The following is a 51,350-nucleotide window of genomic DNA, read 5'->3' as shown; positions in this document are numbered from 1 at the left end:
TTATTATTCATTTTGGCAGTTCTTTTAGTGATTTTTCGACGGCAAATCGTATTTCACTATAGAAACTGCCTTTTTTTCAACTAATTAGAAATTTCGTTCACGGAGCCTAATTTAATTAGTGATACTGACAAATAATGTCAAACTCATATGAGTTGCACTTGGTTTTTGCACTATATATGTTAGTTGAGCAAACTAAGTAATCTATGTATCTGCCCCACAAGATAAAAGGGAATGGATATAAAAGTATAGTTTACGGATTTCCCTAAATTATCTTTTACATCTACATTAGTTTTACTTGGATAATCAGAATTAATTCGCATGGCGAGAGGTAATTTTTTTAATCCCATGAAAACATGTAGTGACTTTAGGCTTCCTGTGGCACCAGCTTTTACTTCAATAGGTATAATTTTATTACCATGTTGGATTACATAATCAATTTCAGCACTTGAACCAGCCTCTTCTCTATGCCAATAATACAAAACTGGTTCAATATAGGGTGGTTCAATTGTTCTTAGCAATTGGCCAACTACCTGTTCAGCGATGCCGCCATTATTAATCAAAAGAATTTCATTTGTTGAATTAATTTGGTTTAAACTCAGTCCTAGTGCTGTACTACATAAGCCTATATCAAGGAAAATTTCTTTAAAAAATTTTTCTTTAATTTCAGATGCGAGGGGAACACCATTTGCTGAGCTACTTTGTACTCGGTGGCTAATTCGGGCTTTTTCTAACAGATCTAATACATGCTTTATTGTCGATGCTTGAATCGTTTTATTAACTCTACTAAATACAAATTTTTGTCCAAGCATTTTTGGAATAGAATTAAGTACTTCGTCTAATCTTTCTGTCGCTAAACGACCTTTATATTTTGAAAAGTCATCGCGATAGGTGGCCAATAAGTCATTTTGTATTTGACTAACTCTATTCAGAGAGCGTTCAGCAGCCCAATTAGAGACTACAGCGGGCATACCGCCGATAATCAGATATTCTTTAAATAAAGTAGTTAATTGCTCGTGAATCGCAGAGGGGAGCTCGATACTTAGGTCATATTGATTTAAATAGTCATAAAGTGATTCTTTGTCATTTGCTAATAAAAATTCATCAAATGACAATGGTTCCAAATGCATATAGCTAACTCGCCCAACCGGCATACTAAATGAGTGCTCCGCTAGAATAAATTCTAATAGAGAGCCAGCGGAGATTACTGCTAGTTGGGGTAAATCTTCTGCAAACCAACGGAGTTTGCTAAGCAGTTGAGGTGCTGCCTGTATTTCATCTAGGAATAATAAGCACTTTGGGGGATCTATTTTCTGATTTAATACCGTACTTAAATTTAATAAAATTTGATTTACATCATTAGAAGCAAAAAGACTGGCATAGGAAGGTTGCTTCTCGAAGTTGAGTTCAATTAATTGCATTCCTGTCTTTTCAGCTAAGTGCCTTACTAGCCATGTTTTACCAACTTGTCTTGCCCCACGAATGACTAATGGTTTCCGGTCAGGTGAAACCAGCCAGTTATCCATATAATTTAATAGAGTTCGTTTCATTTAATATACTTATCATTAGTAATATACTAAATTATAAGCAATAATATATTTAAGTCAACAAAACAGACGGTTGTTTTTATTATTAAACCAACAAAACAGCGCCCTGTTTTAATTAATATCCATGGAAAACAGAGGGTTGTTATTTGAATTTTTAAAGTATTGAGGGCTAGTAACACCACATGATATTTACTTTAATCTCCATTAAATACTAATACTTACCTATTACTGGAGATTAAGGTAAATGATGGTAGAACAATTTTTTTATGACCACTCAACCAACCATAAATTGGGTTATCAAGTAACACCAAAGGTTAATTAAAAAATATAGCGGTTGTAAGGAAACAAATTCAATTCCCATATACGGAATCAAACTGAACAAAAACGCAATTGTTAACAAAAAACTACCCAATATCTGCCCAAAAAAGTTGAGCTAAAAATAAAACGAAGTAATATCAATAGATTAAAAAAAATTGTCGCGGGTTCGATTCCCGCCGCCCCAATTATTAAAACCATTCCTGACCACCAAAGCCCATCACAAACCCTTGCGTATTCTGACGAAAATGAACACCCATTCTGGTCGAACGTGAACACCTATTATTTTACGCATTGTCCAAATGACCTTTTACACCAAGTGTTCACTTTCAGTCAATTTCCCAAGTATTTTTCGCATGGATTCACCTTTTAAATTTAGTCGATGACCATTATGAACCAGTCGATCCAAAATAGCGTCAGCCAGTGTGTTATCACCAATACAGGCATACCACTGTTCGACAGGAAGCTGACTAATGATTAGTGTTGATGACTGTTCGTGTCTATCGTCCATAATTTCCATTAGATCACTTCGTTGAGCTTGAGTTATTGGCTCCATTCCCCAATCATCAATGATCAATAACCTGGTTTGTGACAGCGCTGTTAATTCCTTGTGATAGGTGCCATCGGCTTTGGCTTTCGCCAAGGTGATAAACAATCGTGACAGACGGTAATATCTGGTTTGAAGACCTTTCAGGCAAGCGCTATGACCGAGACTGCAGGCTAAGTAGGTTTTTCCACTGCCACAAGGCCCTGTAAGAAGCAGGTTTTGTTTTCTGGTTATCCAGTCGGCTTGTGCCAACTAGTAAAAAGCACCAAACTCGCTTAACCTCAATGGATAGAAAAATCCTTGGTTCTCCCATTATCTACACATAGAAATCTAATATTATGGGTGCCACCCCCGTTGCATCACGGAAATAGGTAACCCGAAATACGCTAAAACAATTATGTTTTATAATCGACTCAAGTCGGCGTAACATAGAAGCTGTTTTTGGTGCCAAACCATAATATTTGAAACAAGGAAGTGAGATGATGTTTAAAAAAGTTGCTTTTACCATGTATCCAGTGCTCGATATTCATCGAGCCCGTAAATTTTATGAAGTAACACTTGGTCTTAAACCAGGTAAAGTTGAAGAACAATGGGTAGAGTATGATCTTCCCGGAGGCGGCTGTTTAGCCATTACAAACTGGGCTGAAGGAGGTCAACCAAGCTCTAACAGTGGTGGTAGTGTCGCTTTTGAAGTTGATGATCTTGATGCGCTTATGACTCAACTGAAAGAAAAAAATGTAGAAGTTAAGTTGGATATTTTCTCTTCTCCTGTATGTAGAATGGCGATCATCGTTGATTCTGAAGGGAATGCTTTAACTTTGCATCAACTTCACGTTCAGTAAAAATAATTGAAAAATTATGGCAATGCAGGCGTCAATTTTGAAAACAAACTGGGGGCGTTAGAGACAGCAAAATAAAGCTGGTTCTTTATAAATTTTGAATTACCAGGCTGATGAGTTGTTAATTCCGTTAAACTTGATGTTGGTCATATTTTAGCGCGGCAAGCCACTTTTCTTGATGGTCTGGTGGCGGAAACAATTTATAGTGTGATCATTAACCATTCCTGTCGCTTGCATCAAGGCGTAGCAAATTTTAGAACCGACAAATTTAAACCCCCGCTTCTTCAAATCTTTTGCCATGAGATCGGATATGGCAGATTGGGCTGGAATTTGACTGGCACTTTGCCATTGATTGAGAATTGGCTTACCATTCACAAAATTCCATAAGTATTTTGAAAAATCGCCTAATTCCTTCTCAACCTCTAGAAAAGCATGGGCATTGTTAATGACCGATTGAATTTTTAGTTTATTTCTAATAAGCCCGGCATCGTTTATTAATGCGTTAAATTTATTGATGTCGTAACTCGCGATTTTTTTAACGTCAAAATTATCAAATGCAGCACGAAAATGTTCTCTTTTTTTTAAGATGGTCAACCAACTTAATCCTGCTTGCATGCCTTCCAGGGTTAAAAATTCAAATAACATTTGTCCGTTAAAAACTGGTGTTCCCCATTCATCATCATGGTATTGCATTAATAATAAATCCGTTTTAGCCCACTCACAGCGTTGTTTTATCACCAGCAACCTCTTTTAATTATTTGAATTCAATTAAACCAATTATTGATTGGTTTTTTCCAGGTTAATCAACCATTCTTTACGTGCTATTCCCCCGCCGTAACCGCCTAATTGGCCATTTTCATTAATGACACGATGACAAGGAATAATTATTGCTAATTGGTTAGCCCCATTGGCTTGAGCTACTGCTCTAAAAGCCGATTGTTTGCCGATGAATTTGGCAATATCCAGATAAGACCGTGTCTCGCCATAAGGAATTTGACACAGTGCTTGCCATACTTGTTGCTGAAAAGGACTGCCGAACAGCCGATAAGGCGTTTTAAACGCCTTTAATCTACCCTCAAAATAGGCTTTCAATTCGACTTCAATCGAGGTTAGAGGTGCTGTATACCCAGGAATGATAGCAAAACCACGGCTCCTTAAACGCTCCACTTCGCGTTCCAAGCCCCTCCTCATAACAAATTCGAGCAAATATAGCCTCTCATCATCAGCAATGGCTATCATTGGACCTAAGGCAGTATCTATCCAGGCAGCCCTTAAGATAACAGCTTGTTTATTAGTTTGCTTGGGCACATTACCAAATAATTTTGAAAACGCATCCCGAAATCCACTGCCGGACTCATAACCTGCTTGCAATTGGGTATCGATCACCGAAGTACCATGACGAATTTCTTTCATTGCTTCTCCTATTCTTCTTGCCCTGGCATAGGCTACAAAGGTCATTCCAAAACGTTTTTTAAATTGACGTCTGGCAGTCGACTCATCGATGGCCAGATTTTTAAAGTCGGCTGCCTGCCAGCGTTTGGTTGGGTTGTTCTCAACTGCTTCAACTAAAAGACGAACAATATCAGTTGCTTGATTGGGATGTGACAGCGGTCGGCAACGTTTGCAGGGACGATAACCTGCCAGCAAGGCCTCTTGTGTTGCCCTAAAAAATTCGCAATGCTCAGCCTTCGGTTTTCTGGCGGTGCACGTTGGACGACAAAACACACCGGTTGTTCTAACCCCAACAAAAAATATACCTTCATAATTTGTATCCTTGGCAATTAATGCCTCGTAATATTCCTGATGTTTACTCTTATTCATATTAATTGGCTTCAAATTAATTTAACCTGGCTTTATCAGTATAAGTTTTTTATCAGCCTGTTGCCGCCGAAAATCAGGCATGCATTTTTTATAAGAGGGTAATGATGCTTATTGTTAATTTGGATATCATAAACAAGCTCAGGCTTAAGCCAGGGGTGTATAGGAGAAAAGGTAACTAATGCCAGTAAATAAGGGTGGTTTGTGATCAATCATTTTATTTCAAAACAATTTTTTATTTTTCTGTTAACCGGGGGGATATCACTCATAGTGAATTTCTGCAGCAGGATTTTATATAATTATTCTTTTGGTTTTTCAATCTCGATTATATTTGCCTATATTACCGGGATGGTGACTGCTTTTACGCTCAGTAAATTGTTTGTATTTCGTCATGGTCAACAAACTTTTTTGCGCTCGATTGTATTTTTTATTTTGGTAAATTTGATGGGTTTGCTGCAGACATTGCTGATTAGCCTGATACTGGCTTATTATGTCTTGCCAACGATGAATATTAGTGCGTATACACATGAAATAGCACATGCCTTTGGATTGATATTTCCGGTGTTCACCATTTTTTTGGGTCATAAATATTGGACTTTTCGTTCCTTATAATTATCCTTGATCATTGCAGCAGTGTTGGCTTGATTCGGGCTAATTCCTCAATGCAAAAGTCCAGTTGTTCTTTTTGGTGTAGCGCAGTAATAAAAAATCGAATCCTCGCCTGCTCTTCAGTTACCCCGGGTGCAATAATTGGCGGTGCGTAGATTCCCTCACAGAATAATTGATATGATGCTTCCAGCGTTTTGTTGGAGTCTTTTATAATTACAGGGACAATAGGGGTGTTTCTTGATTCTCCTGTATCAAGTCCAAGCGTATTTGCTTGTTTAAGAAAATAATCAGCATTATGCTGCATGCGTTGAATTAATTGTGGCTCTTTCTTTATGCGTTGCAACGCATAAAGTGCGGCTGCAGCATTCGCGGGTGTAATTCCTGCAGAAAAAACGAAACCAGGAGCGGAAAATTTCATATACTGGATTAATTCTCTGCTCGCACAAACAAAGCCACCGCAACTGGAAAAAGCTTTGCTCAAGGTACCAATAATGATATCAATATCTTCGGGAGACTGTTGAAAATATTCAATAACACCGCGGCCTGTATTGCCAATGACTCCCAATGAATGCGCCTCGTCAATCATTAAAAAGCAACCGTATTCTTTTTTGAGGGCTATAATTTTGTCGATAGGGGCAATATCGCCATCCATGCTAAAGACACCTTCAGTAATAATTAATATCTTTTCAAACTTATTCGCTAATAGAGCCAGTTGGTTGTGTAATGATTCTGGATCATTATGTTTGAAGGTATATAACTCGGCTCCTGAATAATAGGCACCTAGCAAACTGCTGTTATGGACTAATTCATCATAAATAATCGCGTCATTATGACCAAATAAATGGGTAATTGTTGACACGACGGTCTGATAACCCGCAGTAAACAGTATCGCGTCAGGATAGCCGACAAATTGCGCCAGTTCCTGTTCCAATCGCTCCGTTAAAACTCGATTTCCAGCGACCAGGCGGCTTGCCGACGCTGAACTGCCGTATCGATCGACATTATCTTTTATAAATTGCTTCATTTCTTTATCATCGCTTAAGCCTAAATAATTATATGAAGCAAAATTAATAAATGGTTTGCCATCCAGGGATATAATACTATTTGCAGGCCCTTCAAAAGCCCGCATAAATAATTGGTGATAATTTTTTTCAACTAAATCGCTATGCCTTTCCAACAGATTTTTGATTTTTGGCAGCTGCTCCAGTCGTGTAATGCGTTTTGACTCCTGCGTTAATCGGGCTATCTCTTTTGCTAATGTCCTGATTGTTTGATTTTTATTGACTACGATATCATTTACTTCAAATTCCAAGGATAGCCGTTGCTTGAGAGAGGACAACAATTTTATATACATAATCGAATCAAGGCCTAATCTTTCCAAAGACGTGTTAGGCTTGCATTTTAATAATTGGGAATAATTGGCATTGACCAATTCAATTATGGTGCGTTCAATAAGTTTAGCTCTTTTTTTACCTTCATAATGGCATTTTTTATGCTCTGGCGCTGGTTTTACAGGTACCTCTGCCCTACCGTCCTGCGGCAGATGATTGTTAAAATGGAAAAGAACGCATTCAGGGTGGGTTTCAATGTGTTTTACTGTTTGATATCTCTGTAATTTTCCGCTGGTTGTTTTAAGGATAGAATGCGGTTTGAGCAACTTAATTTCGGCGACTGAAATTCCAAAATACTGGTTGACTTCAAGCATAATATGGCGAACCAAATCCGGATAATGGTCTTCTTTTCCTGATTTTACTTCTATAGCCAACGCCAGTTGACTAATCCCTGATTCAAAGGACTCATAGGCAACGCAGCAGCCTTGTCGGATATCAGGGCTGCAAACATGAACAATGGATTCGATTTCATGGGCAAAATAATTCCGTCCACCAATAATGATCAGATCATTCATTCGACCGCTAATAAATAATTTTCCCTCAGATAAAAAACCTAAATCGCCGCTGTGATAATATCGATTTCCATCAGGGGCAACTTTAAAAGCAGCATCCGTCTTTTGTTGGTCATTCCAATATCCGGAAGAAACACTATTCCCATTAATTAAAATTTCACCAATTTGCTTTTCTTGCAGAAACTCACCTGTTTCGGTTGAGGCAATTTTCACATTAAGCAGTGGCATGCCACAATCCACCACACTGACTGAGTTATGGGAAGAATCAAAGACGACCTGTCCATTGCTTAAGGAGTCGCGATTGATTTTTACCACATTCAAATGCTCATTATAATTTGTACTGCTAACAATTAAAGTACTTTCAGCATTTCCATAACAGGGTATTAACGCGGTTGGTTTAAAACCGCAGGCTTTAAATTTGCGAACAAAGTGGTTCATTGTTTCTGCATTAATGGGTTCTGCGCCGCAAAATGCAATTTCCCAGGACGACAAATCCAGACGCTCTAGATATTCATCACTGGTTCGACGATTACATAGATTATAGGCAAAATTGGGGCCGCCGCTGATTGTTGCTCTGTACTTGGAAATTGATTCCAGCCAGAGGTTAGGATTTTTGATAAAATTGAGCGGGCTTGTCAAGACGACCGGGATGCAGTGGTATAGGGGTACCAAAATTCCGCCAATTAATCCCATATCATGGTATGGAGGCAACCAGATAAATCCTTTTGACTCGGAGTGGATATTAAATGCTTCTCGAATCAAATGTAGATTATCGGCAATATTGCTGTGGCTAATTAGTACCCCTTTGGGATTTGAGGTCGTTCCTGAAGTATATTGAATAAACGCAGGCCCCTCTATTTTTGCTACATCAAAATTAGCCTGGTCATCACTTAGTGAATCAGTTGCCATCATCTGTGACACGCTCTCAAATAAAAACACAATATTATCGGGTACATGAAATGCACGAAGCACTTTCTTTTTTATATAAGGGAGGAGAAGGTACTTTATCAAAGGGATTTTCTTTAAATTTTTCAGAATAGTTTCCTCGCTCAAAATTAGCGCAGGATTTGAGTTTCTGATGATACTTTCCAGGCGGGAAACCGCGGAAAAATTAATGGGTGGATAAGCAGGGATAGCCAATCTGTTTGTATACAGACAGGCAAGAAAGGCAACAATGAAGTTGATTCCAGGTGTATAAAGCAGCAATACAGGCGCGCCGTTATGAGTTGACTCCAATATTGCATTCCCTACTCCATTGATTTTCTTCATTAATTCCGAATAGCTAATATCAATGGCTTCTTTCTTCTCGTTAAGGAAAGTAATTGCGATTTTATCAGGATTACTAATAACGTTTTGTAAAAACTGATAAGGGAAGGTGAGCTTATTCATAGCCATAATGAACCTCATTATTTTCATATTCTTTTAGAAGCTGCTCTATCTCGCTGAGCCAGTCACTTTCTGCATTTTTCTTATTTTCGTAAATACGGATTGCTATTTTTGCGATTGTTGGCGCTTGGTATAACTCTATAGGTTGGAGCTGCAACTGATGGGAGGTTGCAATGTAGTTATAGAATTCTGTAGCTAATAATGAATTTCCGCCTAATTGGAAAAAATTATCATCCACAGAAACCTGAGGAACCATCAACAGGGACTTCCACAATTCCACAAGCTCTTCTTCCAATTTATTTTGCGGCTTCCGGAAGGGTTTATTGGTTGCAGGTAATGATTGTGCAATCGAGAGCCTATTAATTTTTCCGGTTGCTGATTTAGGTATGTCATCGACAATATAAATCTCGTAAGGAAGCATATACTCTGCAACTTTGTCCTGCAGGTACTCATAAATCGCCTTTTTCTCCAAACCTTGTTCAGTAACAACCATTAAGCCAATATCATCGCCAAGTGTTTCATGAGGGATTGGGAAGGTAATGGCTTCTTTGATTTGAGGGTGTCTTAACATTACCTGGTCAATTTGCAGGGGGGCAATTTTAAACCCTCCTTTATTAATTATTTCTTTTTTTCTTCCTGTTAAAAATAAATATCCGTCCGAATCAATATAACCAAGATCCCCTGTTCGGAAATGGCCTTGAATAAAAGCGTCTTTGTTCGCCTCAGGATTATTCATATAGCCTTGGAATACATTGTCTCCTTGAATACAAACTTCTCCCACTTCATTGCGATTTAGTTTCTGATTCTCATCTCCAATGATCATGACAGAAATGCCCCCTTTGGTTTGGCCTACCGAATTTATTTTAATATCAGCGATGGATAGGGGGTTGGTAGAAACCTGGTGTGCTGCTTCAGTCATGCCATATGCTTGTATCACGGGCACATTCAACAGCGCTTGTATCTTTTGCTGCAACACTTCAGACAGCGGCGATGAACAAGAGCGTACAAAACGTAAACTACCGGTTGCGCACTCATTTGGCTGCATGGAGAGTGCCTGATAAATTTTGTGATGAATGGTAGGAACAGCGGTATACCAGGTTGGTTTGTCATTAATTAAATAATCCGTTATTTTCGTATAATCGATATCTTTTAAAATCAGGGTGCCGCCACTTGCAAGGGTGGAGAGCATTGAGGCAACGATACCGTGGATATGAAAAAGAGGCATCATATTTAAATTACGGTCGTTTATACTTAATTGCAGTGTTCTAATGATATTCGCAATGCTTTCGTTTAAATTTTTATAAGAGAGAGGAACGCACTTGGGCTTGGCTGTGGTCCCTGATGTATGGAGAATCAGGGCTACTTCATTTTCTTTAGGGTATGCCGCGACGTCCTGGTGTTTTTTTTGTTTTTTGGATTGCACCAGCGCATTATCCAGTCTTATTTCCCGGGCATGAATCCCGATTCTTTGAGCGAGTTCACCCGCCTTGTCCGCATTCATCGGGTCATGAATCACCGATGCTGGGTTTAAGGATTGTACAACTTCTTGAATGTGTTCGAGTGGCAATGCGGGATTAATTGGCATGACCGGACATAGTCGGGCCACTGCCAGGAATGTTGCTACGTACTCGATGTTGTTATTAAAAAGTAAAATGCAGGGTGTTTTTTCTGGAGAAGCAATGGCAGCAAATTGCAATTGGAGGTAGTCGACCAGCCTGTATAATGTTTCATAGCTTAATTGATATTGGCTGCTTTCCAAGGCAATTAAACCATAGTAATTGCTGCTGTTTTCTATAAAAAGCTTAGTTGATAACATACTTGACCTCATAGGGAAATAACCACTTATCAGCCAGCTGCGTTAATACATATTGTCTTAATATAGGTTGCTTTTTAGCCAAAAACAAAAAAATTGAACTTTTTAAATGATTCTATCCTATAGTATTAATTAAACGTGAGGAGGTATTGCTATGTCTCTTTTGTACGGACAAAAACTCAGGCAGTTAAAAAACGAGAAAAAGATTTTGCCTTTTATCGGAATATATGATGTTTTTTCTGCTTCCCTGGTGGCAAATTATCATAATTGTTTATTTGTCAGTGGCTTTGGGTTTGCCGCTAGTCACTATGGACTTCCTGATATTGGCTTTAATACCTGGTCTGATCTGTTGAATTATGTCATGCGAATTAGAAGCATACTTCCAGATGCACATATCCTGGTTGATATAGACGATGGTTTTGTGGATATCCATAATGCAAAAATGATTACTGCCTGCCTGTATGATGCCGGCGCTTCAGGAATTATCCTCGAGGATCAATCAAGGCCAAGGCGATGCGGCCATTACAACGGGAAAACCCTTGTTTCGCCAGATAATTATATTAAAAAATTAGAGGAAGTCATGTCCGTGAGCGGGGATCTTTTCGTTGTTGCACGTACGGATGCAACCCAGATGGAAGAGATACTTGAACGGGTTTCAAAAATGAAAGCGCTCCCGGTAGATTCTATTCTGGTTGACGGTATGTCTGTCGAGCAACTTTGCTCTTTGGATGTGCTTTATGATTTAAGGAAAGAAAATAAAATTGCTTATAATCAGATAGCGGGCGGGAAATCCAGCCCTCATAACCTGACTGAATTAGAAGAATGTGGCATAGGACTGGCCATATTCAGTACCCCATGCCTTTTTTCCGCCCAACACGCAATTCAAAAAGCCATGCAGCAACTAATGGAGCATGATTTTTTATTAAGTAAAATCAGCCCTTCATCTGTACTTGAAGAATGTACTGAGGTGCTAAATAAAAATATGTCGCGGAGATTTAAAAAAAATGGAGCAGTTTAGGATTAATCAGCGTCTTGGCTTGATTGCTAAAAGGATACTGGCTTTGCCAAAAAAGGCAAAGCAAGCCTGTTTATCAGAAATAAAAAAAAACTACAGCCAGGAAAAACTAAGCCTGCTGCATAAAAACATAAAACAGCAGGAACGGCTGCTTGAGAAAATGCGCCATCCTAATAAAATTCCTCTTAGTGACTGCCAACTTCTCTTTTGGAGTATCGAATTGACTTCAGGATATTCCAAGAATGAAGTTATTTCCTTTTTTTGGGAAGGGAAATTAGACAAAATTAAACTGGAAAATGTACTTAATTATTTAGTTACTGAATTTGATATATTTAATTTCCGGGTTAACAATTGGCTTCCTTACGCAAAAAAATTGCCCAAACAAAAAATTGAATTGGTAACCTTTCCTTTAGAACAGACAAAGTCCTATGAAGAGCAAATTGATGCAATTAACATGCAATTGGCACAGGTTGATTTACGCAAACTAAAGCAGAACATTTACCCCTGTTTGATTCAAATCGATGAACGTAATGCATTATTGCAGTTAGTGATCACGCATAAGGCAATCGATGCTAAAACCAAATCCCTTATATGGCAAATTTTGTGGCAAAAATATAATGATTTGGAAATTAAAAATTATTATCCCTATCGAAACTATATCCATAGTGAAAAAAGCTATTACGCTAATCTTTACCAATCATTGCAGCGGCATATTGAAAAGGACTATGGGAATTTTAGTCCCTGTCAGATTAGTAATGACATTATTGATCAACAAACATCCATAAAAAAGCGCTTACTCTATACTTTAGAAAAACACCAAACAGATGCACTGAAGGAATTTGCTTATTCTCATGATTATACGATAGAAGAACTCATTATTAGTGCAACACTGAATGCTTTCAAGCCTTATTGCAAGAATAATAATTTCCTTATTCAATTGATTAGTCAGCCCCACTTTAATAATCAGTATCAGGAAATTTTAGGACCTTGTCTTAATGAACGTTCGTTTGCGTTTAATCCCGTTAATGACGATTTAATTGGAATGACGGAAGATTTAAAAAATAAAAATAGAAAATCATTAAATTATTCTAATTTACCTTATGGAGCGGCATTAGGATGGTTGTATTATTGCAAGTATAAAAAAAGTGCACCTTTGATAAGTTTTATGCTCCGCGCCTTTACCGGCATATCAAAATATACGAGGGTGAGCAAAGCAATGGCAGATTGTTATGCCGGGCTGATAGCTTATGAATTTTTTGCCAATAAAAATAAAGCGTTTCCTTTGCTAAGCTTTAATTTTCGTAATGCGGTGTCTGATAAGAAAATAAAAAAAGGATTTGTTTCTAATCAGCTGAAACTAAAACACTATTTTTATCCGTTATATCACAATACAAAAAATTACGTTTCTATAAATATTGATGACACTAATGATGGTGGGCTGATACTCCATATTGAATCCTATTACCTGGAAGTAATTGATAAGCAAATAATGCAGACGATCTTAAATAACCTTAATAATTATTCAGCGTTTAAATGAATTGCGTTTAGCGTCGTAATCTGGATGAAGCGTACCTGCCATTCTATCCCACCAGCTGAAATGAGTGGCAAAATTATATTTTACTGCACTATGATGCTGGTCATGGTGGACAACAGCCACAAGAAATTTCCATTTCAAAGGCAATACGCCGCTAATTTCATAGCCGGAATGGCCCATCATGCCGGTTATCTGATCATAAATTTTATGGATGAACAGTACTATTGCCGGGAAAGGCAATAAAACAAAAGCAAAGAACCAATAGGATTGCAAAAATAGATCATCAAGTAATGTATCACTGTTATTTGCCCACGTTGATGGGGTTCTTAAACTACGACGATGGTGCCACGCATGCACGTATTTAAATAGCGGTTGTACATGGATTAAGCGGTGCATCCAGTAAAACCAGGTATCGAAAAGAATTAACGATAAAATAAAATAAAGCGGATATTCAATAATCACCCTTAGCAGCGAATGAGGCTGCGGTGAAAATAAGCTAAAACCATAGCCTTGTAGTGTATATCCTAAAGCAATAAAAAAACTAATTGATAGTAAAGAGATAACACTTTGCTTGATATCAAGAAGTTTATCCTTGTGGAAAACCATTGTTCCTTTTTGTATTTTCAGGTTGGGATTTTTGGCTACAATGCATTCAATAATCCATCCTGTTATAAAATAAAGGCACACCAAACCACCATATATCGTTATCCAGGAAATAAATAAATCCAGAATAATAGGGGGAGTAGTCATTGGCGAAACACCCAAATTAGATTTTAATTCTATAATTATAATCAATGATTATCGGGCTGGTGTTAACTACATGAAAAGAAATACGGATTATTACAAGCAGTTTAAAAAAATTGTCATTGTCGGTGGCTCTTCAGGGATTGGGTTTTGTCTGGCAAAAGAGCTGCTTGATGAATCAAATGAAATTAGCCTTATTTCAAGAAGCCAGGAAAAACTGGAACTGGCCAGAAATAGTTTAATAAGAGAAAAAAAAGGGACCAAAGTACATTGCTTCCCTGCCAATGTTGCCAACCAAACTGATATTGAGACTGCATTAAAAAAGGCAATTGAAACAATGGCTGGGATTGATTTGCTCATTATCACCGCTGGTATTGCTCATCCGGGGATGGCGGCCCAGCTTGAAGTCCCGCTTTACCAGTCCGCGATTACAGTGAATTATCTTGGCAGTGTTTATTGTGTCCAATATTGCTTACCTTTTTTACGCCAAAATCAGTGCGCAAAAATTTTGCTAACTTCGTCTGTGGCCGGATTAATAGCCATATATGGTTATTCAACTTATAGCCCTACCAAGTCAGCCATCAGTATGTATGGGCAAATTCTGCAGCAGGAATTAGCAGGAACGACGGTTTCATTATCTATCCTTTACCCACCAGACACCAATACCGAGCAGTTGCATTATGAGGAGCGGCTCAAGCCTGAGGTAACCCGGATTATTACAAAGAATGGAGGGTTTTGGCAACCTGAACAAGTTGCAATCTATACTTTGAAAAAACTAAAAAAGAATAATATCAATCCAGGGTTCGCCTCCAAAATGATACGGTTATTTTCTAGTTTGATAGCGCCAATGTTTAAAAAATACACCCGTATTTTAATCTGGTCTAATAAAGCTTCCCGCCTTACATCCACTGACAAAACATCAGGTTAGACTATCTTGGCGAACATTAGTAATAATCTGCCTATAGTGCTGTTTCTTATTCCTGGCATTTTAGACAGTAAGGTATAAACTTGCTGTTTTATCCAGATAAGATTTGGCTTGCCTCCAGTCTGGACTGACCTTATCCAATAATCGATAAAATTTATGGCTATGATTGTGTTCGGCAATATGGCATAGCTCATGGAGGATAACATAGTCAATGCAGGCCAAAGGTGCTTTGATTAAGTGGGTATTTAGGGTTATTTTCCCTTTGGCTGAACAGCTGCCCCAGCGTGAGCGCATCGCCCTTAAGCGAATATCAGGATACACTCTTACCCATGTCGTTTCAGGTAAAAGCAGCGCTAATCGACAGTTAAAAATTTCATCGGCTTTTTCCCTGTACCAGGATGATAATAATTGTTGGCTGTTTTTCTTTTCCCTGGGGGAAATGACTTGCAGGTAATCGTCTGATAATTTTACCTGTGGGGTCATATCCGGTTCGTCGATTACCTTGAGGATATATTCCTTCCCAAGGTAATAATGGCTTTCGCCACTTATATATTGCCGGGGAGAAATAACTTCCTGCTGGTTTTTAAACCATTGTAATTTATTGTGAACCCAACGGGCGCGCTTATTAACAGCGACAATAATTTCATCTCTTGCTGCTGAAGGGGGTGCTGAAACAACCACCCGGCAATCGGCCTTTACTTTGATGGTGATACGCCGGCTTTGCCGTTTTTTTGCTTGAAGCTCGAAGGGGATTTTATCATCTCCGAAAGTAATGTAAGGTATGTCTGCGGGCATCGATTATCCTTCGTTAGTAATCAGCAGGCAGAAAACAGGCTGAGATCCCTGCATTACAGTTTACAACAATCGCACCGGTACAATTTACTGCTGAGAAGCCGGTAATTGCTCCGCCCGCTACGCTGACAGTTACACTGCAGCTGTTCCCTGTGCCTGTGCCATTGATGGTTACTTCAGCACCATTGTAGACTACAAAATAGGGCCAGGGGTTGATGGCCATATTATCTCTATTTTCATTAGGAATAATAGCCGTGATTCCGGCATCCGCCATAGTCACAGGGTTGGTTTGGCTAACTTGAACTTCAAATTGGGGCTGAGTAGTGGTGTTGCCACCAATTACATTGAATAAAGCGCCGCTGGTAAAACCGGCACACCCCGGGTTTGATGCGATTGAAAAACTGCGGTTGGGTAATAAGGAAACCCCCTTTAAGCCACAATTACTGTCGAATACGCCGTAAAAGTTCTCTGCATTATCGGCATGAACAGGATCTTTTGCTGGTTCATTATAGGCTTCAAAGACTAAAGCGCCGCTATTATTACCAGAATTGCCGACATAAGCATACAGTGCGGTCAAATAGGTTCCGGCATTTGCAACACTGGGAGCACAATTATTTTGAGTGGCGCAAAAATAACCAGCATAGGTTCCAAGTCCGCTGGTGGCCCAGCCTGTTTCAGCCATGATAATGGTGCGGGGAGCTGCTGTATAAAAGGATTGACTGATAACCTGGGCATAATCCCAGGCAATTGAATTTATCAATGTCACATTGGATACGGCCTGATCTGGCGGACTAACCCCCCATTGAAATGGATAAGGGTCAAATGCCCAAGGGGCGTTAGCCGAATAACTGTTGACCAGGGTGGTCATATCAGCGGCGATGGCAGGGCTTGGGGTGACCAGGTTGCCACTTATCAGGGCAGAACCAACGGGCACATTGGTTATCCCTTTGCTGGCCAGAGCCGATTTAAGTTGAGTTATGGCGCTGGTTAAATAATTAATATTCGTGTTGCTGTAATTTTCATGGCCTGCAAATAAAAGGATAACCGTATTATTGAAGGTGGTAGTGCCTACGGTATCAATCACGTGATTTAAAACGGTAATGGCATTTGTGATATCCGTTTGTGAGCCATTCTGAGGGATGACTGCTTCATAAACGACCTTCATGCCCAAGGCATTAGCCTGATTGATAATATCAATCCAGGCATACTCGACTGTTTGATAGGAGCGCACGGTATTAAACCCGGCTGCTTTAAGCTGGGAAAGCTCAGCATAGACATTGGTGATGGCTAATCCATTGGCAGTACCCGAATAAAATACATCATGACCATTGAACGGGTTGCCATTTGGGTAATGATTAGGTTGGTAATCGACCCCAATTAAACCACTCCAGCCAGCATCCTGGATGACGGCGGTGACTCTGGTAGAGATTCGTATCGGCACAGAGTTTTTACCATAATTCAAATAGACCACAGCCGATTTATTCCCTGTTGTCCGTGCATTTAAGCCAACCGATATCTCACAGCTTTGTCCAGGAGATAAACGTATGCCGTTGCAATGATCGGTAACGGTAAACTCGCCGCTGGGAGCAGAAATCTGCAGTGAATTGGAGAAAGCAGTTGGCATGGTGAAGGGCAGGTTTGAGGTGACAGTATAGGCCACCAGATAAACTCCGCCAAGCGAACTGGCAGCAGGAATAGTGGTATTGGAGGTTATTCGCGGTGCAATTGGGTCAACACCGATTTTCTTTTCAAACTGTGAAAATACCGGAGCAACAAATAACGTATTGATAAAAAAAGACAGGAGAACGAAAAAGAAAACCCGAAATGCAGTCATATTGCAACAACTCCCTTTAAGCAGCATGATCGAAAAAATAATTTATATTAATAACCACCGCGTTATCAGTTACTCTGGCTTTTAAGTAATCTGTAGAATAACCAGACTTGCCATAGCCTGTTTGTGCATCACCAAAATACCCATGGCGGTATCCTGCACCCAGCCAAAGATTAGCATTGACAAGGTAATCAATCCCAGCCATTAAGGTATAGCTAAAATGACTATGGCGGTTATTTTCAAAGTGAGGGGAAACTCGGGGGGTGATGTCAGGAGAGACCGGCGATTCAATATAATTTCCCATCTGGTTAAAGGAACTGCCGATGCCAGCTGAAATAAAGGGCATCAGTCTGCGGTATTGGAAAATAGTAGCTTTTAGAACGGCAAGCACTGTCTGGCGTTTGAGTTGGTATTGAAAGTTATAGTTCTCAAATTGGGCTAAGGAATATTGCTGAATCGTTCCTTTGACAGTATTGGGGAAATAATAGGTATAGCTTGCCCCCACGCTGTAAGATGGCAGCCAATCCCGCTGGGTAAACCAGGTATAGCCTCCTGTCAATGACACCAGAACGGAGGAGTTTGGATTATGACTGATATAGCGGTCATCTGGCCATCCATCACCGTTAGGAGCATACTGGTTTTTCGTTACTTCAGGATAGGACGCGCCCATGCTGCCGCCTAAATACCAGCGACCTGAAGCAGTATTAGCGGAAGTGCCACCCGCGTAAGATGGTGATAATTGACTTAATAGTAAAACAAAAATTGGAGCAAATTTTTTCACCGCAATCCTTTGGGGTAATTTAGGAGGCTATCCTAATTGAATTAAAGATAAATTACCAGAAACACCATCTGTCCGGTTTGATTTTCTTTTTAAGCTTAAATACGATTCAGTTGATTAGAGGGTGATTTTTAGTTTGTGCTCTCCGTTCGGCAATAATTCCACATAGCGTTGATAATCTTGCCGGATTTCAGGTGGCAATTTGGTTTGCCAATGATAATTCCTGGATATTTTCCATTGCTTAAAAGCATATCATGGGCAGCCGCATAGGATTTGGAGACGTTCTTTTGAGTAATGAGCACATAGGCTGTGCCGATACCGTAAATCGCTACTTTTTTATCATCAAAAAATTTAAACATGGGCTTAATCTGCCTCAACAGGATTCATCCTCTTTTTTGAGGGAATTTAGAATAAAGAAATCCATATGATAGCATTGAATTCCATTGGTCAAATGTCAATCGATAATGCAGTGGCTGATCTTAATGCAAGGTTGAATTTGGCATTAGCTTTGACAGGGTTATGATGATGACAGGCATATGAATACGTTTCCATGCAACACTGTTGCTCTGATTCAATATTGCTTCAACCAGAGGATATGATGACTTTTTTTATTTTTGGTTTCGGTTATACGGCGCAGTTTTTAGCCCCTGAGCTTTCCCAACTGGGCTTTTCAATCAGTGGTACTACACGCCAGCCAGGAAAAATCAAACAGGGTGATAGGCAGGCTTATAATTTAATTGATTTTTTTGATCCCAAGTTAGAGTCGCAGCTGGAGAGGGCAACCCATATCCTGATCACTATTCCGCCAATAGAGTCGGTCGGAGACATTGTTTTGGCGCATTATACTGATTTGCTCAAGCGTTGTTCTTCCTCTATCCAATGGATTGGTTATCTCTCATCAACAGGTGTTTATGGCAATCAAAACGGGCAATGGGTTGATGAATCAGCCTCCTGCATTCCATCAAGCAGGCATGGCATTTTAAGGTTTGAAGCAGAAAATGCATGGCGGTCTTTCGCAGAAGCCTGCACGCTGCCGCTCCATACCTTCAGACTGGCAGGTATTTATGGTCCAGGCAGAAATGCGCTTACACGCCTGGAAGGCGGGAAGCAATACTCCATCTATAAAGAGGGGCAAGTCTTTTCAAGGATACATGTCGAAGACATCGCCTTGACAATTATCGCCTCAATCCAGTCGCCCAACCCCTTATCGGTTTATAATGTGGCCGATGATGAGCCTGCGCCCGCCCATGTTGTCGATGCATATGCCGCCCATTTGCTGGGTAGGCCCGCCTTGCCCTGCCTCCCTGTGGAGGAGGCAGCCTTATCTGCGATGGAAAAAGCTTTCTATGCAGAGAGTCGCCGGGTTTCAAATGCAAAAATAAAAGAAGAGCTTAAGGTAATTTTGCAATACCCATCCTTTCGTGATGGCCTGAAAAAAATCAAGGCAGACAGGCTGGATGAAGGTTAAATATCGGCTTAATAGTGATGCACATCCCAGTGAGGATGGTGCGTGTGGTGGTAGATATGGTCTTTCTTGCCGGTAGTATCCACAGGTTTGTGGATATCGATGTGGCCGTTGTGGGTTGATGCATCGTCGTTACCGGTAAGCGCATTATGATGATGCAAATTATTATAAGGACTGAATTCATGCCCTTTTTCCATAAATGGATAATGATGGTGGGTGGAGTGCCGGGGGCTTGTCGTATTGGGTTGAAAATGACTGTGCGCTGACGCCATGCCAAGCATTAAAACCGCAATCAGAATAAACTCCTTCATTATTCTCCCCCTTTGACCGCGTAACGTGAGTGCTTAATTTAAATATAGCTTAAATTCCCATCACCCGGTTATCCCTGAATGGTTTTAAGTTAACTGCAGTCAATCAGGGTTTTATATTCCAGGTTCTGTGCTTATCTACTATCTTGGCCAAAAAGCCTTGATTTTCTGCCCTCCGAGGCTCACATACTTCTATGTATGCTCCGCTTCGGTGCTCGCCAATCAAGGCTTTTTGACCCAAGCTAGCGATAAGCGCACAGAACCTAGAGCCCGGGTGGTTTCATCCCGTTTTCGCCTGAAGGGGCTGTATCATCCTTGAAATTTGACGCCTTCTCTTTTGATTCCTCTAAAAGTTTCTCAGAGGTGGTTTTCATACCAAGCACTTCACGCACGGTTTTAACAAGTTTGGCAAGGAAATTAAAAACCCATTTATCACTAAATGAATGCTCCTTCAGGGCTTTTTGGTTTTCAGGCTTGTTTACGATTTCTTCGGCCTGCTGTAGGAAATAATGCAGGATTTCACCGGCTTTCTTGTCATCTAATGTATCAATACCCTTCCCAAGGTGGTCAACTTTCTGGTTTTTATTGTAATTGACAGGGAGATATTTTTCTTTTAATGATGATTTTTCAAATATTTGCGCGGTTATGGAGTCAAAGAGTCCCTCCATCACCTTTTTTCTTGCTTTTATCCTCTCCACGTCGTCATTGTTTAAAAAAAGCGAGCCGTTGTAATTCCGATTAAGTACGGTTCTTTCTACATCAGCGAGTTTATCAATCTCCAATACAAAAGCCTTTACGATTTCTTTTAAACATTCTTTTTTTGTTTTCATCGAAGACCTCATAAACAGTTGTTAAGATACGATGATAGTAATATTAGTAGAAAATTAAGGAATGATCGGATCATTTGACAACCCCCATATTATTTTTATTGATGCTCGCTCATGTATTTAATCGTTTCTTTGAGCCCTGTAGCTAATGGTATCTTCGAGCTAAAACCAAACTGATGCATTTTCTTTACTGATCCCAAGGAGTGTTTTACATCCGCGCTTCTTTCCGGTTGATAGTTTATGCACAGTTTTTTTTTCATTAGGGAAGCCGTTTCATGGGCAAGTGCTTGGATGGTGATGCTTTTGCCATTGCATAGGTTAATCACTTCTGCTTCAGAATTTACAATTTGCATTGCTTTTATCAACCCGGAAACAACATCGTCAACATAAATAAAATCACGGGTTTGTTGCCCATCACCATAGATGGTTACACCACGGTCATTTAATAAATTTTCGATGAACAGACTGATGACTCCGGCATAAGGCGAGTCAGGCTGTTGACGTGGACCATAGACATTAAAAAAACGTAATCCCATTACAGGTAAAGAGTGGCTTTTGGCCATAAAATAAGCATTTAGTTCAAGCGATAATTTGTCACATCCATAAGAAGAAATTGGTTTGATGTGCATGGCTTCTGTTAAAGGAAGGGTTTGTGCGTCCCCGTAGACGGCGCAGGAAGAGGCATACACCAGTGGGATATTTCCGCCAAGATGGGCAAGTTTCAATATATTTAATCCGGCCTGCAGATTAATATTATGTAAATCGAACCAATCTTCGACTGAAGAAACAACCGATGGAACTGCTGCTAAATGAAAGCAACCGTCAATATCCCTAAAAAAAGATTTAATAGCGTTGTAGTCTCTCAAGTCCTCTCTGACCAGATGAGCATCTGGGGCACAATGCTGACCTACGGAAAGATTATCAATAATGATGACTTTATGACCCTGTGCAAGCAATCGTTCGGTTAAATGCGAGCCGATAAAACCGGCGCCGCCAGTAACAATATATTTGCCCATAGAAACTCCTTTTACAGCAACTTTCCCTTTAGTCGATTAAAGAAATAATGAAATGTGCCATATACGCTAATCAACACACGATATTGTCGGAAGCCAAACATTTCCAGTGTAGCTAACAGCAACATCCATAAGACGTTACTTAAGCGTTGATAACGATTAAATGTCACAATACTTATAAAAGTATTGGCCACAGATAAATAAGACGCAAACCCCCAAGCGAGGATAATATATAAAATTGCCGAAACCGTATCTAAAAACCCAAGATAATAAGCCAAACTAACGGTAAAATAAGCAGTAAACTCAACATAAGGTGCTATTATTTCCAATAGAATATAGGCTGGGAACCCGAACAAACCCTGAATTTTATATTTTGGGTTAAATAATAATTTTCTATTAAGCCATACTGAACGTAATAATCCGCGAGTCCATTTATCGCGCTGCTGCGCAAACTCCTTTAAATTTTTAGGTACATCCGTCCAGACAGCGGCCGCTGGTGTAAATGAAATGGTATATTTTTTCGGCTGCTCACGCATGATTTTTTGCAAGCGCATGATAATTTCACTATCCTGGGCATAATTACCTGCATCAAATCCGCCCACGTCTAACACCACTTGACGATTAAAGAGGGTGCCTGTTCCAGAGTAACTCATGCTGCCGCCAAAACTGTTCCAACCAGTACGGTTGAATAAATGTGAAAGCAGGTATTCATTAGCCTGAATGCCACTAGTATAGCGATAAGGTACCAATGATTGCTTCACAATACCGTCTTCTACGTCACATCCATTAAGGACATAGATGCCGCATCCAATAGCGATAGGGTTTATATGGGTGAAAACCTCATACATAACCAATGATATTGCGTTGGGGTCAATAACTGAATCAGAGTCAAGGGTAAAAAAATAAGGGGTAAAGCAGGCGTTTAGACCAGCATTAATGGCATCGCCTGCGCCACCGTTTTCCTTATCAAGAACCATCAGGTTAGGATAGATACTGGAAATAAAAGATCGCTTTACGGATTTGGTTTTTATTATTGGATTGACCACTACCGGCACTTCTTCGAGCTTAAATTTTTCCTGCAGAAATTCCAGACTGTCATCTGTTGAACCATCGTTGACTACTATGAGGTAAAGATTTTTATACGTTGATTTCAATGCGCTCAGAATTGTATTCAAGGCAAGTTCGCGCTCATTGTACATAGGGGTGATCAAAGTAACCGCTAACTGTGTTTCGGCTTCCATGACCTCGCTTGCGACTAGATAGTGACTGATATTAAAAAACCGCAAAATGGTAGGAAAAGAACCAATTAATAAAGTAGTATAAATAATTGCAGAGCCAATAAAATATATCAGAATGGCGAAATTGATGTAGTAGAGTAGTTCTTCCATTATTTATTCTTTAATCGCTCCAACTTATAAAAATATTCTGCATAATCAGTAAAAGTATCCGGGATCTGTGTCTTACAATCCTTAAGTATCTGCAGGCCGCTGCCCCCAAGCTGTACCAGCGCTTTTGCCGCTGAGAGTCTTACCCACCATACAGGATCGTCCAATCGTTTTATAATATCAGGAATGTAATGTTCATCTCTCAACACGCCTAAAGATTGAACTGCAACATTTCTTAATAGCCAGTCATCCTCATGGGTTAACGATTGTAAAACCCCCCCTGCTTGCTCTCTATTGGTATAGGGTAAAATGCGGATTGCTGCAAGACGCATATTTCTATGGCCAAAGATACTGTCATATTTCGCTGCCTCGTAAAATGACGCATCACAGCCGATGTGCAATAACATGTCATAAATAATTTTTTTCAATTGTGAATTATGCTGCCGCCTTAGTTGGTCGAGCAAAAAAGGTAACATCGCTTTGTTTTTATGGAGATTATCGATGTACATTGTTTGATTAGAATGATCGCAGTGCAACAATTGATCCAGAATGGCGTTATAAATGTCCCAATTATTGATTGATGATCCAATCCGCACGGCCTCAATACTGATAATCGGTATTGGGTCACCTATTAATTGGATGAGAGTTGGATAATACTCTTTTGTTAAATCATACTTTAATGCGGTTAATAAATGATAACGCTTTTGCCATTTTTTTGATTTTTGGCATGGGAGTATTTTGGGCAAAATTATTTTTATCAGTTTAATTTTTTGTTCATTTTTCAAGCCAGTCTTGTTTAATAAGGGTAAAAACAAATCTGCCGAGCGTAGTTTACCAAAGTGACGGCAATCGCTGTCTTTTTTATATTGATTGAGGAGTTGCGTGTATTTTTTGACTTTACATTCAAAAAAAAAATTTGTTAAAAGGGAAAAAAGCTTGGCTGCATAGACCAGTAAGATAAATAAGAAAATCAATAGAAATTCCAGGATGATAAACGAGATGACAATGAGCTGTCCTTGACTAAACATTTTCCATCCTGTATTTCAAACCGAGGTTCAGATAAGTCAGTTCGCGCTGTCGATTGTTCAAAAATTTTTGATTTTCATAGCCGCCACCAATCTGTATCATCAGGGCGTTACTTATCTTTGCTTGTGCTTTAACCATAATAATTTGTTCATGCACCTTAAAAAAATCTACGGTTGTTAAATCGAATAAGTCTGGCGAATAACCGGTATAATAGGCTACCTCAACGTATTGATCAGGGTCATCAAAATCATAGTGCAGGCTCATACGGTAAAGGATAGAATTAGGGCCTGATTTTGTCCGGTAAATAAAGGGTCTGAAGGAAAATGAATAAGAGCCGGCATAGGTGGTAAGGTTGGCGGTATAGGTATTAAAGTAAGTTTTTGCGATTTTGCGATAGGTATTGCCTGCTGATACGGTAAATGCACCAAATAGATTCTGAAACATTTCTCCGTAAACGGTATGATCAGGGAATAGAGACGGACTGTTCGCATAATAATAGCTGGTTTCAAACCAGGTGTCCTTATTAATTTGAGGGTTGACGGCGATGCCGCCTTGAACTGCTTCCATCCCAAGTCGGCGTGCGTAATTCATTATTGCACCATAATTAAGATGTTCAGCTTCACGGTATAACGACATGCTGGAGAAATTCCAGTATTGCCGAGGGAGTGTCACATCCATGATGCTGGTTCCTGCCGAAAAAGTATACCTGGGGAATATCGCTTGCTCTTTTTTTATTTCTTCTGGTGGCAAAGATGTGGTTGGTTTAGACTTTTTAAGTGATTCTTTTATCAGCGTATTGAGTTTTTTTCTCAGCTCAAGTGCAGGCAGGTAATTCTCATTAACTAATTGTATTTGGGCAATTTGTTGACCAGCTGCTTCATAATTTTTCTCAAGGATAAAGACCTTTGCTTTTGCCATCAGCAGATGGATGCTGTCAGGTTTTATTTGCAACCCCTCTGTTGCTGCCTTCAGTATAGAGGGGTAGTCTTCCATCGCGAACAAGGTGCTAATTAACGCTTCCCGGGTATCCAGATAGTCGGGATGTTGTTGCAGAATTATCAGGAATTGATCGTTTGCCTGCGGGTATTTTTTTTGCTGATAATACGATAATCCGATGTAATATCGCACATCCACGGCGTTGGGATAGGCCCGAATGTACTCTTTACCTTTTTTAATGACCTCTTCATATTGTTTACTTTGATATAAAGACTTAAAGTACTCCTCATCATAGGGAAGTTGTTCTTTTGCCAAGACAAACTTTTCTGTAGGCGCGATATCCAGATTTTTTTTCAGCTGCAGGGCAGGCTCATAATCTGCTTTAATTTTTAGCAGGATATTCAAAGTCTGTTTTGCTTCGCTATTTTTTTGCATTGCAATTTCGAGGGAGGCTTTTTGATATAATAGAGCCACATTACCTGGTTGGAGGATTAAACCATCGAGTATCAATGTATAGGCCGTATGGTTGTCGCCTTGGGCCATGTAAGCGCGCACCAGGCCCAGACGCACGTCCAGATACTTTGGATAGGCTGATAGCGCCGGCTTTAATACTTCAATTGCCTTATCATATTCCCGTAGCTGATAATAGGCCAAACCAGTATAGAGCCTGATATCAGGGTCTTCTTCACTTTGCAGATAGGTATCCCCTTTATCTACCACGCTTTGATAATCTTTTTCATGGTATTTTTTTTCTAATTGTTTCAGAGGCGTACTGTCGGTTGAAATCAGGGTATTATTTACGCTGGATAATGACATTATAGGCGACAACAGCAGACATGTTATAAAAAATCCTTTTTTCAAATGCATTATCAATATTCGCTTCAGAAATTAGCCGGCAATGTTAAATAGTAACGTTAATAAGCCAGAGAAAAAAGATAGGATAATTATTACTATAAGCTCCAATATATAATCGGGCTATCAAGGTTATTTCCTTCTTCAATAAATAAATTGGGTATGTCCATGAGTAGCCCTGTTTTGCTGAATCGAGTAATGAATTTTTCCAGGCCCATTTCACGGTAAAAATCATGTTGCACAATAATAATGGCAACAGAAAGATCTTGTATGGTGTTAAATTCCTGCAAATCCACACCATATCGATTTTGTACTATTTTTTTATCAGCCAATGGATCGTGGACGATGACCTCATAACCATAATCTTTAAACTCTTTAATGAGTTTAAAAGAAAGGCTGTTGCGTATGTCAGGCACATTTTCCTTATAGGTCACTCCAAATAAGCCAATTCTTATTTCCTTAAAAAAAATCTTATTTCGGATAAGAATTTTATTCATTTCATGGATGATAAACTGAGTCATGCCATCATTGATTTGTCTGGCGGTTAAAATTAACTTGGGCTCTACACCATGCCGTTTTGCTTTAAATGCAAGGTATTGAGGATCAACGGCTATGCAATGCCCTCCGACAAATCCTGGCTTGAAAGGAGCAAAACTCCATTTTGTCTTTGCCCCCTCGATAATTTCATGGGTATCCAAATTGAGCGCATGCATGATTTGTGCAAATTCATTCATAAAGGCAATATTGATATCCCGTTGGGTATTTTCCAGGATTTTGACTGCCTCTGCTGTTTTTATATTGGAAACGGGATAGACCCTATCACAGATTAACTGGTAAACGGTTTGGACTGCCTGCAGTGTTTCCGGGTTTTGTGCCGAGATCACCTTGGGGATATTTTTTAAATGATGTTGCTTATCGCCAGGACTGATTCGCTCAGGTGAATAACCGATATTAAAATCCTTGCCACAGCGCAAGTGGCTTAGTTCCTCTAACAGTGGCAGGCAAATTTCTTCCGTTGTTCCCGGGTATACGGTTGATTCAAAAACAACAATATCCCCTTTCTTGAGCAGCTTGCCCACATCCCGGGTTGCCTTGATTAAAGGCTCTAAATTTGGCAGCTCATAATAATAAGCGGGGGTGGAAACCGCTATGATATAGAAATCGGCTTTCCGTATGGCATCCACATCAGCAGTGAGTTGTAACTGGGTATTGTTTAGCCGCTCTGAAGGGACAATATTATTCCTGTCATAGCCTTGTTGTAATTCTTCTATTCTTGCCTTGGAAATATCGTAGCCAATTGTTTGACTCGACTTCGCCAGGGCAACAGCTAATTCCAGTCCGACATATCCCAAACCTACAACGGCAAAAATTCCCATAAATGATTACCAGAGTAAAGCAAGATATTAATTAGGATAGTTATTTTTTAGCTATTAGTAAAATCGCTTGTTTATAAATTCATCAGCGATTTGATAGTTGCTTCAAGTGACCATTGATGCTGAAACTCAATCAGACTAAACAGTTTTTTCAGTTGGGGTCTTCTTCGCTGGATATCAACATAATTCTCCCCGTAAGCTTCGAGGTAAGGGATGTGGTCAATGACTGCATCTGGATTGACCGTTTGTTTTACGACATTGGCAAGCTGGTTGATGGTTATTTCCCTGTCATTCCCGACATTGATAATTTCTCCAAAACTTGAGTTGGTATTCATTAATAAATCAAGCATAACTACCGTATCGCGTACATCGCAAAATGAGCGAGTCTGATTTCCCGTGCCAAAGACAGTAATCGGAAGATTGGACATCGCTTGTTTTACAAAGTTGGGAACAACCATCCCATATCGCCCTGTTTGTCTTGGCCCGATAGTATTAAACAGACGGGCCATGACGATGGGGATGTTAAATTTTTGATGATAGGATAAACCCATGGCCTCATTGGCCAGCTTGCTAATCGCATAATTCCAGCGATTTTTGGCGGCAGTCTCGAGAATGATATTGTCATCCTCAGCCAGAGGTAATTTATTGCTCGGGCCATAAACCTCTGCGCTCGATGCCAATAAGAGTTGGGCTTTCCAGTTGGCTTTGCGCACAGCCCTGAGTAAGCGCTCACAACCGGCAATATTGACTGCCAAAACCCGTTCGGGCTCATCGATTACCTTGTAAACGCCAACAATCGCGGCCATGTGGTATATCCTGTCAGCCCAGGCGGCGAATTTTTCAATCTCAGGCCAGGTAATGATGTCATCCTGTATAAAATGAAACTCAGGGTCAGGAAGAAAGGGCTGTATATTGCTTTCAACGCCGGAGCTCATATCATCAATGCCACAGACGGTGTCCCCTTTCTTGAGGTGGTATTGGACAAGATGGGAGCCTATAAATCCAGCGGCACCGGTAACTAATATTCTCATAACAATATCCTTATTAGAGATAACGCTGTCTTGTTGCATATAGTCTAGTGTAGATTCAAAAAACGATGATTGCCTGTCTCAGCTGAATGGCAGCAGACTTGTCTGCTTGTCATTTTTCTTTAGTCTGGGATATCATCCCTTCCTTTAATTGCAATGGCAGGTAAATCATGTTGGATTCCTTAACCGATTTTTTTCGGGTGAAGAAAGTAAAATATTCGGACCATACAATCGACATAACGGTTGTAAATAGAAAGGATAAGGTAAGAGGTACGGCTAAAGCGGCGCTTGAAGCGCAACAGCAGCTTGAAAAAGAGCTTCAGGGTGCGAGCGAGAAAAACGTAGAAGAAGTTCAAAGGGTAGATCGCAGAGAAAAGGGTAATACACTCGCTGTGGCATACGCTTTGAGCACTGCGGTAGCAACGGCACGAAAGATCAGTTTGATGTATGACCACGATAAGAATTTAGAAGAGATTTCGTTGACTACCGATGGCATCAATCGCCCGCATTTCGAAGAAATTTACCTCGCCGATGGAGAGGCTTTGTCTGAATCGTTCAAACACATGACTACTGCCAATTTGGAAAAAATCAAGCAGGATCTGATCGTTAAACTGGATTCATTTGAAAAGGTGCTAGATAAAGAAAACAGCAATTTCTGTAAGAAATTTCCATCAAAAATGGCATCTTGCCGTAAAGTAATTGCCCAAGCCAAACAGTTGATTGCCTGTGCAAAGTCAGTGTCGGCGGTTATTGCCAGTGTTGCTGTCTCAGCGGATGTGTTGGCGCAAATGGGGTTGGCAGCAGACCCTTTTCATACTGATAGCACAGCCGATCTTTTCGCCGAAACACTGCCCAACCAGCTTGAAAAGACATTGAAAGACAGCACCATGACTCCCGGAACCGATCTGAATCATGCAGGTTCTGCCTTTCAGCTTGAACAGGCAAGAGAAACATTAATTGCCAGGCTTGAGGAGTATTTACAAGAGAGGGCAAAATTAGAACCGGTGGAAGCATCGGGCAATTCATTAACTCGCAGCTATCGTCCGGTTGACAGAGGCATCTTCTACAATAAAACCTTGCAGGATGCCCGTATTGATGTGGCGGCAAGATTATTGATGCAGCTGCAGACCATGCAATTGTCAGATGGCAAGCCTATCAGCAACCCCCAGTGGTTTGCTGTGGCATTGCTGGAGGCTATCAAAGCCAATGAGCAATGCTACAAGCAGCATGCAAGAATGGTGGATGGCGAGGGTAAACTTACCTTGCTCCTGGAAAACATGCGCGAGGAAATGGTTAAAATTTATCCTCAAAATATCAGATGCGGGGACTCAACGTCTGCCAATCTACGTGAGCAATTGGGTTTAAGCGAATTCAGGTCAGAGCAACCCTGTCGATGAAAGAGCTTTAATGACAGACATAAAAGGTATACTGATGCCTTTTATGTCTGATAAACCTTGGTTACAATGTTTTTTTAGTCATTTAGCATTGAGGAATTCATGCCTTCTTTTGATATTGTTTCAGAAATTGATACCGTGGAGTTACGCCATGCTGTTGATAATGCGGTACGGGAAATGGGAACCCGTTTTGATTTTCGCGGTGTGGAATCAAGCATTGTACTTAATAACTTAACGGTAACCTTGAAGTCAGAGTCGGATTTTCAGGTTCGTCAGCTGGAAGAGTTGCTTCGCAATCATCTGACACGAAGAGGGGTGAGTGCAGTTGGCGTCGAGATGGAAGAGGAGCCTGTGCACAGCGGAAAGACCTATTCGCTGAATATGACGTTTAAGCAAGGTATTGAACAGCCAATCGCCAAGGAAATTATCAAATTAATCAAAGACGGTAAATTAAAAGTACAAACTTCAATACAGGGCGACAAGGTGCGTGTCACAGGCAAAAAGCGCGATGATTTGCAGGAGGCAATTGCTTTATTGAAAAAATCAGATATTAAGTTACCGTTGCAATTTGAAAATTTCCGCGATTAGAATAGGGTTTGTTGACAAATTGTAACCAGAGCCTACGTTCCGCGCTTTATGTGCGGAATCTATCCTCCCTCAGGGAAATTGACAAAAAAACCTGTCATGTACACAGCCAATAGGGGTTAAAATGCCTACAAATAGCGTTATGGTCTATTATAAATAGTAGGTGACGACAGACTTGGCTGAACCATAAGTTAATCACGGTATAGGAGATCGTTTTGAAGCGCAGTGTGCAGTATTGTTGAGACAGAAGCCTAAAGCGCCTCATAGATCACCACAGTTATAGTTTTTTGCGGCTCAGATACTCAGGTCTCGTTGCCTTTATCTATGCAAGCTCCCTTTTTTCCAGTTGTTTGATTGGTTCTTATTCTCAGGCTTTTAACCTTGATTTTATCTTCCCTCAGCAGGGTGAGGTAATTGGTTTATTTTGTATGTTTTTAAAACATGAAGTATAATTATAAAACAATATCTTTGGCAAGGAAGCATCATGAAGAAGTTAATCATCGCCTTGTTAATGTTTTCCCCAACTCTGTTTCTTTCGAGTTGCACAGTAACAAGAACAGCCTACCATCCCGGATACACTAACGACTATGTTTATTCTGTAGGTTATTATGGCTATCGTCCTTACTGGGGTAGTCGTTATGCTGGCTATGGCTGGCGAAGCGGCTATTGGAGCGGCTACCGCGGTGTCTATAGTGTGGGCTACCCTAGAGCCTGGTATGGTTATGTCCGCAGATGGTAATCTGCGGGCTGTATGTCGAAGAGCGGTGTTACAGAAACTGCTCTATCCCCTGGCTACTTTCTGGTAAAGACTTTTCAGACTGATAAATTTTGGAAAATGTCTCAGCCAGGGGGCTTTTTTCCAGCTGGGCTTTTATAATGATAGAGTCAAGGTTGTTGGTAATAGAGTCTACGAGTAAATTCATGGTTAATTCCAGACTTTCAGGAGTAGTTATCATTAGGGTTTCCAATTGAGTTGTCATCTCCTCCAATGCCTGATTAAATATTTTCCGGTCGTCCTGGCCACGCCTGTTAGCTGGTGCTTGGTTGAAACGGGTATAATCATCAAGCATCTCGGGGTGGTCTTTTAAAATTTTCTCGATAAAATGCCTTGCTCTCTTATGCTCTGAGTTAATCATCCGTACCTGTTGATAAAGATCAAACGCTAATACGATAAATGTGCGGGTAGGTACTGATTGACATTGGTATTGACGGAAAAAATCAGCTGCCAGAGATAATAAATTTGCCAGAAATTTAGGATTTACCGAGGGCGTTATAATGCTTTCAATGGCAGTCATGAAGGCTTGGGAGCATTTTGTGGTTTCATTAGAGGATACTGGGGTAGAAGCAGGAGTGATAATTCCTTTTAGGAGTCTGGGGGCTAGCGCAGGTTTGATAGACGGGGTATCAGGAGTACCCATTAGGTCATTCATAGTGGATAATTCCATTCCGGTATCAGAAGCGCTTGGCTGTTGCAGTGTTTGCAGTGCATGGTTGTATAATTGAAGTGCTTTTTCATATTCTTTGTTATTAAAGGCTTCATCAGCATTTATCTGATCAGGGGTATTAAAGTAGAATTTCATGAACTGTCCTAAGATGAAACTTAAAGAGATTTTATCTCAAGGCTTTTTTTTGAGCAAACAGTTTCCTTATATTTTCAAATTGTATTTTTCTAAGGCATCATAATGAAGGGATGGGTTCTTTATAAACGGAGTAAGCAAGAATTGACCGATGCCGATCATGGGGTCAATCGGTTATTGGCCGCTGCGGCGCATTTACAATTAGAGCTTGAAGTTTACAAACCGGAGCAATTTGAGTTAGTGGTGACTCGAGAAGAGAAGAGAAGCATTCTGTTGGATGGCTCCAGAGTTTTGTTGCCTGATTTTCTGCTCCCTCGCCTCGGGGCTGAAACCAGTTATTTTGCCTTGGCTGTGGTTCGTCAACTGGAGAAATCGGGTGTCTATACTTGTAATGATTCCAGTGCGATTGAAACAGTCAGGGACAAGATGCTTCTTAGTCAGTTATTTGCCCAAAGTGATTTACCCTTCCCTAAAACCATGTTGGTTAAATTCCCTGTCTCTGCTTCCGTGGTGAAACGCGAAATTGGCTTTCCATTGGTTATCAAAAATACTTCCGGGGCACGCGGTATTGGTATTCATTTATGCGAGTCAGAAATCAGTTTTATTGATCTCATGGAGTTAATTGCCAGTCATGGGGGCAATCAGCAGATGATTCTCCAGGAATACATCGCCAGCAGCTACGGCCGGGATTTGCGTGTTTTCGTCCTGGGCGGAAAGGTGATTGGCAGCATGCAGAGAAAGGCAAAAAACAGCTTTAAGGCGAATTATTCTTTGGGTGGTGAGGTTTTTCCCTATCCCCTTAATGATGAGATAGAGCAGCTGGCAATAGCTTGTGCGGATTTGTTCAATTTGAAGATTGCCGGGATTGATTTATTGTTCGCTGAGGACGGTTTTAAAATTTGTGAAGCGAATTCTTCACCAGGCTTTAAAGGCATGGAGCAAGTAATGAGGGAAGATATTGCCATGCAGATATTAGAGTATGTAATGAGAGAGACTGAGGTTGCAGGCAATGGATGATTCATTGTAGCCAGGCTCAAGCTGCAATATTTTAAAGTCTTCCTCAAAATCTATTGCAGCCATGGCTCTTTCTCCTATTCTTTTGCCCTTGAGACATACTCGCCTTTGCGGGTGTCCACTTTTATTAATTCACCGGTTTGTACGAAAAGCGGAACACGGACAACTGCCCCTGTTTCCAATCTTGCGGGTTTGCCGCCGCCGCCTGAAGTATCGCCTCTAACGCCCGGATCCGTTTCAGTAATGGCTAGCACAACAAAATTGGGTGGCAGCACCTGGATGGCTTCATTGTTCCATAAGGTAACAACACAGATGTCCTGTTCTTTTAACCATTGTAGGGCATCAGCGATTGCTTCAGAGCCGACAGCATATTGCTCAAATGTGTCTGGCACCATGAAATGCCAATGCTCACCATCCGTGTACAGGTATTGCATTTCCACGTCAATGACATCGGCAGAGGGCAAGGTTTCACCTGATTTATAGGTGCGCTCAACAACGCGTCCTGTTTTCAGGTTACGGATTTTAACGCGGGTAAATGCCTGGCCTTTGCCGGGTTTGACGAACTCACAGTCAACAATATTACATGGCGCATTGTCGACCATTACCTTTAAACCATTTTTAAATTCATTTGTACTGTAGATTGCCATCAGTGCTCCACTGTTGAGATTTTGTTGCAATTTCGCTAGAGTTCGCGCAGTTTATCAATTTTGTATAATCAATGCGAGATTCCTTTGTGAGTTGGCAAAAAATACTGGCACAAGGCTTTGCCTCCGTCAATGAGTTGCTCGAATTTTTAGCCTTGCCTTTAAATTTAGGTAATCCTTTCGCCGAAAAACAATTCAAGACACGAGTTCCCCGTGGTTTTGTTGCCCGGATGCAATCGGCTAACCCCCGGGATCCTCTCCTTTTGCAAGTGCTTGCCTCTGCTGAAGAATTAAACCCCGTGCAAGGCTATGTCAACGATCCGCTTGCTGAAGCCAAAGCGAACCCTGTTGAGGGTTTGATTCACAAATACCGCGGACGTGTATTGCTGACACTAACCGGTGCCTGTGCAATCAATTGCCGTTATTGTTTCCGGCGCCATTTTCCTTACCAGGCAAATAATCCCGGACGGGAAGGGTGGCCGGCGGTACTTGATTACATTCGTAAGGACCATACTATCCATGAGGTCATTTTAAGCGGCGGTGATCCTTTGCTCGCAGCCGATGCCGTGCTGTCTGAACTGTTGCAGCAATTGCAGTCTATCAGCCATGTGCATACGCTGCGTTTTCATACTCGCATTCCTGTGGTTCTTCCTGAACGGATTGATAAAAGTTTCTTGCAGTTACTACAGGCAACCCCTTTACATAAGGTGATAGTGCTGCATTGTAATCATGCGCAAGAATTGGATGATACAGTGCTTCATGCTTGCGGGGCTTTGCGCCAGGCTGGCTGCCATTTACTGAATCAATCTGTGTTGTTGAAGGGAGTTAACGACTCTGCAGATGTATTGGCTGAGTTAAGTGAGCGCTTATTCAGTTTTGGTGTCCTTCCTTATTATTTGCATCTGTTAGACAAGGTTGCAGGGGCTGCGCATTTTGATATCCCAGAGGATACTGCATTGTCTCTCTACAGGCAGTTGCAAAAGCAGTTGCCCGGTTACCTGCTTCCCCGTCTGGCTCGTGAAGAAGCGGGCAAACCCGGCAAGACGCTGTTAATTTAGTCTTTAAACATGTTTGGCATAGAGTTGTAATAGTTTTTCCTGAGCACTGTAGCTGCCGCTGGTCAGCGGCTTATAATTGCCATCGGCCTGCATTTCCCAGGTACTGGAGTTATCCTTCAGATAGTTTTTAAATATTTCCTGTTTAATCCGTTTGCGGCATCCCTCATCAAGGATGGGAAACATAATCTCAATACGGTTATATAAATTGCGCTCCATCAGGTCGGCGCTTGCACAATACAAGCGCTCAGAATCCTCGGTACGAAAATAATAAATGCGATGGTGTTCAAGGAAACGGCCAACAACAGAAAGCACGCGGATGTTATCGGAAATACCAGGGATGCCTGGTTTAAGGCAACAAACGCTGCGAACCAGTAAATTAATTTTTACTCCGGCCTGTGAAGCACGGTAAAGGGCTTTTATCATTGTTTTGTCAGTCAAGCCATTTACTTTGATATTAATTTCAGCTTCTTTACCTTCTGATGCGGCCTGATTGCATTCTTCGATTAACTGAAGCAGATTTCGCTGCAGAGTAAAAGGAGAATGGCATAATGCTTTGAGCTTGATGGTTCGTCCAAGGCCTGTGAGTTGTTGAAAAATAATTTGTGTATCAGCAGTAATCGTTGGCTCGCTGGTTAATAAACCAAAATCAGTATAATGTTTTGCTGTTTGCTCATGGTAATTGCCAGTACCTAAATGGACATACCGTTTTAATTTCCCATGCGCCTTGCGAACGACCAGTGTCATTTTGGCATGCGTCTTATAGCCAACGACACCATAAAGTACTAATACACCGGCTTCATGCAAGCGGTTGGCGAGTTTCAGGTTGGATTCCTCATCAAAGCGGGCGCGCAATTCAATCACGGCAGTCACCTCTTTTCCCGAGCGCGCAGCCTCCACTAATGCTTTTACCATGATTGATTCTGAATGGGTACGATAAAGGGTTTGCTTGATGGCCAGGACATTAGGGTCAGCAGCAGCCTGGCGGACAAAGTCAATGACCACCTCATAACTCTGGTAGGGGTGGTGTAATAAGATGTCCTGCTCATCAAGTACGCTAAAGATAGAACGCTTATGGCCCAATGCCTCAGGATACTGAACAATAAAAGGGGGGTAGCTTAAATCAGGCCGTTCAATGCGGTTAATCACCGAGGAATAACGCTGCAGATTCACCGGGCCATCACAATAATAGGTGTCTTCATGATGAAGGTGATGCTTTTGCAGCAGGAAATCGACAATACTGCCTGGGCAACGTTTATCGACTTCAAGGCGGACTACATGCCCATAGTGGCGGGAAAACAACTCACGCTGCACGGCCACGGCCAAATCTTCTATCTCTTCCTCGCGTAAGAATAAATCGCTGTTGCGGGTTAAACGAAAAGGGTAGCAACCGCTTATTTCCATGCCTGGAAATAAGCTATGGATATGCGTTTCAATGATGGAAGACAGGTAAACAAAATGGGAGCTGCCTTCTGTACGTAGCTCTGAGGGCAGAGGAATCAGGCGAGGCAAGGAACGAGGAGCATGAACCACCGCATAGTCAATGTTACGATCAAACGCATCCTTGCCGCGCAGAGAAATAATAAAATTGAGGCTTTTATTAAAAAGACGTGGGAATGGATGGGCTAAATCAAGGGCGATAGGGCTGACAATCGGTAAGATTTCATTTTTAAAATAGTGCTTTGCCCATAGATGAATATCGTCGGTCCATTCTTCAGTTGCCAGGAAATGAATATTTTCTTTTTTCATTGCTGGCAGTAATTGCCTGTTAAAAATATGATACAGTTCATCGCTCAGCTGGTGAACTTTTTTACTTAGCTGAGTGAAGATTTGATCAGCATGCAAGCCATCAATGTACATCTTTTGTGAAGCCAGGGCCATTTTTTCCTTCAAGCCTGCAACGCGAATTTCAAAAAATTCATCAAGGTTGCTGCTGCATATACAAAGAAAGCGCATCCGCTCTAAAAGTGGTACGCGCTCATCTTTGGCAAGTTGCAGGACTCGCTCGTTAAAGGCTAAGGCCGTAAATTCCCGGTTGATATAATATTCCGGGTTATCCAGTTGATCATTCAAGCCAAGACTCCAAAAAAAATAGCTGGTTGCTAAAGCTAGGTTAGTGCACCTTCTTATTCCAGGCAAGCCTTGCCATGATTAAGCTATTTATTGAACAAGGAAAAAGCAAATTCCTATGAAAGCAATAAACCCCCAGAATGGGGAAAGTTGCAGATAAACCAAACCCAGGAAGAACAAAACACAAGCAATGACGGCAGAAAGGGAATAATAGGTTGCAACCACGCCTTGTGCGATGGAGAAAGAGGCTGCTGCCAACAGTGCCAAAGCCCCGTATTGAACTGCAACCATGATTTTATGGGCCATTGGTCCGTTATGGCTGTTTAAAATCTGGTAACCGATTACTGCCAGGATGAGCCCTGGTAAATTCAGGCAGGCAACAGCGAGGATTAGCCCGCTCATTCCCGCTGCCTTATAACCAATCAAGGCGGCTAACTTAACTGCGGTCAGGCCGGGAAACAGGAACGTTGAACCCACCATGCGTATGAATTCTTCCTGGCCTATCCAGTGGCGATAATTGACTGCCTCATACTCCAGCAGCTTTAACATCGAATTGCCGCCACCTAGTGAAATAATGCCAATTTTGCCGAAACTCAGGCTGATAGCCAGTAATGTTTTAATCATGAGGTGAACGTTTGTTTAAGAAAATTAACATAGTTGCAGGAAACCTGAGAGGCGAGCAAGTGTTTTGTTATCTGCTCAACCAGTTGTTGTGACCATCCTTCAATGCAGGCGCTAAAATAAATTTTATTGGCGATTTGAAGTCTTGCCAATTCAAGCTTGACGGCAGGAGTGCTGGGGAACTTGTAGATTAAGGCACATTTATCGACTGCAATCTCAACACCTTTTTTTTGTAGATGACTTAATAATTGTTCCCTGGTCAGCGATGGGGTGCCTGGCAATGGTTGCTTGTCAGGGTGCTCTGCCAGTTTAATTTTTTTACCATAACCTTGACTCTGCCTTCCCTCTCTTAACAATGGTTTGTAGATTAATTCGTTGCGTCGCCGTTTAATATTGTAATGCTGGTCAGGGAGTAGAAAATAAACGTCCTGACGATGTTTTACCTGGTAATTCCCTATATCAAGAAGCTTCTCATCAAGCCCTTGCAAGGTAATAATTTGCTCCCCTGGCCAGAAAAATCGTGCCTCCCACTTTAGCTCATCCTTACTGTCTTTGGGCAAAGCGGAGACAGTAAGGCTATTATGCTCATTGATTTCAAAATTCCACACCAGGCGTTTATTCATTATGGTAATAGGTAAAGTAAAAGTGTTACGCTAAATAATTAATATTAGCAAAGCAATATTTTACTTACACTAACTAATTGTTAATATTTATTTTCTGTGGATAATAGCTGAATTTCACCCTGATTATCTGTCATTCGCATCAGGATGCATCAATCAGAGTGGTTATTCTCTGATACCATAGGTTATTCAAAGGCAAAGGAAGGGACTGGTATGGCTACACTTTTATTTCTTGTATATCTCGCATTTACCTTGACGGTGCTGTATCGCCGCTTAAATCCGTTAATCTGGGAAATAGGCAGTGCAATCTATTTGCTGATTGCGACCTTTTTTGTCGGCATGCATTGGCTGCCCGGAATATTAATCTGGTTAGTGGTTATTGGCACGGTAATCGTTCTCCGTGTCGATGCGGTGAGAGATGCTATCAGTGATTTTTTGTTCGCGCGGTTGGGTAATTCGATCCCCAAGCTTTCAAAAACCGAAGAGGAAGCGTTAAATGCAGGAGATACCTGGTTGGAGAAAGACATATTTACCGGATCGCCTGATTGGGAGCGATTGGCTAATATTTCAACCGTACTGACTGCAGAAGAGCAGGCTTTTGTTGATAATGAAACCCAAACTTTATGTGACATGCTTGATGAGTGGAAGATAAGCCAGGCCAGCGATTTATCAGATGAGGTGTGGAATTACATTAAGGAAAACGGCTTTTTTGGTCTGGTGATCCCCAAGGAATATGGCGGCAAAGGCTTTTCTGCACGCGCTCATTCAGATATCGTGATGAAAATTGCCAGCCGTTCGGGCGTTGCAGCGGTTACGGTGATGGTACCCAACTCATTAGGCCCAGGTGAGTTGCTGACTCATTATGGAACTGAAGAACAAAAAGCCCAGTATCTGCCAAATTTAGCGAAAGGATTGGATATTCCCTGCTTTGCCCTGACGGAACCTGGCGCAGGAAGCGATGCTACATCAATCCAATCTGAAGCCATCGTACTCAAAAAGAAAGTTGGTGATAAAGAGATTCTTGGCCTTAATGTCAGCCTGAATAAACGCTGGATCACCTTAGCGCCTGTTGCCACCTTAATTGGCCTGGCGGTTAATTTGAAAGATCCGCAAGGTTTATTGAAGGGAGAGGGCGAGGAAGGAATAACCTGCTTGTTGATACCGCGTGATACGGAAAATCTTGAAATCGGCAATCGGCATTTACCGGCTTCTCAGCCATTTATGAATGGCACCATACGAGGGAAAGATATTTTTGTCCCTATTTCCACTATTATCGGCGGGCAAAAAAATGCCGGCCACGGCTGGCAGATGCTGGTTGAATGTTTATCAATTGGTCGTTCAATTTCCTTGCCTGCATTGGGCGCTGCTTCTTCTACTATTGCTTATCTAACCACCGGTGCATTTTCCAGAATTCGTCGCCAGTTCAATACAGAAATAGGGCAATTTGAGGGGGTGGAAGAAAAGCTTGCAGAAATTGCCGGCCTGAATTACCTGGCGAATGCTACGCGCCTGCTAACCGTAGCGGCGGTGAATGAGCACAAAAAACCTTCCGTAGCTTCAGCAATGACAAAATATTTTAATACCGAGTTTGGCCGTATCACCATAAATAATGCCATGGATGTTCATGCCGGTCGTGCTGTTGTAGTAGGCCCCCGCAATTATTTAACCAGTTGCTATCTGGGGATCCCGGTTTCAATTACTGTCGAAGGGGCTAATATTATGTCCCGTAACCTGCTAATTTTTGGACAAGGCTCGATGGCTTGCCATCCCTTTGTTCGCGATGAATTCTATGCCGTTTCCCGAGATGATAAAATGGCATTCAGGCAATTAATCTGGAAGCATATTTATTATTTCATGCATAATTTTGCCAAAGGGCTTTGCTCTGGATGGACTGCCGGTCTTTTAATTAATGCTCCTCGTAGCGCTTTAAAGCGGGAGTATCAGCGTCTGGCCCGTTTGAGTCATGCTTATGCCTGGCTTGCTGATTTATCTCTCATTTACCTCGGGGGGGATTTGAAACGCAAGGAGCGGTTGTCAGCAAGGCTCGCCGATGGGATGTCCTACCTCTACATGGCTATGGCAAGCCTTCGATATTATCAACAAAATGAAGAACATGAAGATCAAAAGCTGCATGCCAAATGGGCAGTGACTTATTGTTTCTATCAGGCTCAGAAGGCCATGCTCTCTTTCTGCCGTAATTTCCCCTCAAAGCCACTTGGTTTTTTAGTACGGGTATTATTATTTCCTTTCGGCCAAACCATGCATTACCCTGGCGATAGGCTTGATCATCATTTGGCTCAATTAATGATGCGCAACAACCATTACCGAGATGGCATTAAACAGTCGATTTATTTAAGCGGTGATGCGAAACAGCCCATAGACAAGATGGAGCATGCACTGCAGCTGTTAATTAATCATGGGGATCTTTATCGCAAGATTAAGGATTTAAAACGCTTTAAGTTTGATGCTTTAAAAGAGCAGTTGGCAATTAAGGTGGGCAAGGGTGAACTGACTCAACAGGAAATGGATACCTTAATTGCTGTTGAAAAAGCACGCTGGGATGCAATACAGGTTGATGAGTTTTCTTTCGAGTCAATGAAGAAGAAATCTTTTGCTTCAGTGACCGATATGCTCCCTAATCCGCTGGATTAATTAACCACAGACAGGGTAATTTTAGTCAGATTATCGTCTCTTATTTTATTAAAATTTTACTTTCTCTTAACGATTAGACAGCATTATTCCTCTCGGTCAAACGAGGGGAATTTGCTATAATCATCTAAAACTTATTGACAAAAGACTAAAGAGGTCTTCAACTGAAAGTCTTGAGTGTTTCCTCTTGGTAATCAGGAATGAGAGAATATTATGCCGCGTTCAAGAGTTATTAGCAGTAAAGAGAATAGTCCCTTGCCGACGAAAGAGATGTTAATCCAATGTAAGGAAGTTGCTGCCGCCACCAAAGAAGCGGCTGACTACTTGCTTACAAGATTTGAACAAATATTAAAGGCACATGGACTGGTTGATAAAGCCAGGTCGGCGTTGGCTAATATTGAAGAGTTCGCTCATAGGGTTGGTCTGCAGCTTGACTCAAGAAATAATCCCTGGACTGGCAAAACCAGCCCGCTCTCCACGTTCCAGAATTTGCAGCAAAATAGCGCCGCAGAGGCGGTAAGAAATGTTGCCTCGACGGTCAATGGCGCTATCACGATGGATTTTGCTGTTAGCGATGAATCTCAATTTGTAAGAGGCTATTCTACGGGGGGTAAATCTGTCACTGATGCTAAAGCAGTTAATGACCTGGACACCCTTTTTAACAGCTGGCTTGCAAAAAATAATATGATTAATCAACGTGTTGACGGACATAGTGTGATCTATAAAACAAACGAGCAGGGCCAGGTTCTTTATGATGACAGCAGAGAGCCGGTGAAGGCTGACCCTGCCGAATTGAGAGAATTGATTACTGACAGTAACCAGGGAATACAAAAGTTCCTGCAGCAGCTACAAGGAGCAAATAACTCAGTAGAGGTCAATCCCCAATCCCATGCTTATCCGACCCCCAAAGCTGAAGTTGCAGAAACGCCAACGGTTGAAGCTAAGGGACCGCAACGTAATGAAGAGGCGCCTGAGGCGACGGGCTACCGCAGTCCTTCTTCAGGTGGTTGATAATTCAAGGCAATCAGGCAAGGTATTGGCAAAAGACAGTCTTTCTGGAGAACCGATGTCTGCCCATATGCCCTGAAAAAGCTCGCCTTGAGCGAGGTTTTCTTTAACCAGCTGGCGTATCAGTGGGGTTACGGAGTATCTTCCTGCCTGACTCTGCTGAAAGGCCTCCGGATGATAGCAGGCGATGCCAAGATAAGTATAAACTCTTTCATTAGTGAGTTGCTGGTTAAACAAACCAAAATCGCCCTGGCGGTTATGTTGCGGGTTGTTAGTCAGTACCAGCTTGACAAGTGCATCATCAGCCATGTTCAGGGTACTAAAATCGTAGTGGGTAAAAATATCAGCATTGATGGTCATAAAGGGTTCTTTGCCCAGTAAAGGTAAAGCGTTGACTATTCCGCCGCCAGTTTCAAGTCCGCCAGGTGGCTCAGGAGAATAGCATATTTCCACTCCCCATTTTTTTCCATTGCCCAGGTGACGACGTATTTGCCCGCCGAAATAGGCATGGTTAATGACAATACGTTCAAAACCGCAGCGTGCCAGCTTTATCACATGGTATTCAATAAGCGGTTTGTTATGTACCTGGCACAATGCTTTAGGAATTATATTGGTTAGGGGTTTTAATCGTTCCCCTCGGCCAGCGGCCAGGATCATTGCAGTTTTCATGGCAGGTGAACTCTGTTTTGCATGAAATGGTAGAAGGGTTGTAATTCGTTATAGCGCTCAAGGCAAGCCAATATATAGTGAAGAGTTAGCGGTAAATCCTTCAGGTAATTCGCCTTATTATCTCGCAGGTACAGGCGTGCAAAAACACCAAGTATTTTCAAATGGCGCTGGAGTCCGCATAAATCAAACCCACCAATAAAATCCTTTATCGTCCATTGCTGGGCTATTGATGAGTGTTGATAGAAATGTTCAAGCCAAAAGATGACTTGCTCATGCGGCCACTGGATATAACAATCCTTAAGCAAAGACACCAGATCATAGGTGAAGGGTCCGCGCATGGCATCCTGGAAGTCAATAACACCTAGTTTTATTTTGCCACTCTCATGAAGTAGCATAAGGTTGCGTGAGTGATAATCGCGATGAATAAATACCTGCGGCTGCATTGAAATTTGATTGCTGAGCCAGTTAAACGTCTCGTTTAAGAGGTTTTCTTCCCCGGGGTCAAGCCGAATTTCCAAATAGGCATGAAGAAACCACTCTTTAAAGATAGCAAGTTCCTGCAGCATGAATTGCTTATCAAAGGCAGGCAATCGGTTGAGACTGGGGACAGGGCATTGCTGCATGGTGAGCAGAACATCCATTGCTGCTGTGTATAATCGGCTGGCAGTCCCGGTTGACAGTTTGCCAAGTAGCAGCTCATCACCTAAGTCATCCAGGATTGCAAATCCTTGTTCTTTGTCAACGGCTTGTATCCTCGGAACATCGATGCCCAGCTGGATCAGCAATTCATTGACTGCCAGGAATGACTCCAATGATTCTTTCTCAGGGGGGGCGTCCATAACAATCTGGCTGCTATTATGGGTATGGAGGCGAAAATAGCGTCTGAAGCTGGCATCCCCTGCTAAAGGGGTGAGAGTAAATCGGGCTTGCGCGAATAGTTCGCCTAACCATTTGTTAAGTGCGTTTTGCCGATTTTGCATGTTATACTCCCAAGCCTTAATTTACCGCGTACAAAATGTGGATTTAACTATTGTACTAATTAATTATCGTGCACCCTTTGTGCATGTGCATCATAAGGTATTTTGGTGACGCTGAACATTAGGTTTGCTATTAATAAAATAATTTCTCATCGTTATCTTTTTGCGAGCATGCTTGCTGTAGTCAGTGCGGCTGTCGGCACGTACCATAAGATAAGCTATGCTTCAGGCGTATTGGTCGTTGAACCAGTAAAAGCCTGCGTCATTGCCCGCGATGTGGATTTAACCGATGCTATTCGCGCCCGGTTTGCAGATTGTTTAGGGTGGCAGGTAGCTGAGGCTGACATCACATCGCTTTGCCATGGCCATTATCAACCGATTACCATCACGCCGTTAGCAGGAGAAGGTGAGGTGCGGATCATGGCTGATGAAGTCTCTTTTTACACGCAAGGCCGTTCGCGGCTGACTGGCAATGTGGAGGTGCAGGAGGCCGAGCGGGTGGTAAGTGCACAGACAGCCTATGTTTACCGCGATGCAAAATCAAACAAGGTCACTAAAATTGAACTGCTGGGTGAGGTTCACTACATGGAACCCGAGCGCTTGATGCTTGCCAGAAAAGCAACCATTTACCCGCAGGACAAGTCGGGAAAAGTCGAAGATGTGTTATACCGTTTTAACTTTCAACGGCACGGTGCTGTTTTACCTGCCTGGGGTCGAGCAAGCCTTATCGAGCGTTTTGCTAATAAGGATTATCGTTTGGAAAAAGCCACTTACAGCAATTGCGCTCCCCAGGATAAGGCATGGCAGATTGAGGCAGAACGAATTACATTGGATGATGCCAAGGCGACAGGGGTTGCCCGTCATGCCAAACTACGCATTTATGACTGGCCTGTACTCTATGCCCCCTACTTCAGTTTCCCCACCTCCCGAGAGCGTAAATCCGGATTTTTAATGCCGGTATTTGGTTCTTCCAATATCGGTGGTTTTGATTATGCACAACCTTATTATTGGAATATCGCCCCCAATTACGATGCAACAATAACCCCTCACCTTTATTCACGCCGCGGTTTGATGATGGAAGGGCAGTTTCGATATTTAACCCCTTATTCATCAGGAGTTTTTAATGGGCGTATTCTCCCTGATGATCAAGCCTTTAAAAAATATCTTTTCGATCAAGAGGTGCTATATCCCCGACTAAAAGGACTGTCTGACAACAGATGGTCTTTTCAAATGTTAAATAACACCCAGTTGCTGCCTAATCTGCATTTGGGGATTAATTTCCAACAGGTTTCTGATGATTATTTCCTTCAGGATTTCAGCAGTAATCTGGCAGTGTTAACCGAGCGTCAATTATTGCGTGAGGCTAAATTAATCTACACTACTGATCATTGGTTACTTCGAGGTATGGTACAAAGCTACCAGACCTTGCATCCCGTTAATCAAACGCCGATAGAGGATGTTTACCAACGGCTGCCTCAGCTTATGGCAAATGGAACCTATAGTGACCTGCCTTTGAATGGCAATCTATCCATCCTGGGACAATTCGACAGATATCAGTGGCCTGTGAATACCTCAGTGAAACCACAAGGATCTCGCTATCATTTAAATCCAGTCCTGGCACTGCCGCAAATCAAGCCTTGGGGATATATTACCCCTTCGGTAGAGGTTGTGGAGAATTATTATGGCATCGGTAATAATAATTACGCTTCTTACAATGATAGTAATCCAATCAATAATTACGGTTTTCCCTTGCAGACTAATAACAGGTCTCAGCAATTTAACCGTACTATTCCCCGCTATAGCATTGATAGTGGTTTATATTTCGAGCGTTCTCTTCCAGTATTTGGCAAGTCCTTTACCCAAACCCTGGAACCGCGGCTCTACTATCTTTATGTCCCCTATCATGATCAAACACCCATTCCGGTTTTTGATTCTGGGTATATGATATTTAATTACGATCAATTATTTCGTAAAAACCGCTTTTCTGGCTTTGATCGTATTGGGGATGCGAATCAGGTTGCCTATGCATTGAGCTCTCAGTGGTTGTCGGAGGAAACAGGAGAGCAGAAAGCCAGTTTCTCTATTGGGCAGCTGCGTTATTTTGCCAACAGGCGGGTGAAATTATGTCAAAGCAGCGCCGGTTATTGCGTGGATAATCCCCTTGCTCTGGGCTATTTGCCACCGGATACAGACTATTCACCTGTTACAGCACGAGCCTTGTATCGCTTTAATCCTGCCTGGGTTCTGACAGGGGATTATATTTGGAATGTCAGCAGCAATTCGACTGATAATGCCCATCTTAATTTCCATTATGAACCGGAGTTAAATCATATTGTTAACATTGGTTATTCTTACCTTGCCAATGGGGATATCACCAAGGTGGCGTTTAGCAATGTGCAAGACAATGCCCTCAATCAGTTAAGTTTTTCTTATGCCTGGCCTTTTAATGAACAATGGAGCAGTTTGGGAGCCTATAACTACAACATTAGCAAGCGCTATGAGATGTTGTCCTTGCTGGGTGTACAATATGACAGTTGCTGCTGGGCTGTGCGTTTAATGGCTGGGCGAAGCTTCCAAAGTCTGGATTCTCAGGCTCGGCCAAGGTATAACAATAATGTCTTTTTTCAGATTTTATTAAAAGGGCTTGGCTCTGCAGGCAACAGCGATCCATCGAGTACTATTAATACTTTTATTCCTGGTTATCTGGATACTTTTCATAATAGTTAAGGCGAGTTGAGCTAAATTGATGAAAGTTGCTTTTAATTTGATTAAAATACCCAATCTTGCAAAAGGGTTAACAGGGGAAATTATATGCTAAAACGAATAGCATCTTTAACATTGCTTTTATCGGTATTTACCATGGCAGAAGCACAACCTTTGGATAAGGTGGTAGCCATTGTAAATGATGGGGTTATCACGGAGAGTGAATTAAATACCCAGGTGGAAACCTTAAAACAGCAGCTTGAAGCAAAGCATATGCAGCTGCCGCCTGAAAAAGTGCTGCGCAAACAGGTGTTGCAACATCTTATTGATGTTGATTTACAATTACAGTTAGCAAAACAAAATGATATCACTATAGATAATACTGATTTGAATGACGCTATTGCCAAAATTGCCGCAGCGAATGATTTGTCCGTTACCCAGTTGCGAGAAGAAATAACCAGGCAGGGATTAACCTGGCAGACTTATAAAGAAAATATACGCAAGGAAATGCTAATCAGCCGTTTGCAGCAAAAAGCAGTGGCCAAGGATCTAAGTATAACTCCTGAACAGGTGGAAGATTACTTAAAAACCGTTCAGCAGGATGAGAAAAAGCAACAAACCTACCATTTGCAAAATATTGTGGTTCCATTACCTGAGGAACCTACTACTGAACAACTAAAGAAAGCACGTCAGAAAGCAATGGAATTACTCGCCAAGGTTAAACAGGGAGAGGATTTTAGTCGTCTGGCCATTGCTGAATCCAGTGGTGAATTTGCCTTGGAAGGAGGCGACTTAGGGGAGCGTCATCTGGCGGAATTACCTGAGGTGTTTGCCACGCAAGTGGTTGCGATGAAGGTCGGCCAGGTGGCAGGGCCAATAAGAACAGGTAATGGGTTCCAGCTTATTAAATTGATCACGGTAGGTGGCGGGGACAGTCAGCATCATGAAGTAGTTAAGACCCATGTGCGTCATATCTTATTGAAACCTGATACCAGCATCACCTCCGGAGAGGCGAGTAAGCAGGCATACAATTTATACCAACAGCTGAAATCAGGCAAGGATTTTTCCCTGTTAGCCAAGCAATATTCACTGGATGCGGCAAGTGCTGTCAAAGGAGGGGATTTGGGTTGGGTTAATCCCGGAGAGTTGGTGCCGGAATTTGAAAAGGCCATGGACTCCTTGCCTGCCCATAAGGTTAGCAAACCGGTGAAATCAGTTTTTGGCTGGCACTTAATTGAGGTATTGGAACGTAAAAAAATAGATGATACGGAGTCATTTAAACGACAACAGGTCAGGCAGTTTTTACAGCAGCGAAAATTTACTGAGGCTGTGCAGAACTGGCAACAGCATTTGCGCTCAAATGCTTATATCAGTATTGTTGATAAGGAATTGGCATGAAGCCACTGCTTGTTAGCAGTGGTGAACCTGCGGGAGTCGGGCCTGACTTATGCCTTGCTCTCGCTGCCTATAAGTTACCAGTAGTAATTTTAGCGGATAAAGCTCTCCTTATTCAGCGTGCCCGGCAATTGCGGCTGGATGTCAATTTTTTAGATTATCAGCCTGATTTGCCCTTAAATCAAAAACCTGGATACCTGACTGTTCTTTCTCTTCCTTGTAAGGCTGAAGTCATAACCGGAAAATTAGATCCATTAAACGCGCCTTATGTTGTTGATATGTTAACGCTGGCAGCAGATAAATGTTCTCAGGGCGAATTTGCAGGTCTTGTCACAGCGCCTGTCCATAAGGCTGTAATTAATCAGGCAGGTATTGCGTTTACTGGCCATACTGAATTCCTGGCGGCGCATTGCAAGACAGAAACAGTGGTGATGATGTTGGCAACTGATTCCATGAAAGTAGCCTTGGTCACTACCCATCTTCCTTTAAGAGCAGTGGCTGATACCATTTCTGTATCTTTGATTGCTAAGGTAATTAGCCGACTCAATGAGGCGCTAATCTCTCAATTTGGTATCCATAATCCACGTATCTATGTTGCGGGTCTGAACCCACATGCAGGGGAGGGGGGGTATTTGGGACGGGAAGAAATCGAAATTATAAATCCTGCCCTCAGTGTACTAAAGGATAAAGGGATCAATCTAGACGGTCCCTTTCCGGCGGATACCTTATTTACTCCTCATAATCTGAAGCGTTGTGATGCCTTTGTTGCCATGTACCATGATCAAGGGTTGCCTGTGTTAAAATATTCAGGATTTGGTTCAGCGGTAAATGTCACCTTAGGCCTTCCCATTATCCGTACTTCAGTGGATCATGGAACCGCATTAGAGTTGGCTGGTACTGGATTGGCAGAAACAGGAAGTTTATTGGCTGCAGTGAGGATGGCTGAATCTATGGCAAAACGAAAGGAAAGCAGATGCCGATAATTAGTTTGATTGCTGCAATTGATGAGAATTATGGCATAGGGAAAGATAACCGTTTGCTTTGCCATTTACCAGCAGATTTGCAGCACTTTAAAACCATAACCATGGGTAAACCAATTATCATGGGTCGAAAAACGTTTAACTCTATAGGCAAACCTCTGCCTGGTCGCTTAAATATCGTGTTAAGTCGTCAAGAAAGGAAGCTTGAAGGGGTAAAACTGGTTAGCTCTTTAGCGGAGATCTTGACTTTAACAGCGGATGTGCCAGAAGTAATGGTGATTGGTGGCGCCACTCTCTATGAGCAGACCTTGTCTCTGGCTTCGCGGATATACTTGACGCTAATTCATCATCAATTTGAGGCCGATGTTTTTTTCCCAAAGTTGGATAAAGACATTTGGAGTTGTAAAGAAGCGATTTTTCGACCTCGAGATGAAAAAAATAAGTTCGATATGACCTTTTGTCGATATGAGAAAGAAAGCAAACGGGTGCCATAAAAGATATTATCCTCATGCCTTTTATGGCTGTGTTGGATGCTAATTGCACTGAATACGGTTAAAGCGGTCTATGCGGCAGTTTTTTCCACAACGGCTTTCATTATAATTATTAATGACACAGTTTTCGCTGCGTCGGTTTGCGCAGATGACTTTAAGGGGAGTTTTTACGCAGCCATAGCCACAAGTAATGGTGCCAAAATTATCAGCAAGACATTGCTGGTCTGGCGAAGAGGCGCAGCCAACCCGATTAATTGACTGTATGCAATTATAGCCACAGGCCATTTGTCCAAAGCGGCCGTGAATGCACTGCTGTTCAGCTTGATGCCGATGGTGATGTCTTCCTGCCCTTTCTTTGGTTAAGACCTGATAATTATCGGTAATGATTTCCTGACCCGCGTAGGAAATATTACAATGATTATATCCAGGCCAGGTTTTTCCGGGTTGCTTGCTTCCCTTGAAAAAAACCTGGCATAAAAACAAAGGCGTACCATCAGCCTCTTGTCCCACAGGCATGGCCATACCGCCATTATTTTGCCAATAGCTACCTCTGAACCTATCCTTGAGGGGGACTTCAAATTTATCGACAATATATTCCTTACCACCGTAAGGAACGTTACAACGACCATAGCCTTCCCAGGTTTTGCCGGGCTGAGTGCTGTTGAAAAGCCTTGCTGTACATAAATACAAGGGTTTTCCATTGGTATCTGTTCCTGTCCTTAATGCATTGTTCAAGGAATTATATTGTTGATGATAATAAGTATTGCTTGCCCAGGTTGATTGTAGAGAAAAAACGACTAGCATAATACAGGCAGTGCGCATATATAATCCTCAGGAAGTTAATTATTTGCGCAGATAATAGCTTAGTCCTTAGCTATAATTCAACGTCTGGCAGTTGATTCTTGCATCGGTTACCATGAATACTGCAATCAACCAACAGCAAAGAGAGAGATATGACTGATTTGGCCCGCGGGATCATCAAGATTAAAGGCTTTTCTGATCCGGAAATGGAGTTCCAATTACTCCGACAATTAGGCTCTACGGCCTATGGAGGTGCCTCTGTGGGAGAATGCTTTGCTATGGCTGATGAAATTCAGGAAGGTGAGCCAGAGACTTGGGTAAAAGCGTTTGCAAAGTGGGGGAATAATCAACAACAAGAAGCAATTGCCAGAGCAGCAAAGAATCATGCGCTAAGTGCTTACGAGCAATTCCTTAAAGCAAGTAATTCGTTCCGTGCTGCTGAGTACTACAGTCCTTGGCAAAAAGAAGGGCATCGTAAATTAGGCTTGCTTTCCAGAGCGTGTTTTCAGCAGGCAATGGCCTTTAGCAAGCATTATTTTGAATCATTCACCTTCAACCTGGATGGGGAAATAATTCCTGCCTACCTTATCTGCCCTTATAAAGAGAGGACTCCTAAAAAAACCATTATTATTGTTAGTGGTTTTGATGGCACCATGGAAGAAGAATATTGCATGCGGGGAATTGCCGGACTTGAGCGCGGGTATAATGTGATTTTAATGGCAGGTCCGGGGCAGATGGATACTGCTAGATTAAATGACGGCTCTTGTTTTAAGCCGGATTATGAAAAGCCATTGGCCTTGGTTATTGATCAATTGGCGCATAGACAAGAAATAGACCACAATAAATTGGCACTTTGCGGTATTAGCTTTGGCGGCTATTTTGCGACAAGAGCAGCTTGCTTTGAGCCTCGTGTTAAAGCGCTGATTGCTAATTCACCTATTGTTGACCTCTACGCTTATATGAGCGCGTTTAGTGGCATTGACCCTCTGAAGGATATTCCTGATACGGACGATTTTTCCATTGAAGATCTGGCTTATATTCCAGAACAAGAAATGTCGAAACAACTGAAGGCTCAGACAGAAAGTCTGATTAGCCGATTTGGTCAGAAAACATTTAAGGCAACATTTAGGTATTTGCAGGAATTTAAAGTCGAAGAGATGCTAGACAGAATCAAATGTCCAACATTGGCATTGATCGGCGAGGCAGAAGGCAGGGAACCTGAAAGACAAAGTCGTCAATTTGTAAAAAAGACAAATGCCGCGGAATATAAGTTTAATGATACTACCGGGGCAAGCACTCATTGTCAGGTAGGTAATCCAGTATTGGCTAATGCTATAATGTATGACTGGTTAGACGAGCAATTCGAATAAAAGGACAATTCACAAAAAAACAAAAAAAGTGTTTGACAAGGGAGTTGAGATGAGTAGAATACGCATCACGCCTTCGGGGCGGGTTCATTAAGAAATAGAAGACAAACTGTGTGGGCGCTTT

Annotated in this window: 44 protein-coding genes and 1 pseudogene; 18 read left to right on the top strand and 27 right to left on the bottom strand. The window is 41.6% G+C overall.

The annotated features are described in order from the left end of the window. Positions 1-179 precede the first annotated feature (179 nt). Entirely contained in the window at positions 180-1,547 is a 1,368-nt protein-coding gene (locus E1O65_RS09760; protein WP_027228136.1) for an AAA family ATPase, read from the bottom strand. A gap of 622 nt (positions 1,548-2,169) precedes the next feature. Next, a pseudogene (locus E1O65_RS09755) lies at positions 2,170-2,658 on the bottom strand (ATP-binding protein); the annotation flags it as partial. A gap of 230 nt (positions 2,659-2,888) precedes the next feature. Between E1O65_RS09755 and E1O65_RS09750 the strand changes: the two are divergent. Beyond that, positions 2,889-3,248 carry a VOC family protein gene (locus E1O65_RS09750; RefSeq protein ID WP_133133421.1) on the top strand — a complete coding sequence of 120 codons (360 nt, stop codon included), beginning with the start codon at positions 2,889-2,891 and terminating at the stop codon, positions 3,246-3,248. A 150-nt stretch (positions 3,249-3,398) separates the two neighbouring features. Here the strand turns inward: E1O65_RS09750 and E1O65_RS09745 are convergent, their stop codons facing one another. Then, a complete protein-coding gene (locus tag E1O65_RS09745; RefSeq protein ID WP_278043651.1) occupies positions 3,399-3,989 on the bottom strand; it encodes a DNA-3-methyladenine glycosylase I in 591 nt (196 codons plus the stop codon). Between the two features lie 33 nt (positions 3,990-4,022). Further along, positions 4,023-5,066, bottom strand: a complete 1,044-nt coding sequence (locus tag E1O65_RS09740; RefSeq protein WP_133133417.1) for a bifunctional transcriptional activator/DNA repair protein Ada — start codon at positions 5,064-5,066, stop codon at positions 4,023-4,025. Positions 5,067-5,267: 201 nt separating this feature from the next. Here E1O65_RS09740 and E1O65_RS09735 point away from each other — a divergent pair, with 201 nt between their 5' ends. After that, the gene (locus E1O65_RS09735) at positions 5,268-5,675 is read left to right on the top strand and encodes a GtrA family protein (protein WP_133133416.1); all 408 of its coding nucleotides are present in this window, start codon (positions 5,268-5,270) and stop codon (positions 5,673-5,675) included. 10 nt (positions 5,676-5,685) lie between these two features. Here E1O65_RS09735 and E1O65_RS09730 read toward each other — a convergent pair whose 3' ends face one another. Both E1O65_RS09730 and E1O65_RS09725 read right to left on the bottom strand, forming a co-directional pair. Next, positions 5,686-8,970 carry an aminotransferase class I/II-fold pyridoxal phosphate-dependent enzyme gene (locus E1O65_RS09730; protein ID WP_165474951.1) on the bottom strand — a complete coding sequence of 1,095 codons (3,285 nt, stop codon included), beginning with the start codon at positions 8,968-8,970 and terminating at the stop codon, positions 5,686-5,688. Further along, positions 8,957-10,777 carry a non-ribosomal peptide synthetase gene (locus E1O65_RS09725; RefSeq protein WP_165474950.1) on the bottom strand — a complete coding sequence of 607 codons (1,821 nt, stop codon included), beginning with the start codon at positions 10,775-10,777 and terminating at the stop codon, positions 8,957-8,959. Before E1O65_RS09725 ends, E1O65_RS09730 begins: the two co-directional genes overlap by 14 nt. 151 nt (positions 10,778-10,928) lie before the next feature. Here E1O65_RS09725 and E1O65_RS09720 point away from each other — a divergent pair, with 151 nt between their 5' ends. Continuing rightward, the gene (locus E1O65_RS09720; RefSeq protein WP_133133413.1) at positions 10,929-11,792 is read left to right on the top strand and encodes an isocitrate lyase/PEP mutase family protein; all 864 of its coding nucleotides are present in this window, start codon (positions 10,929-10,931) and stop codon (positions 11,790-11,792) included. Continuing rightward, positions 11,779-13,326 (top strand): hypothetical protein, encoded by a 1,548-nt coding sequence (locus E1O65_RS09715; protein WP_133133412.1) that lies wholly within the window; start codon positions 11,779-11,781, stop codon positions 13,324-13,326. The genes E1O65_RS09720 and E1O65_RS09715 overlap by 14 nt, the downstream gene beginning before the upstream one ends. On the opposite strand, the gene E1O65_RS09710 is transcribed toward E1O65_RS09715, so the two are convergent. Then, complete coding sequence (locus tag E1O65_RS09710) at positions 13,312-14,073, bottom strand: sterol desaturase family protein (RefSeq protein ID WP_133133411.1); 762 nt, start codon at positions 14,071-14,073, stop codon at positions 13,312-13,314. The genes E1O65_RS09715 and E1O65_RS09710 overlap by 15 nt on opposite strands. A 70-nt stretch (positions 14,074-14,143) precedes the next feature. Here E1O65_RS09710 and E1O65_RS09705 point away from each other — a divergent pair, with 70 nt between their 5' ends. Continuing rightward, positions 14,144-14,995 carry an SDR family NAD(P)-dependent oxidoreductase gene (locus E1O65_RS09705; RefSeq protein ID WP_133133410.1) on the top strand — a complete coding sequence of 284 codons (852 nt, stop codon included), beginning with the start codon at positions 14,144-14,146 and terminating at the stop codon, positions 14,993-14,995. A 60-nt stretch (positions 14,996-15,055) separates the two neighbouring features. On the opposite strand, the gene E1O65_RS09700 is transcribed toward E1O65_RS09705, so the two are convergent. The 4 genes from E1O65_RS09700 to E1O65_RS09685 all read right to left on the bottom strand — a co-directional run bounded on the left by E1O65_RS09700 (position 15,056) and on the right by E1O65_RS09685 (position 18,752). Continuing rightward, entirely contained in the window at positions 15,056-15,787 is a 732-nt protein-coding gene (locus tag E1O65_RS09700) for a SprT family zinc-dependent metalloprotease (protein WP_133133409.1), read from the bottom strand. A 13-nt stretch (positions 15,788-15,800) separates the two neighbouring features. Then, positions 15,801-17,618, bottom strand: a complete 1,818-nt coding sequence (locus tag E1O65_RS09695; RefSeq protein WP_133133408.1) for a hypothetical protein — start codon at positions 17,616-17,618, stop codon at positions 15,801-15,803. Positions 17,619-17,634: 16 nt separating this feature from the next. Further along, positions 17,635-18,396, bottom strand: a complete 762-nt coding sequence (locus tag E1O65_RS09690) for an outer membrane beta-barrel protein (protein WP_133133407.1) — start codon at positions 18,394-18,396, stop codon at positions 17,635-17,637. Between the two features lie 128 nt (positions 18,397-18,524). Further along, positions 18,525-18,752, bottom strand: coding sequence for a hypothetical protein (locus E1O65_RS09685; protein WP_133133406.1), 228 nt, complete (start codon positions 18,750-18,752; stop codon positions 18,525-18,527). 236 nt (positions 18,753-18,988) lie between these two features. Here E1O65_RS09685 and E1O65_RS09680 point away from each other — a divergent pair, with 236 nt between their 5' ends. Beyond that, positions 18,989-19,861 (top strand): SDR family oxidoreductase, encoded by an 873-nt coding sequence (locus E1O65_RS09680; RefSeq protein WP_242601576.1) that lies wholly within the window; start codon positions 18,989-18,991, stop codon positions 19,859-19,861. Between the two features lie 8 nt (positions 19,862-19,869). On the opposite strand, the gene E1O65_RS09675 is transcribed toward E1O65_RS09680, so the two are convergent. The 8 genes from E1O65_RS09675 to E1O65_RS09640 form a co-directional block, all read right to left on the bottom strand. Continuing rightward, on the bottom strand, positions 19,870-20,169 hold the full coding sequence (locus E1O65_RS09675; protein ID WP_133133405.1) for a hypothetical protein: 300 nt from the start codon (positions 20,167-20,169) through the stop codon (positions 19,870-19,872). 260 nt (positions 20,170-20,429) lie between these two features. Beyond that, the gene (locus tag E1O65_RS09670; RefSeq protein WP_133133404.1) at positions 20,430-20,996 is read right to left on the bottom strand and encodes a hypothetical protein; all 567 of its coding nucleotides are present in this window, start codon (positions 20,994-20,996) and stop codon (positions 20,430-20,432) included. A 95-nt stretch (positions 20,997-21,091) separates the two neighbouring features. Continuing rightward, positions 21,092-22,009, bottom strand: a complete 918-nt coding sequence (locus E1O65_RS09665) for an NAD-dependent epimerase/dehydratase family protein (protein WP_133133403.1) — start codon at positions 22,007-22,009, stop codon at positions 21,092-21,094. Positions 22,010-22,020: 11 nt separating this feature from the next. Next, a complete protein-coding gene (locus tag E1O65_RS09660; RefSeq protein WP_133133402.1) occupies positions 22,021-23,394 on the bottom strand; it encodes a glycosyltransferase family 2 protein in 1,374 nt (457 codons plus the stop codon). Further along, positions 23,394-24,419, bottom strand: a complete 1,026-nt coding sequence (locus E1O65_RS09655) for a HEAT repeat domain-containing protein (protein WP_133133401.1) — start codon at positions 24,417-24,419, stop codon at positions 23,394-23,396. Before E1O65_RS09655 ends, E1O65_RS09660 begins: the two co-directional genes overlap by 1 nt. Beyond that, positions 24,412-26,169 carry a tetratricopeptide repeat protein gene (locus E1O65_RS09650; RefSeq protein ID WP_165474949.1) on the bottom strand — a complete coding sequence of 586 codons (1,758 nt, stop codon included), beginning with the start codon at positions 26,167-26,169 and terminating at the stop codon, positions 24,412-24,414. Before E1O65_RS09650 ends, E1O65_RS09655 begins: the two co-directional genes overlap by 8 nt. A 134-nt stretch (positions 26,170-26,303) precedes the next feature. Next, on the bottom strand, positions 26,304-27,581 hold the full coding sequence (locus E1O65_RS09645; RefSeq protein WP_133133399.1) for a nucleotide sugar dehydrogenase: 1,278 nt from the start codon (positions 27,579-27,581) through the stop codon (positions 26,304-26,306). 71 nt (positions 27,582-27,652) lie between these two features. Further along, positions 27,653-28,609 (bottom strand): NAD-dependent epimerase/dehydratase family protein, encoded by a 957-nt coding sequence (locus E1O65_RS09640; RefSeq protein ID WP_133133398.1) that lies wholly within the window; start codon positions 28,607-28,609, stop codon positions 27,653-27,655. Positions 28,610-28,776: 167 nt separating this feature from the next. On the opposite strand from E1O65_RS09640, the gene E1O65_RS09635 reads away from it, so the two are divergent. The 3 genes from E1O65_RS09635 to E1O65_RS09625 all read left to right on the top strand — a co-directional run bounded on the left by E1O65_RS09635 (position 28,777) and on the right by E1O65_RS09625 (position 31,324). Next, positions 28,777-30,003, top strand: coding sequence for a hypothetical protein (locus E1O65_RS09635; RefSeq protein WP_133133397.1), 1,227 nt, complete (start codon positions 28,777-28,779; stop codon positions 30,001-30,003). Positions 30,004-30,102: 99 nt separating this feature from the next. Next, the gene (locus E1O65_RS09630) at positions 30,103-30,588 is read left to right on the top strand and encodes a YajQ family cyclic di-GMP-binding protein (protein WP_133133396.1); all 486 of its coding nucleotides are present in this window, start codon (positions 30,103-30,105) and stop codon (positions 30,586-30,588) included. A gap of 481 nt (positions 30,589-31,069) precedes the next feature. Further along, positions 31,070-31,324: a hypothetical protein gene (locus E1O65_RS09625; RefSeq protein WP_133133395.1), complete on the top strand. Its 255-nt coding sequence runs from the start codon at positions 31,070-31,072 to the stop codon at positions 31,322-31,324. A 28-nt stretch (positions 31,325-31,352) separates the two neighbouring features. Here E1O65_RS09625 and E1O65_RS09620 read toward each other — a convergent pair whose 3' ends face one another. Beyond that, a complete protein-coding gene (locus E1O65_RS09620) occupies positions 31,353-32,165 on the bottom strand; it encodes a hypothetical protein (RefSeq protein WP_133133394.1) in 813 nt (270 codons plus the stop codon). 102 nt (positions 32,166-32,267) lie between these two features. On the opposite strand from E1O65_RS09620, the gene E1O65_RS09615 reads away from it, so the two are divergent. Next, the gene (locus E1O65_RS09615) at positions 32,268-33,179 is read left to right on the top strand and encodes a RimK family alpha-L-glutamate ligase (RefSeq protein ID WP_133133393.1); all 912 of its coding nucleotides are present in this window, start codon (positions 32,268-32,270) and stop codon (positions 33,177-33,179) included. 74 nt (positions 33,180-33,253) lie between these two features. On the opposite strand, the gene efp is transcribed toward E1O65_RS09615, so the two are convergent. Then, positions 33,254-33,823 carry an elongation factor P gene (gene efp / locus E1O65_RS09610; protein WP_133133392.1) on the bottom strand — a complete coding sequence of 190 codons (570 nt, stop codon included), beginning with the start codon at positions 33,821-33,823 and terminating at the stop codon, positions 33,254-33,256. A 71-nt stretch (positions 33,824-33,894) separates the two neighbouring features. Between efp and epmB the strand changes: the two genes are divergently transcribed. Continuing rightward, a complete protein-coding gene (epmB, locus tag E1O65_RS09605) occupies positions 33,895-34,878 on the top strand; it encodes an EF-P beta-lysylation protein EpmB (RefSeq protein WP_133133391.1) in 984 nt (327 codons plus the stop codon). 3 nt (positions 34,879-34,881) lie between these two features. Here epmB and ppk1 read toward each other — a convergent pair whose 3' ends face one another. The 3 genes from ppk1 to E1O65_RS09590 form a co-directional block, all read right to left on the bottom strand. Next, positions 34,882-36,948 carry a polyphosphate kinase 1 gene (ppk1, locus tag E1O65_RS09600; protein WP_133133390.1) on the bottom strand — a complete coding sequence of 689 codons (2,067 nt, stop codon included), beginning with the start codon at positions 36,946-36,948 and terminating at the stop codon, positions 34,882-34,884. A gap of 87 nt (positions 36,949-37,035) precedes the next feature. Continuing rightward, entirely contained in the window at positions 37,036-37,569 is a 534-nt protein-coding gene (locus E1O65_RS09595) for a chromate transporter (RefSeq protein ID WP_133133389.1), read from the bottom strand. Next, a complete protein-coding gene (locus E1O65_RS09590; protein WP_242601575.1) occupies positions 37,566-38,174 on the bottom strand; it encodes a hypothetical protein in 609 nt (202 codons plus the stop codon). The genes E1O65_RS09595 and E1O65_RS09590 overlap by 4 nt, the downstream gene beginning before the upstream one ends. Before the next feature lie 225 nt (positions 38,175-38,399). Between E1O65_RS09590 and E1O65_RS09585 the strand changes: the two genes are divergently transcribed. Together E1O65_RS09585 and E1O65_RS09580 are read left to right on the top strand one after the other, a co-directional pair. Continuing rightward, the gene (locus E1O65_RS09585; RefSeq protein ID WP_133133387.1) at positions 38,400-40,838 is read left to right on the top strand and encodes an acyl-CoA dehydrogenase; all 2,439 of its coding nucleotides are present in this window, start codon (positions 38,400-38,402) and stop codon (positions 40,836-40,838) included. A gap of 210 nt (positions 40,839-41,048) precedes the next feature. Then, the gene (locus E1O65_RS09580) at positions 41,049-41,846 is read left to right on the top strand and encodes a hypothetical protein (protein WP_133133386.1); all 798 of its coding nucleotides are present in this window, start codon (positions 41,049-41,051) and stop codon (positions 41,844-41,846) included. Here the strand turns inward: E1O65_RS09580 and murU are convergent. Next, positions 41,835-42,512 (bottom strand): N-acetylmuramate alpha-1-phosphate uridylyltransferase MurU, encoded by a 678-nt coding sequence (gene murU / locus E1O65_RS09575; protein ID WP_133133385.1) that lies wholly within the window; start codon positions 42,510-42,512, stop codon positions 41,835-41,837. The two genes, E1O65_RS09580 and murU, sit on opposite strands and share 12 nt — an antisense overlap. After that, positions 42,509-43,492, bottom strand: coding sequence for a phosphotransferase (locus E1O65_RS09570; protein WP_133133384.1), 984 nt, complete (start codon positions 43,490-43,492; stop codon positions 42,509-42,511). Before E1O65_RS09570 ends, murU begins: the two co-directional genes overlap by 4 nt. Positions 43,493-43,660: 168 nt before the next feature. Here E1O65_RS09570 and E1O65_RS09565 point away from each other — a divergent pair, with 168 nt between their 5' ends. From E1O65_RS09565 to E1O65_RS09550, 4 genes are all read left to right on the top strand, one after another. Further along, on the top strand, positions 43,661-46,216 hold the full coding sequence (locus E1O65_RS09565; RefSeq protein ID WP_133133418.1) for an LPS-assembly protein LptD: 2,556 nt from the start codon (positions 43,661-43,663) through the stop codon (positions 46,214-46,216). An 84-nt stretch (positions 46,217-46,300) separates the two neighbouring features. Then, on the top strand, positions 46,301-47,590 hold the full coding sequence (locus tag E1O65_RS09560) for a peptidylprolyl isomerase (protein ID WP_133133383.1): 1,290 nt from the start codon (positions 46,301-46,303) through the stop codon (positions 47,588-47,590). Then, on the top strand, positions 47,587-48,570 hold the full coding sequence (gene pdxA / locus E1O65_RS09555) for a 4-hydroxythreonine-4-phosphate dehydrogenase PdxA (protein WP_133133382.1): 984 nt from the start codon (positions 47,587-47,589) through the stop codon (positions 48,568-48,570). The genes E1O65_RS09560 and pdxA overlap by 4 nt, the downstream gene beginning before the upstream one ends. Then, a complete protein-coding gene (locus E1O65_RS09550; protein WP_133133381.1) occupies positions 48,561-49,061 on the top strand; it encodes a dihydrofolate reductase in 501 nt (166 codons plus the stop codon). The genes pdxA and E1O65_RS09550 overlap by 10 nt, the downstream gene beginning before the upstream one ends. A gap of 39 nt (positions 49,062-49,100) precedes the next feature. Here the strand turns inward: E1O65_RS09550 and E1O65_RS09545 are convergent, their stop codons facing one another. Further along, positions 49,101-49,880 (bottom strand): DUF3421 domain-containing protein, encoded by a 780-nt coding sequence (locus E1O65_RS09545; protein WP_133133380.1) that lies wholly within the window; start codon positions 49,878-49,880, stop codon positions 49,101-49,103. Positions 49,881-50,011: 131 nt separating this feature from the next. Here E1O65_RS09545 and E1O65_RS09540 point away from each other — a divergent pair, with 131 nt between their 5' ends. Next, positions 50,012-51,229 carry an alpha/beta hydrolase gene (locus E1O65_RS09540; RefSeq protein WP_133133379.1) on the top strand — a complete coding sequence of 406 codons (1,218 nt, stop codon included), beginning with the start codon at positions 50,012-50,014 and terminating at the stop codon, positions 51,227-51,229. The last annotated feature ends 121 nt before the right edge of the window (positions 51,230-51,350 follow it).

Origin of the sequence: Legionella sp. W10-070, from assembly GCF_900640175.1 — a bacterium.
Classification (GTDB): Bacteria; Pseudomonadota; Gammaproteobacteria; order Legionellales; family Legionellaceae; genus Tatlockia.
Note: the sequence above shows the minus strand (reverse complement) of the source record. Positions and strands in the feature narration are given on the sequence as shown.

Bases quoted from the DNA above. Each gene is read 5' to 3' on its own strand.
- E1O65_RS09710 (WP_133133411.1), bottom strand. From the start codon at position 14,073: ATGACTACTCCCCCTATTATTCTGGATTTATTTATTTCCTGGATAACG.
- E1O65_RS09630 (WP_133133396.1), top strand. From the start codon at position 30,103: ATGCCTTCTTTTGATATTGTTTCAGAAATTGATACCGTGGAGTTACGC.
- E1O65_RS09550 (WP_133133381.1), top strand. From the start codon at position 48,561: ATGCCGATAATTAGTTTGATTGCTGCAATTGATGAGAATTATGGCATA.
- E1O65_RS09750 (WP_133133421.1), top strand. From the start codon at position 2,889: ATGTTTAAAAAAGTTGCTTTTACCATGTATCCAGTGCTCGATATTCAT.
- E1O65_RS09760 (WP_027228136.1), bottom strand. From the start codon at position 1,547: ATGAAACGAACTCTATTAAATTATATGGATAACTGGCTGGTTTCACCT.
- E1O65_RS09560 (WP_133133383.1), top strand. From the start codon at position 46,301: ATGCTAAAACGAATAGCATCTTTAACATTGCTTTTATCGGTATTTACC.
- E1O65_RS09585 (WP_133133387.1), top strand. From the start codon at position 38,400: ATGGCTACACTTTTATTTCTTGTATATCTCGCATTTACCTTGACGGTG.
- E1O65_RS09565 (WP_133133418.1), top strand. From the start codon at position 43,661: ATGCTTGCTGTAGTCAGTGCGGCTGTCGGCACGTACCATAAGATAAGC.
- E1O65_RS09695 (WP_133133408.1), bottom strand. From the start codon at position 17,618: ATGACTGCATTTCGGGTTTTCTTTTTCGTTCTCCTGTCTTTTTTTATC.
- E1O65_RS09670 (WP_133133404.1), bottom strand. From the start codon at position 20,996: ATGAAAACAAAAAAAGAATGTTTAAAAGAAATCGTAAAGGCTTTTGTA.
- E1O65_RS09665 (WP_133133403.1), bottom strand. From the start codon at position 22,009: ATGGGCAAATATATTGTTACTGGCGGCGCCGGTTTTATCGGCTCGCAT.
- E1O65_RS09720 (WP_133133413.1), top strand. From the start codon at position 10,929: ATGTCTCTTTTGTACGGACAAAAACTCAGGCAGTTAAAAAACGAGAAA.
- E1O65_RS09675 (WP_133133405.1), bottom strand. From the start codon at position 20,169: ATGAAGGAGTTTATTCTGATTGCGGTTTTAATGCTTGGCATGGCGTCA.
- E1O65_RS09700 (WP_133133409.1), bottom strand. From the start codon at position 15,787: ATGCCCGCAGACATACCTTACATTACTTTCGGAGATGATAAAATCCCC.
- E1O65_RS09650 (WP_165474949.1), bottom strand. From the start codon at position 26,169: ATGTCATTATCCAGCGTAAATAATACCCTGATTTCAACCGACAGTACG.
- E1O65_RS09715 (WP_133133412.1), top strand. From the start codon at position 11,779: ATGGAGCAGTTTAGGATTAATCAGCGTCTTGGCTTGATTGCTAAAAGG.
- E1O65_RS09655 (WP_133133401.1), bottom strand. From the start codon at position 24,419: ATGTTTAGTCAAGGACAGCTCATTGTCATCTCGTTTATCATCCTGGAA.
- E1O65_RS09680 (WP_242601576.1), top strand. From the start codon at position 18,989: ATGATGACTTTTTTTATTTTTGGTTTCGGTTATACGGCGCAGTTTTTA.
- E1O65_RS09540 (WP_133133379.1), top strand. From the start codon at position 50,012: ATGACTGATTTGGCCCGCGGGATCATCAAGATTAAAGGCTTTTCTGAT.
- E1O65_RS09685 (WP_133133406.1), bottom strand. From the start codon at position 18,752: ATGTTTAAATTTTTTGATGATAAAAAAGTAGCGATTTACGGTATCGGC.
- E1O65_RS09640 (WP_133133398.1), bottom strand. From the start codon at position 28,609: ATGAGAATATTAGTTACCGGTGCCGCTGGATTTATAGGCTCCCATCTT.
- E1O65_RS09545 (WP_133133380.1), bottom strand. From the start codon at position 49,880: ATGCGCACTGCCTGTATTATGCTAGTCGTTTTTTCTCTACAATCAACC.
- E1O65_RS09705 (WP_133133410.1), top strand. From the start codon at position 14,144: ATGAAAAGAAATACGGATTATTACAAGCAGTTTAAAAAAATTGTCATT.
- E1O65_RS09660 (WP_133133402.1), bottom strand. From the start codon at position 23,394: ATGGAAGAACTACTCTACTACATCAATTTCGCCATTCTGATATATTTT.
- pdxA (WP_133133382.1), top strand. From the start codon at position 47,587: ATGAAGCCACTGCTTGTTAGCAGTGGTGAACCTGCGGGAGTCGGGCCT.
- E1O65_RS09645 (WP_133133399.1), bottom strand. From the start codon at position 27,581: ATGGGAATTTTTGCCGTTGTAGGTTTGGGATATGTCGGACTGGAATTA.
- E1O65_RS09725 (WP_165474950.1), bottom strand. From the start codon at position 10,777: ATGTTATCAACTAAGCTTTTTATAGAAAACAGCAGCAATTACTATGGT.
- E1O65_RS09570 (WP_133133384.1), bottom strand. From the start codon at position 43,492: ATGCAAAATCGGCAAAACGCACTTAACAAATGGTTAGGCGAACTATTC.
- E1O65_RS09625 (WP_133133395.1), top strand. From the start codon at position 31,070: ATGAAGAAGTTAATCATCGCCTTGTTAATGTTTTCCCCAACTCTGTTT.
- E1O65_RS09730 (WP_165474951.1), bottom strand. From the start codon at position 8,970: ATGGCTATGAATAAGCTCACCTTCCCTTATCAGTTTTTACAAAACGTT.
- murU (WP_133133385.1), bottom strand. From the start codon at position 42,512: ATGAAAACTGCAATGATCCTGGCCGCTGGCCGAGGGGAACGATTAAAA.
- epmB (WP_133133391.1), top strand. From the start codon at position 33,895: ATGCGAGATTCCTTTGTGAGTTGGCAAAAAATACTGGCACAAGGCTTT.
- E1O65_RS09615 (WP_133133393.1), top strand. From the start codon at position 32,268: ATGAAGGGATGGGTTCTTTATAAACGGAGTAAGCAAGAATTGACCGAT.
- E1O65_RS09620 (WP_133133394.1), bottom strand. From the start codon at position 32,165: ATGAAATTCTACTTTAATACCCCTGATCAGATAAATGCTGATGAAGCC.
- efp (WP_133133392.1), bottom strand. From the start codon at position 33,823: ATGGCAATCTACAGTACAAATGAATTTAAAAATGGTTTAAAGGTAATG.
- E1O65_RS09635 (WP_133133397.1), top strand. From the start codon at position 28,777: ATGTTGGATTCCTTAACCGATTTTTTTCGGGTGAAGAAAGTAAAATAT.
- E1O65_RS09740 (WP_133133417.1), bottom strand. From the start codon at position 5,066: ATGAATAAGAGTAAACATCAGGAATATTACGAGGCATTAATTGCCAAG.
- E1O65_RS09580 (WP_133133386.1), top strand. From the start codon at position 41,049: ATGCCGCGTTCAAGAGTTATTAGCAGTAAAGAGAATAGTCCCTTGCCG.
- E1O65_RS09595 (WP_133133389.1), bottom strand. From the start codon at position 37,569: ATGATTAAAACATTACTGGCTATCAGCCTGAGTTTCGGCAAAATTGGC.